Source organism: Plantactinospora sp. WMMC1484, assembly GCF_049315195.1.
Lineage (GTDB): Bacteria > Actinomycetota > Actinomycetes > Mycobacteriales > Micromonosporaceae > Plantactinospora.
Genome location: NZ_CP186055.1, coordinates 3,898,713 through 3,955,487 on the forward strand (window position 1 = coordinate 3,898,713; position 56,775 = coordinate 3,955,487).

Annotated in this window: 54 protein-coding genes and 1 pseudogene (2 of these 55 running past the window's edge); 44 read left to right on the forward strand and 11 right to left on the reverse strand. The window is 72.7% G+C overall.

The genetic code is table 11. From position 1 onward, the window contains the following. From urtA to ACN28C_RS17155, 6 genes are all read left to right on the forward strand, one after another. A protein-coding gene (urtA, locus tag ACN28C_RS17130; RefSeq protein ID WP_422774431.1) for an urea ABC transporter substrate-binding protein crosses the window boundary here: on the forward strand, window positions 1–200 show its final stretch. Its footprint begins 1,024 nt before the window's first position; the window shows 200 of its 1,224 coding nt (coding positions 1,025–1,224); its start codon lies beyond the left edge, outside the window; the stop codon is at window positions 198–200. A 62-nt stretch (window positions 201–262) separates the two neighbouring features. Continuing rightward, window positions 263–1,144 carry an urea ABC transporter permease subunit UrtB gene (gene urtB, locus ACN28C_RS17135; protein ID WP_422774432.1) on the forward strand — a complete coding sequence of 294 codons (882 nt, stop codon included), beginning with the start codon at window positions 263–265 and terminating at the stop codon, window positions 1,142–1,144. Further along, on the forward strand, window positions 1,141–2,433 hold the full coding sequence (urtC, locus tag ACN28C_RS17140) for an urea ABC transporter permease subunit UrtC (protein WP_422774433.1): 1,293 nt from the start codon (window positions 1,141–1,143) through the stop codon (window positions 2,431–2,433). The genes urtB and urtC overlap by 4 nt, the downstream gene beginning before the upstream one ends. Then, window positions 2,430–3,197, forward strand: a complete 768-nt coding sequence (gene urtD / locus ACN28C_RS17145) for an urea ABC transporter ATP-binding protein UrtD (RefSeq protein WP_422774434.1) — start codon at window positions 2,430–2,432, stop codon at window positions 3,195–3,197. Before urtC ends, urtD begins: the two co-directional genes overlap by 4 nt. Further along, a complete protein-coding gene (gene urtE, locus ACN28C_RS17150) occupies window positions 3,197–3,892 on the forward strand; it encodes an urea ABC transporter ATP-binding subunit UrtE (protein ID WP_422774435.1) in 696 nt (231 codons plus the stop codon). Before urtD ends, urtE begins: the two co-directional genes overlap by 1 nt. 98 nt (window positions 3,893–3,990) lie before the next feature. Further along, on the forward strand, window positions 3,991–6,135 hold the full coding sequence (locus tag ACN28C_RS17155; protein WP_422774436.1) for a WD40 repeat domain-containing protein: 2,145 nt from the start codon (window positions 3,991–3,993) through the stop codon (window positions 6,133–6,135). Here ACN28C_RS17155 and ACN28C_RS17160 read toward each other — a convergent pair. Then, on the reverse strand, window positions 6,111–6,977 hold the full coding sequence (locus tag ACN28C_RS17160) for a GDSL-type esterase/lipase family protein (protein WP_422774437.1): 867 nt from the start codon (window positions 6,975–6,977) through the stop codon (window positions 6,111–6,113). The genes ACN28C_RS17155 and ACN28C_RS17160 overlap by 25 nt on opposite strands. A gap of 216 nt (window positions 6,978–7,193) precedes the next feature. Between ACN28C_RS17160 and ACN28C_RS17165 the strand changes: the two genes are divergently transcribed. Then, window positions 7,194–8,237 carry a S1 family peptidase gene (locus ACN28C_RS17165; protein WP_422774438.1) on the forward strand — a complete coding sequence of 348 codons (1,044 nt, stop codon included), beginning with the start codon at window positions 7,194–7,196 and terminating at the stop codon, window positions 8,235–8,237. Between the two features lie 98 nt (window positions 8,238–8,335). Here the strand turns inward: ACN28C_RS17165 and ACN28C_RS17170 are convergent, their stop codons facing one another. The 7 genes from ACN28C_RS17170 to ACN28C_RS17200 all read right to left on the reverse strand — a co-directional run bounded on the left by ACN28C_RS17170 (window position 8,336) and on the right by ACN28C_RS17200 (window position 13,666). Beyond that, complete coding sequence (locus ACN28C_RS17170) at window positions 8,336–8,971, reverse strand: DUF998 domain-containing protein (protein WP_422774439.1); 636 nt, start codon at window positions 8,969–8,971, stop codon at window positions 8,336–8,338. A gap of 35 nt (window positions 8,972–9,006) precedes the next feature. Continuing rightward, window positions 9,007–9,825 (reverse strand): urease accessory protein UreD, encoded by an 819-nt coding sequence (locus ACN28C_RS17175; protein ID WP_422774440.1) that lies wholly within the window; start codon window positions 9,823–9,825, stop codon window positions 9,007–9,009. Next, window positions 9,825–10,478, reverse strand: a complete 654-nt coding sequence (gene ureG / locus ACN28C_RS17180; RefSeq protein WP_422774714.1) for an urease accessory protein UreG — start codon at window positions 10,476–10,478, stop codon at window positions 9,825–9,827. Before ureG ends, ACN28C_RS17175 begins: the two co-directional genes overlap by 1 nt. Before the next feature lie 91 nt (window positions 10,479–10,569). Beyond that, complete coding sequence (locus tag ACN28C_RS17185; protein ID WP_422774441.1) at window positions 10,570–11,238, reverse strand: urease accessory protein UreF; 669 nt, start codon at window positions 11,236–11,238, stop codon at window positions 10,570–10,572. Window positions 11,239–11,247: 9 nt separating this feature from the next. Next, window positions 11,248–12,957 (reverse strand): urease subunit alpha, encoded by a 1,710-nt coding sequence (locus ACN28C_RS17190; RefSeq protein ID WP_422774442.1) that lies wholly within the window; start codon window positions 12,955–12,957, stop codon window positions 11,248–11,250. Beyond that, window positions 12,954–13,352 (reverse strand): urease subunit beta, encoded by a 399-nt coding sequence (locus ACN28C_RS17195; RefSeq protein WP_422774715.1) that lies wholly within the window; start codon window positions 13,350–13,352, stop codon window positions 12,954–12,956. Before ACN28C_RS17195 ends, ACN28C_RS17190 begins: the two co-directional genes overlap by 4 nt. An 11-nt stretch (window positions 13,353–13,363) precedes the next feature. Continuing rightward, complete coding sequence (locus ACN28C_RS17200; protein WP_421493886.1) at window positions 13,364–13,666, reverse strand: urease subunit gamma; 303 nt, start codon at window positions 13,664–13,666, stop codon at window positions 13,364–13,366. A gap of 445 nt (window positions 13,667–14,111) precedes the next feature. Here ACN28C_RS17200 and ACN28C_RS17205 point away from each other — a divergent pair, with 445 nt between their 5' ends. The 3 genes from ACN28C_RS17205 to ACN28C_RS17215 are packed head-to-tail and all read left to right on the forward strand — an operon-like array spanning window position 14,112 to window position 15,875. Then, window positions 14,112–14,861: a hypothetical protein gene (locus ACN28C_RS17205; protein WP_422774443.1), complete on the forward strand. Its 750-nt coding sequence runs from the start codon at window positions 14,112–14,114 to the stop codon at window positions 14,859–14,861. Next, on the forward strand, window positions 14,858–15,490 hold the full coding sequence (locus ACN28C_RS17210; protein WP_422774444.1) for a hypothetical protein: 633 nt from the start codon (window positions 14,858–14,860) through the stop codon (window positions 15,488–15,490). The genes ACN28C_RS17205 and ACN28C_RS17210 overlap by 4 nt, the downstream gene beginning before the upstream one ends. Then, the gene (locus ACN28C_RS17215) at window positions 15,468–15,875 is read left to right on the forward strand and encodes a hypothetical protein (RefSeq protein WP_422774445.1); all 408 of its coding nucleotides are present in this window, start codon (window positions 15,468–15,470) and stop codon (window positions 15,873–15,875) included. Before ACN28C_RS17210 ends, ACN28C_RS17215 begins: the two co-directional genes overlap by 23 nt. 25 nt (window positions 15,876–15,900) lie before the next feature. Here the strand turns inward: ACN28C_RS17215 and ACN28C_RS17220 are convergent, their stop codons facing one another. Next, a complete protein-coding gene (locus ACN28C_RS17220; protein ID WP_422774446.1) occupies window positions 15,901–16,554 on the reverse strand; it encodes an alpha-ketoglutarate-dependent dioxygenase AlkB in 654 nt (217 codons plus the stop codon). 144 nt (window positions 16,555–16,698) lie between these two features. On the opposite strand from ACN28C_RS17220, the gene aspS reads away from it, so the two are divergent. The 13 genes and pseudogenes from aspS (at window position 16,699) to ACN28C_RS17285 (ending at window position 33,569) form a co-directional block, all read left to right on the forward strand. Further along, a complete protein-coding gene (gene aspS / locus ACN28C_RS17225; protein ID WP_422774447.1) occupies window positions 16,699–18,525 on the forward strand; it encodes an aspartate--tRNA ligase in 1,827 nt (608 codons plus the stop codon). Between the two features lie 100 nt (window positions 18,526–18,625). Then, window positions 18,626–20,200 (forward strand): hypothetical protein, encoded by a 1,575-nt coding sequence (locus ACN28C_RS17230; RefSeq protein ID WP_422774448.1) that lies wholly within the window; start codon window positions 18,626–18,628, stop codon window positions 20,198–20,200. A 174-nt stretch (window positions 20,201–20,374) separates the two neighbouring features. Continuing rightward, on the forward strand, window positions 20,375–21,040 hold the full coding sequence (locus tag ACN28C_RS17235; RefSeq protein WP_422774449.1) for a helix-turn-helix domain-containing protein: 666 nt from the start codon (window positions 20,375–20,377) through the stop codon (window positions 21,038–21,040). After that, a pseudogene (locus ACN28C_RS17240) lies at window positions 21,037–22,405 on the forward strand (MFS transporter); the annotation flags it as partial. The gene ACN28C_RS17235 and the pseudogene ACN28C_RS17240, both read left to right, overlap by 4 nt. A gap of 31 nt (window positions 22,406–22,436) precedes the next feature. Further along, window positions 22,437–22,706 carry a hypothetical protein gene (locus tag ACN28C_RS17245; protein WP_422774450.1) on the forward strand — a complete coding sequence of 90 codons (270 nt, stop codon included), beginning with the start codon at window positions 22,437–22,439 and terminating at the stop codon, window positions 22,704–22,706. 75 nt (window positions 22,707–22,781) lie between these two features. Next, on the forward strand, window positions 22,782–24,242 hold the full coding sequence (locus tag ACN28C_RS17250; protein WP_422774451.1) for a replication-associated recombination protein A: 1,461 nt from the start codon (window positions 22,782–22,784) through the stop codon (window positions 24,240–24,242). A gap of 2,450 nt (window positions 24,243–26,692) precedes the next feature. Continuing rightward, complete coding sequence (locus ACN28C_RS17255; RefSeq protein ID WP_422774716.1) at window positions 26,693–27,337, forward strand: hypothetical protein; 645 nt, start codon at window positions 26,693–26,695, stop codon at window positions 27,335–27,337. A gap of 140 nt (window positions 27,338–27,477) precedes the next feature. Next, the gene (locus ACN28C_RS17260; RefSeq protein WP_422774452.1) at window positions 27,478–27,948 is read left to right on the forward strand and encodes a DUF948 domain-containing protein; all 471 of its coding nucleotides are present in this window, start codon (window positions 27,478–27,480) and stop codon (window positions 27,946–27,948) included. A 42-nt stretch (window positions 27,949–27,990) separates the two neighbouring features. After that, the gene (locus ACN28C_RS17265; RefSeq protein WP_422774453.1) at window positions 27,991–28,296 is read left to right on the forward strand and encodes a hypothetical protein; all 306 of its coding nucleotides are present in this window, start codon (window positions 27,991–27,993) and stop codon (window positions 28,294–28,296) included. Further along, window positions 28,293–30,974, forward strand: a complete 2,682-nt coding sequence (alaS, locus tag ACN28C_RS17270) for an alanine--tRNA ligase (RefSeq protein ID WP_422774454.1) — start codon at window positions 28,293–28,295, stop codon at window positions 30,972–30,974. Before ACN28C_RS17265 ends, alaS begins: the two co-directional genes overlap by 4 nt. 46 nt (window positions 30,975–31,020) lie before the next feature. Continuing rightward, window positions 31,021–31,500, forward strand: a complete 480-nt coding sequence (gene ruvX / locus ACN28C_RS17275; RefSeq protein WP_422774455.1) for a Holliday junction resolvase RuvX — start codon at window positions 31,021–31,023, stop codon at window positions 31,498–31,500. Next, the gene (gene mltG / locus ACN28C_RS17280) at window positions 31,497–32,717 is read left to right on the forward strand and encodes an endolytic transglycosylase MltG (RefSeq protein WP_422774456.1); all 1,221 of its coding nucleotides are present in this window, start codon (window positions 31,497–31,499) and stop codon (window positions 32,715–32,717) included. The genes ruvX and mltG overlap by 4 nt, the downstream gene beginning before the upstream one ends. A gap of 12 nt (window positions 32,718–32,729) precedes the next feature. Beyond that, window positions 32,730–33,569, forward strand: a complete 840-nt coding sequence (locus tag ACN28C_RS17285) for a shikimate dehydrogenase (RefSeq protein ID WP_422774457.1) — start codon at window positions 32,730–32,732, stop codon at window positions 33,567–33,569. Here ACN28C_RS17285 and ACN28C_RS17290 read toward each other — a convergent pair. Continuing rightward, window positions 33,496–34,749 carry a multidrug effflux MFS transporter gene (locus ACN28C_RS17290; RefSeq protein ID WP_422774458.1) on the reverse strand — a complete coding sequence of 418 codons (1,254 nt, stop codon included), beginning with the start codon at window positions 34,747–34,749 and terminating at the stop codon, window positions 33,496–33,498. The two genes, ACN28C_RS17285 and ACN28C_RS17290, sit on opposite strands and share 74 nt — an antisense overlap. Window positions 34,750–34,874: 125 nt before the next feature. Here ACN28C_RS17290 and ACN28C_RS17295 point away from each other — a divergent pair, with 125 nt between their 5' ends. The 7 genes from ACN28C_RS17295 (at window position 34,875) to nusB (ending at window position 39,787) form a co-directional block, all read left to right on the forward strand. Then, window positions 34,875–35,402, forward strand: coding sequence for a MarR family winged helix-turn-helix transcriptional regulator (locus ACN28C_RS17295; protein WP_422774459.1), 528 nt, complete (start codon window positions 34,875–34,877; stop codon window positions 35,400–35,402). Between the two features lie 97 nt (window positions 35,403–35,499). After that, entirely contained in the window at window positions 35,500–36,678 is a 1,179-nt protein-coding gene (gene aroC / locus ACN28C_RS17300; protein ID WP_422774717.1) for a chorismate synthase, read from the forward strand. Then, window positions 36,678–37,190 carry a shikimate kinase gene (locus ACN28C_RS17305; protein ID WP_422774460.1) on the forward strand — a complete coding sequence of 171 codons (513 nt, stop codon included), beginning with the start codon at window positions 36,678–36,680 and terminating at the stop codon, window positions 37,188–37,190. The genes aroC and ACN28C_RS17305 overlap by 1 nt, the downstream gene beginning before the upstream one ends. Before the next feature lie 4 nt (window positions 37,191–37,194). Next, window positions 37,195–38,274 (forward strand): 3-dehydroquinate synthase, encoded by a 1,080-nt coding sequence (gene aroB / locus ACN28C_RS17310; protein ID WP_422774461.1) that lies wholly within the window; start codon window positions 37,195–37,197, stop codon window positions 38,272–38,274. Then, window positions 38,271–38,717: a type II 3-dehydroquinate dehydratase gene (gene aroQ, locus ACN28C_RS17315; RefSeq protein WP_422774462.1), complete on the forward strand. Its 447-nt coding sequence runs from the start codon at window positions 38,271–38,273 to the stop codon at window positions 38,715–38,717. The genes aroB and aroQ overlap by 4 nt, the downstream gene beginning before the upstream one ends. A gap of 78 nt (window positions 38,718–38,795) precedes the next feature. Next, window positions 38,796–39,353: an elongation factor P gene (gene efp / locus ACN28C_RS17320; RefSeq protein WP_107262813.1), complete on the forward strand. Its 558-nt coding sequence runs from the start codon at window positions 38,796–38,798 to the stop codon at window positions 39,351–39,353. A gap of 23 nt (window positions 39,354–39,376) precedes the next feature. Further along, entirely contained in the window at window positions 39,377–39,787 is a 411-nt protein-coding gene (gene nusB, locus ACN28C_RS17325) for a transcription antitermination factor NusB (protein ID WP_422774718.1), read from the forward strand. 241 nt (window positions 39,788–40,028) lie between these two features. Here nusB and ACN28C_RS17330 read toward each other — a convergent pair whose 3' ends face one another. After that, complete coding sequence (locus ACN28C_RS17330; RefSeq protein WP_101366736.1) at window positions 40,029–40,517, reverse strand: transcriptional regulator; 489 nt, start codon at window positions 40,515–40,517, stop codon at window positions 40,029–40,031. Between the two features lie 284 nt (window positions 40,518–40,801). Here ACN28C_RS17330 and pyrR point away from each other — a divergent pair, with 284 nt between their 5' ends. The 14 genes from pyrR to ACN28C_RS17400 all read left to right on the forward strand — a co-directional run. Then, complete coding sequence (gene pyrR / locus ACN28C_RS17335; RefSeq protein ID WP_422774463.1) at window positions 40,802–41,383, forward strand: bifunctional pyr operon transcriptional regulator/uracil phosphoribosyltransferase PyrR; 582 nt, start codon at window positions 40,802–40,804, stop codon at window positions 41,381–41,383. After that, window positions 41,383–42,306 (forward strand): aspartate carbamoyltransferase catalytic subunit, encoded by a 924-nt coding sequence (locus ACN28C_RS17340; RefSeq protein WP_422774464.1) that lies wholly within the window; start codon window positions 41,383–41,385, stop codon window positions 42,304–42,306. The genes pyrR and ACN28C_RS17340 overlap by 1 nt, the downstream gene beginning before the upstream one ends. After that, window positions 42,306–43,613 (forward strand): dihydroorotase, encoded by a 1,308-nt coding sequence (locus ACN28C_RS17345; RefSeq protein ID WP_422774465.1) that lies wholly within the window; start codon window positions 42,306–42,308, stop codon window positions 43,611–43,613. The genes ACN28C_RS17340 and ACN28C_RS17345 overlap by 1 nt, the downstream gene beginning before the upstream one ends. Before the next feature lies 1 nt (window position 43,614). Further along, on the forward strand, window positions 43,615–44,736 hold the full coding sequence (gene carA, locus ACN28C_RS17350) for a glutamine-hydrolyzing carbamoyl-phosphate synthase small subunit (protein WP_422774466.1): 1,122 nt from the start codon (window positions 43,615–43,617) through the stop codon (window positions 44,734–44,736). Next, a complete protein-coding gene (gene carB, locus ACN28C_RS17355; RefSeq protein WP_422774467.1) occupies window positions 44,736–48,104 on the forward strand; it encodes a carbamoyl-phosphate synthase large subunit in 3,369 nt (1,122 codons plus the stop codon). The genes carA and carB overlap by 1 nt, the downstream gene beginning before the upstream one ends. A gap of 23 nt (window positions 48,105–48,127) precedes the next feature. Next, the gene (locus ACN28C_RS17360; RefSeq protein ID WP_422774719.1) at window positions 48,128–49,168 is read left to right on the forward strand and encodes a quinone-dependent dihydroorotate dehydrogenase; all 1,041 of its coding nucleotides are present in this window, start codon (window positions 48,128–48,130) and stop codon (window positions 49,166–49,168) included. Between the two features lie 35 nt (window positions 49,169–49,203). Then, the gene (locus ACN28C_RS17365; protein WP_422774720.1) at window positions 49,204–50,478 is read left to right on the forward strand and encodes an adenosylmethionine--8-amino-7-oxononanoate transaminase; all 1,275 of its coding nucleotides are present in this window, start codon (window positions 49,204–49,206) and stop codon (window positions 50,476–50,478) included. Between the two features lie 45 nt (window positions 50,479–50,523). Further along, entirely contained in the window at window positions 50,524–51,366 is an 843-nt protein-coding gene (gene pyrF, locus ACN28C_RS17370) for an orotidine-5'-phosphate decarboxylase (protein WP_422774468.1), read from the forward strand. 171 nt (window positions 51,367–51,537) lie between these two features. Further along, window positions 51,538–51,855, forward strand: coding sequence for an integration host factor, actinobacterial type (mihF, locus tag ACN28C_RS17375; protein WP_101366727.1), 318 nt, complete (start codon window positions 51,538–51,540; stop codon window positions 51,853–51,855). 26 nt (window positions 51,856–51,881) lie between these two features. Next, a complete protein-coding gene (locus tag ACN28C_RS17380) occupies window positions 51,882–52,394 on the forward strand; it encodes a guanylate kinase (RefSeq protein WP_422774469.1) in 513 nt (170 codons plus the stop codon). Between the two features lie 132 nt (window positions 52,395–52,526). After that, on the forward strand, window positions 52,527–52,790 hold the full coding sequence (gene rpoZ, locus ACN28C_RS17385; protein WP_101366725.1) for a DNA-directed RNA polymerase subunit omega: 264 nt from the start codon (window positions 52,527–52,529) through the stop codon (window positions 52,788–52,790). A 19-nt stretch (window positions 52,791–52,809) separates the two neighbouring features. Further along, window positions 52,810–54,015: a bifunctional phosphopantothenoylcysteine decarboxylase/phosphopantothenate--cysteine ligase CoaBC gene (gene coaBC / locus ACN28C_RS17390; protein ID WP_422774470.1), complete on the forward strand. Its 1,206-nt coding sequence runs from the start codon at window positions 52,810–52,812 to the stop codon at window positions 54,013–54,015. 88 nt (window positions 54,016–54,103) lie between these two features. Beyond that, a complete protein-coding gene (gene metK, locus ACN28C_RS17395; protein WP_421493856.1) occupies window positions 54,104–55,297 on the forward strand; it encodes a methionine adenosyltransferase in 1,194 nt (397 codons plus the stop codon). 59 nt (window positions 55,298–55,356) lie between these two features. Continuing rightward, window positions 55,357–56,775 carry the 5' portion of a primosomal protein N' gene (locus ACN28C_RS17400; RefSeq protein WP_422774471.1) on the forward strand. The gene runs 513 nt beyond the window's last position, so the window shows 1,419 of its 1,932 coding nt (coding positions 1–1,419); it begins with the start codon at window positions 55,357–55,359; the stop codon falls past the right edge of the window.

Here is a 56,775-nt window from a genome sequence, read left to right on the forward strand (position 1 = left end):
AGAAGGCCGCGGGCGGCATCTCGCTTGAGGCCCCGGAGGGGACCGTCACGATCGACGGCGAGAACCAGCACGTCTTCAAGACCGCCCGGATCGGCCTGGTGCAGCCGGACGGCCAGATCAAGGAGGTCTGGAACTCCGGGGCGCCGATCAAGCCGGATCCCTACCTGAAGGGCTACCCGTGGGCCGCCGGCCTCTCCTGAGCTGACCGGCGGGACCGACGGACGACCGACTGACGGCCGCGAACCGGACGGAGGCGCCGGCCATGGCGACACTCAACCAACTCGTGATCGGGGCGAGCATCGGAGCGGTGCTGCTCCTGATCGCGCTCGGTCTGACCTTCACCTTCGGCCAGATGGGCGTGATCAACATGGCCCACGGCGAGTTCATCATGGCCGGCGCCTACACCGCCTACCTGCTGCAACCGCTGGTCGGTACGCAGTCGGTGGTGGTCGCCCTGCCGGTGGCGTTCGGCGTCGCCGGGCTGATGGGGCTGATCCTCGAACGGCTGGCCATCCGGCACTTCTACGGAAGGCCGCTGGACACCCTGCTGCTCACCTGGGGGATCAGCCTCCTCCTGCAACAGGTCGCCCGGGACATCTTCGGCGCGCCCAACGTGCAGGTACGCGCACCGGGCTGGCTCACCGGCGGACTCGACCTCGGCGGCGTGCGGCTGCCGTACAACCGGGTCTTCATCATGGTGCTCGCAGTCGGCTGTGTGGTGGCGATCTGGCTCTACCTGACCCGGCTGCGGCACGGCCGCCGGATGCGCGCGGTGATGCAGAACCGGCAGCTCGCCGCGGTCAGCGGGGTGGCTACCGAACGGGTCGACCAGCTCACCTTCTTCATCGGATCCGGCCTGGCCGGGGTGGCCGGGGTGGCGCTCACCCTGATCGGCCCGGTCGGGCCGACCCTGGGCACCAACTACATAGTGGATGCGTTCCTGGTCGTCGTCGCCGGCGGACTCGGCCAGCTCCGGGGCGCGGTCATCGCCGCCTTCGCCCTCGGCATCCTGAACAGCTTCGTCGAATTCTGGGTCGACAACGGCGCCAGTTTCGCCAAGGTGGTGGTGTTCGCCGTGATCATCGCGTTCCTCCAGCTCCGCCCGCAGGGGATGTTCGTCGTCCGCAGCCGGGCGCTGTCATGACCGGGGCCCTCGCCACCACGAACGGGCGGACGTCGCGCGCCACGGCCGGCCCGCCACGGCGGCGGTTGGCCGGGCCGGCGCTCTTCGTCGGGGTGGGCCTGCTGCTGCTCCTGGTCGCGCCGGCGGTGCTCTCGCCGTTCCGGCTGGACCTGCTCGGCAAATATCTCTGCTATGCCATCGTCGCGGTCGGGATCGGCCTGGCCTGGGGGCGGGGCGGCATGCTCACCCTCGGCCAGGGCGTCTTCTTCGGCCTCGGCGGCTACGCCATGGGGATGCACCTCAAGCTGCGCGAGGCGGGCCCCGGCGGGCTGCCGGACTTCATGGTCTGGAGCGGGGTGGAGAGTCTGCCGGCGCTCTGGCGGCCCTTCGCCAACCCGGTCTTCGCGCTCGCCATGGTGGTGGTACTGCCGGTCACCGTCGCCGTCCTGCTCGGCCTGCTGGTCTTCCGGCAGCGGGTCCGGGGCGCCTACTTCGCGGTGCTCTCCCAGGCGCTGGCCGCCGCCTTCGTGATCCTGCTCGTCGGTCAACAGGGGCTGACCGGCGGCACCAACGGGCTGACCAACTTCCAGATGTTCTACGGCCTCGACCTCTATCAGCCGGGCGACAAGCGCATCCTCTATCTGGTCGTGGTCGCCGTGCTCGGGGTGATGTTCCTGCTCGCCTGGCAGTTGAGCCGTAGCCGCTTCGGGCAGTTGCTGGTGGCCGTCCGCGACGGCGAGGACCGGGTGCGCTTCCTCGGCTACGAGCCGGCCGTGGTGAAGACCATCGCCTTCGCCGTCTCGGCCGGGATGGCCGGGATCGCCGGTGCCCTCTTCGTGCCGATGGTCGGCCTGCTCAGCCCGGCCAACCTGGGCATCGTCGCCTCGCTGGAACTGCTGATCGGGGTGGCGATCGGCGGACGGTTCTCGCTGGCCGGGGCGGTCGGCGGGGCGCTGCTGGTCAACTACGCCAAGACCATCTTCAGCGAGGAGTCGGCGGACAACTGGATCTACCTCCAGGGCGCGATGTTCGTGGTGGTGATGATCTGGGCGCCGCGCGGGCTCGCCGGGCTCGCCGCCGACGCCCGGGCCGCGGTCGCGCACCGGCGCCGCCGAACCGTGCCGGCCGCCGCCACGGCGACGACCCCTCCGGGTACGTCGGTACCGGACGGTTCCGTCGACCGCGTCGGGCCGGCGGACGCCCCCGATCCGGCCGACGTCACGGAACCGCTGGACGACCCCGCCGCGGTGGAGCGCACCGGGCCGGGAGTGCCGGCGGTGGCCGCGAAGCGGGGGGAGGAGTCGGCATGACCGAGCTGTTGCAGGTGCGCGGGCTCAACGTGGTCTTCTCCGGCTTCCGGGCGATCACCGACCTCGACCTCACCGTCGGCGCCGGGGAGCTGCGCTTCCTGATCGGGCCGAACGGGGCCGGGAAGACCACCCTGATCGACGTGATCACCGGCCTGACCAGACCGGCCTCCGGCTCGGTGCGGTTCGCCGGCGAGGAGATCGTCGGCCGGCGGGAACACCAGATCGTCCGGCTCGGCATCGGCCGTACCTTCCAGACCTCGGTGGTCTTCGAGCAGTTGACCGTACTGGAGAACCTGGACCTCGCGGCGACGTTCCGGCGACCGCTCGGCGCGCTGCTGCGCAGGCGGCGGGGAGTCGCCGACCAGGTGGCGCAGGCGCTGGACACCACCGGTCTGGCCGAGCTGGCGAACCGCCCGGCGGGAGTTCTCTCGCACGGGCAGCGGCAGTGGCTGGAGATCGGGATGCTGCTCGCCCAGCGACCCAGCCTGCTGTTGCTGGACGAGCCGGTCGCCGGGATGAGCCGGGACGAGCGGGCCCGGACCGGCGAGTTGCTCCGGCAGGTGGCCCGGGAGCACACCGTGGTGGTGGTCGAGCACGACATGGACTTCCTGCGCCGGTTCGCCAGCACCGTCACGGTGCTGCACGAGGGGCGGCTGCTCTGCGAGGGGACGGTGGCCCAGGTGCAGGCCAATCCCCGGGTGCAGGAGGTCTATCTCGGCCGGACCCGCAAGGAGAGTGCCGACCTGGTCAAGGAGGCGTCGTGATGCTGAGTGTGCAGGGCCTGGACGTGGCGTACGGGCGGGCGCAGGTGCTCTTCGGGGTGGACCTGTCGGTGCCGGCCGGCTCCCTGGTCTGCGTGATGGGGCGCAACGGGGTGGGCAAGACGACCCTGCTGAAGGCGATCATGGGCGTCCTGCCGGTCCGTGCCGGCCGGATCCAGTTCGCCGGGACGGAGATCACCGGACTGAAGACGCACGAGCGGGTGCGTCGCGGGCTCGGTTACGTGCCGCCCGGTCACGAGACTTTTCCGCAGCTCACCGTCGGGGAGAACCTCCAGGTGGCGGCGGAGGCGGCCGGCGAGGTCAGCCGGGGCGCGGTGGACGAGGCATTCGACCTGTTCCCGGCGCTGCCGGCGCTGCGGGCACGCCGGGCCGGCTTCCTCTCCGGCGGTCAGCAACAGCAGCTCGCCATCGCCCGCGCCCTGGTCAGCCGCCCGAAGATGCTGCTGCTGGACGAGCCGACCGAGGGCATCCAGCCGTCGATCATCCTGGAGATCGAGGAGGCGATCCAGCGGCTGCACAAGGAACTCGGACTCGCCATCCTGCTGGTCGAGCAGTATCTGGAGCTGGCACTCCGGCTCGCCGACCAGTTTGTGATCCTGGACGCCGGGGAGGTGGTCCGGGCCGGTGACCGGGCCGACCTGCGCGACCCGTCGGTGCACTCGCTCCTCTCGGTGTAGCCGCGCGGGGCGCGGGACAGCCGGCGGATCGCGTGTCCGGTATGCCGCTCCTTTCGCGCTGGCGGAGCCGGGCGCGGCCCCGCACTACACTCCGGTGAATGGTCGACCCGGCCTGGACCGGCCGGCCGCTCTGGACCTGGAGCCCCGCCGGTCGGCAACCACGACCGCTGCCGGCGCGGCCCGGCCCTTACCAGCCCGTGCCGGCCTGGGTCACCGCGCTGGCCGGCTTCACCGACGACCGGACCGGCCGGCCGCGCGCACTGGTCACCAGCTACGCCGGGGCGCGGGTGGTGCTCGACCTGCTCGGCGGCGACCTTGCCGGCGCCGTGGACGACCGGGCCCACGCGCGGGTCTCCGCGATCACCCGGATCGACGGCGAGCAGCTGATCGTCTCGGGGGCCGGAGCAGGCTACCTCCAGGTCAGCGACCTCGACAGTGGACGGTCACGTTGGCGGCAGTGGTGTGGGGACGTACGGTCGCTGGCCACCGTCATGCTGGCCGGTCGCCCGCTGGCGGTGCTGACCGGCGGATCGCCACGCCTGGAGATCTGGTCGCTCGGCACCGACTCGGGCGTGCGACTGCGCACACTGCGTACCGGCGGCGGGCGGATCAGCGTGCTGGCCGCGACCGAGGCGGGGGAGAGCGCCGTGCTGGCGGTCGGCACCAGCGGCGGCCGGCTCCCGCTCTGGCGGCTGGAGTGGGCGGCGGGCGACGAGATCCGGGCCGAGCCACTCGGTGAGCCTGCCTTCGAGGTCTCCAGCCTGGTCACGGCCGTCGACTTCGCAACCTGGCGGGATCGACCGGTACTGCTCGGCGCCGCCGGACGGGTGGCCCGGGCCTGGGACCCGGTCGACGGGCAACCGCTCGGTCCACCGTTCGTCGAGCACACCGGTCAGGTCAACTCCGTCGTACCGGGCTGGCTCGACGACCGGCCGGTGCTGTGGAGCGGCGACGATGCGACCGTGCGGGCCTGGTTGCCGGAGAGCGGGCGGCAAGTGGCGGCGTTCCGCTACCCGTACGAGGCGGCGCCGACCCGGACGATCGCGGTCGAGATCGCCGGGCGGTCGATGCTGGCCACCGGGGACGGGGCGGGCCTGGTCTGGGTCTGGGATCCCGAGCGGCCCTACCCGTTCCGGCCCGATCCGCTGCCGGCGGCGCACGCTGCCGCGCCGGATGCCGGAAGCGTCGACGAGGTGGGGCCGGCCGCCGTTGCCGGACCGACCAGGTGCCTCGCCGTCGCCGGTCGGCCCGCCGGGCAGGTGCTGCTCGCCGGGCCGGTGCGCGGACTTGCCGGCTCGGTCGCCGGGCCGGTGCGCGGGTTCGATCCGGTGACCGGGGTCGAGGTCCGGCTGCCTCTCGACGGAGTCCCCGGGGGTGTGGCGCTGGTGGCGGGAACCGCGCCCTTGCTGGCCGCCCCCGAAGCGGAGCACCTGGCGCTCTGGGACCCGACCAGCGGGAAGCGGATCGGCGCGGTACCGGTCGGCACGGGCGGCGCGACGGTGCACGCCGCCGCGGGGCTGGCCTCGGGCCGCCCGATGTTGCTGGTGGCGGCCGGGACGGCGCTGTTCCGGATGGACCCTGCGACCGGCCAGCTGACCGGCCCGGTGACCGGGCACCCGGCTCCGATCCGGGCGGTGGCGGTCGGCGAGCTGGTGGGCGTACCGGTCGGGCTGACCGCCGCCGAGGACGACGCCGTACGGCTCTGGCAGCTCGACGATCGGGGAGTGCCCGGATGGCGGGTGCTGGACGGGCACGGCGGGGCCGCGTACGCCGCGCTGGCCGCGACGGTTGACGGGCGCGGCCTGGTGTTCGGGGCGGGCCGCAACGGGCAGGTCCGCTCCGTCGACGTGACCGACCTGCTGCGTTCGCGGCGCGCCGGAGCCGGGTCCGGTCAGGCAGGTCGGGCGCTCGCCGAGCTGCTGCCGGAGCCGGCCGTGGTGCTGACCGCCACCGGCCCGGTACGCTCGCTCGCCGTCGTCCCCGCCGGCCGGACCACCTGGCTGGTGGCGGCCGACGGGAGCGTGCTGCGATGGCAGCTCCTCGGGCACCCGGGGACGCCCGGCCAGACGATCGACCTGGGCGCCCCGGTGACGGACCTCGTGGCGCTGCCGGAGCTTCTGGCCGTGGCGATCGGAGACGGTCTGCTCGGCTACCGGCCTCCGCCGGACCCGACCCGACCTCCCGGCAAGCTCTCGCGATTCACGCCGTCCGGCGGCGGTTACCAGCCGAAGCCGGCGTCGTAGGAGATCCCGGCCAGCACCCGCTGCCCGGAGGCGTTCGGGTGGAAGTAGTCCCAGCCGGAGAGCTGGCCCAGCGTGAACGGATAGCTGAAGACGGCGTTGCCGTCGAAGAGGCAGTTCGGCCCGTACGCGGCGCAGGCCTGGGCGAGCTGTGTGTTGTAGTCGACCACCCGTTGGCGTACCCGGCTGCGCCGGTCGGCGTCGGCCTGGGCGTTCGAGGTCGGGTTGGCCAGCATGGACTGGCAGATCCCGAAGAGCGACCACGCCGTCCGGGCGGCGAGGTTGCCCCGCGCGACCGACCAGAGCCGCTGGATGTCGGGGACGCTGATCACGAACACCCGGGCCTCCGGCAGGCCGGAGCGCAGCCGGTTGAGTGCGGCGTCGATGTTGTTCCGGAACGTGCTGACCGGCGTCATGCTCGACTCGGAGCTGGTGCAGGCGTCGTTGGCGCCGATCAGCATCGTCACGTAGCCGACGCCCTGTGAGACGGCGGTGCCGGCCTGGCCGGCCATGTCCGCGGACGTGGCGCCGGAGCGTCCGTCGTTGTGGTTGCGCCCGTTGATCGCCGGGTTCGCCGTGCGGATGCGCAGGTAGTGGCTGTTCACCTCGGCGTCGTCGCCGGTGCTGAACGAGCGGGACGGGCAGTCGACGTACCAGCCGCAGGCGTTGAAGCCCCGGGTGATCGAGTCACCCAGGCTGGCCATCGAGGCGGGCGGTGGGCCGGGGTCGGCGTGCGCGGGGGCGGCGACGAGTCCGATCGAGGTGACGAGGACGGCGGCGGTGAGGACGGCGGCGGTGAGGAGGGTGGCGAGGGTGCTGGCGGGGGTGCGGCGGGTAGCGGACATGGCGGCCTCCGGATCGCGGTTGCCTGGGTCTGCTGGGGGTGTGGGGAGATCATATAGATAGATGTGAGTCTTCACAATGGATGTGACCATAAGGCGAACGCCCGGTTGCAGGCGATATGTTTGGTCTCTTGTTCACGATCTCAAATGTATGAATACTCGTTGACGATGTGCCGGCTCGGCGCAGACACCTCCAAACCCCCCAATGGGAGGCAGCACATGCGACCCACAAGGTCTTCGATCCGCCTTGTCGCGATCGCGTCAGCGACCGGGGCACTCGTCGCCGGCATGCTGATCGGCGTACCCGCGCAGGCTGCTCCGGTCGCGTCTCCGGAGGCCGCGACGGCGCTCTCCGAGCGGCTGGGCGCCCGGTCCGCCGGCACCTACCTGGACTCCACCGGCAAGATGGTGGTGACCGTGACCGACGAGGCGGCGGCCCGCCAGGTCCGGGCGTCCGGGGCGGTGGCCCGGCTCGTGGCCCGCGGCTCCGCCGAACTGTCCCAGGTCACCGCCGAGCTGGACCGTTCCGCCAGGATCCCCGGCACCGCGTGGTACGTCGACCCGATGACCAACCAGGTCGCCGTCGACGTGGACAGCACGGTCACCGGTGCCAAGCTGGCCAAGATCAAGGCCGTCACCGCCCGGTTCGGCGGGGCGGTGCGCATCCAGTCGATCCCCGGCACGCTGAGCACCACCATCTCCGGCGGCCACGCGATCTACACCGGCGGCAGCCGCTGCTCGCTCGGCTTCAACGTGCGCAGCGGCAGCACCTACTACTTCCTGACCGCCGGCCACTGCACCAACGCCGGGGCGAACTGGTCCAACAGCTCGGGAGGTTCGGTGATCGGCACCCGGGCCGGCAGCAGCTTCCCCGGCAACGACTACGGCATCGTCCGCTACGCCAGCGGCATCGCCCAGCAGCCCGGCGACGTCTACCTCTACAGCGGCTACCGGGACATCACCGGGGCGGCCAACCCGAGCGTCAACCAGTCCGTGCAGCGCAGCGGCAGCACCACCGGGCTGCGCAGCGGCCGGGTGACCGCGCTGAACGCCACCGTCAACTACTCGGGCAGCGGCACCGTCTCCGGGCTGATCCGGACCACCGTCTGCGCCCAGCCGGGCGACAGCGGCGGCCCGCTCTTCGCCGGAAGCACGGCCCTCGGCCTGACCTCGGGCGGCAGCGGCAACTGCACCTCCGGCGGCACGACCTACTTCCAGCCGGTCGTCGAGGCGCTCAACGCGTACGGCGTGAGCATCTACTGATCGAGCCGTTCGGGTGACGGCAGCGCGCCGGTAGCCCGGTGAACCGAAACGTCTGCTGCACCGTGATGCCAGGGAGTCGTCGTGACGACTCCCTGGCATCACGCTGATTGGGAGATGTGCCGGCCGGCGGCGGCCGTGCCCCGGCGCAGGCCGATGAGGACCACGACGAGCGGCCAGAGCGCCTCCAGGCCGGCCGTGACCCGTTCGGCCAGTCCCGCCGTCGGGCCGTCCGGCAGTTGCAGCGCGAGCCACAGCCCCGACCCGAGCATCACGGCGCTGGCGGTGAAGGCCACCGGAAGCCGCAGCGGCCAGGGCCGGCCGGTGCGGCGACCGGGACGGTGCGACCAGCGGAGTGCGGCCACGCTCGGCCAGGTCGCCAGGGCGACGAACGCGATCACGGCGGCGATCCCGTGCACGGGTGGAGTGACCGAGTCGACCTTCGGGACCAGCGCCACCACGATGGTCGCCGCGCCCCCGCCGCCGTAGACCAGCCGGCCGGCGAGCGGCACGAAGCGCAGGCCGACGGCGGTCACCAGGTGCGCCACGCCGAGGCCGGCGAGGCAGACGACCAGGATCAGCCGGTCGATCATGCCGTACGAGGAGAGTTGGCTGATGGTGTCCGCGACCGGGTCGTACCCCGGTGGTTGGCGTACCGCCGCCAGGGTCCACCCGACGGCCAACAGCACCGGGGCCGCCACCGAGGAGAGCACTCCCCACCAGGGCACCGCAGGCATGGCATCACCCTACGTGCAGGCGCGGACGCGCCGGTTCAGCTCTCCGGAATGACACCTCGCCGGCCGCGATCAACTGACCCCTGCCCGCCCGTGGGGTTCGACAGCCGGTCCAGGTGGCTGCGGACGGACCGCGGATCGGCGCCGACTGCGCTGACCAGCACCGCCGGGCCGCCGGCCAGCGGCAGCACGGCCGCCGCGACCCCCGGGACTCCGGTCGCCTCCGCGCGCACCGGCCCGGCTGTCGCGTCGTAGCCACCGGAGGGATCGACCATCAGGAGGGTGCCGGCCGCGCCCGCACCGTCGAGCACCGCCGGCCCCGACCAGCCGGAAGCGCGGGGCCCGACCGCGAGATCGTTTCGGAGCAGCGTACGGCCGTCATACCTCAGCATCGTCTCGATCCGGACGTCGCCCGGGGACTCGGCGTGCCGGCCGCAGACCAGCTCCTCCCGCCAGTGCAGTTCCGCCCCCTCGGCCAGCTCGATCCGGCTGGTCGTCACGTGGTCGCAGCCGGCCGCCCCGATCAGCGGTTCGGGCAGCCAGCGCAGCGAACCGCCGGAGCCGACCCGGGCGGTCACCGTGAGCCGGGACCGCCCACCGGCCGGGCCGGGCAGGGCCAGCGAGGCGGCGACGCTGCGTACGCAGAGCCGCGCACCCGGGCCGACCTCGATGTCTAGCCGGAGGTCGTCGCCGCCGAGCGGGCCGGCCGCCCCGCCGACCAGGTGCAGGTGCAGCTCGCCGTCGGGACCGGGATGTCCGGTCCGCCGCAGCAGCAGCGGCGGGTCGCCGCGCAGCACCGCCGGTCGGGTACCCCGGGACGGGTCCGCCTCGACCGCGATCCGGGCCTCGGCGCGCATCAGACGCTCGGCCTCGCCGGCAGGAGAGCCCGGATCCAGGCCGCCACCTCGGTCGCCTTCGGATCCTCGACCAGGGAGAGGAAGACGGTGGGCAGCTCGCCCCTGCGGGCGGTCGCGTCCCGGGCCATCACCGACAGGTCGGCGCCGACCAGCGGAGCCAGGTCGGTCTTGTTGACCACGAGCAGGTCCGCCGAGGTGACGCCGGGACCGCCCTTGCGCGGCACCTTGTCACCGCCCGCCACGTCGACCACGAAGATCTGCCGGTCCACCAGACCCCGGCTGAAGGTCGCGGTCAGGTTGTCGCCACCGCTCTCCACCAGCACCAAATCGAGCGGACCCAGGGTCGCCGCCAACTCCTCCACGGCGTCCAGGTTGGCGGAGATATCGTCCCGGATCGCGGTGTGCGGGCAGCACCCGGTCTCCACCGCGCGGATCCGCTCGGCCGGCAGCACCCCGTTGCGGAGCAGGAAGTCGGCATCCTCGGTGGTGTAGATGTCGTTGGTCACCACGGCGAGCCGGAGCTCGTCGCCGAGTGCCCGGCACAATGCGGCGACCAGCGCGGTCTTGCCCGAGCCGACCGGGCCGCCGATGCCGACCCGCACCGGGCGGGACCCGTCGCCGGCACCGGCGGCCAGCGGCGGGTGCGGGTCGATCCCCGGGTCGGGATGTGTGTGCGGCACCTCGGCGTCCGGGTGCGTGTGCGGCACCTCGCCGGTGTGCGGTTCGTGGTGTGTGTCGTGGAGTTCAGGACGCAAAGAGACGCACCTCCCAGCTCGCGTGGATCTCGGCACCGATCTCCAGCAGCGGTGCGGAGTCGGCGGGTAGCAGGTCGACCAGCTCGTCGACCAGGGTCGCCGCCTCGGCACCGAGCCGGTCGCACTCGCCGGCCAGCCCGGCGAGGATGGCGTGCACCGCGTACGGGTCGAGGCCGAGCAGGCGTACGGCGGCACTCGCCGGCCCGCTGACCGACCCGTACGCCCCGGCGACCGCCGCCTCGGCGGGGGCGAGTCCCGCCGCCGCTGCCACGATGCCGAGCGCGATCGGATGGTGCCGGTCCCGGTGTGCCGGGTCGACCGACCAGATTGCCCGGCCGGCCCGGAGCAGGGCGCGCCCCTGCACCCGGGACGCGCGGCGCAGCGCCGGGGAGGGGGTGCGGGCCTCCAGCCCCTCGTCGAGGGCGTCCAGTCGGAGCGGGTCGGCCGATCCGGGCACCGATGCCGCGCAGGCGGCGGCGGTGAACGCGGCGGTGACCCGGCCGGTGGTGGCGAGCCGGCCACGCAGGAAACCGTCCAACCCGGCCAGGTCGCGGAGCCGACCGCTGGTCACCGCCGCCTCCAGCCCGCCCGAGTGGGCGTGCCCGCCGGCGGGTAGCCGGCCGTCGGCGAGGACGAGCAGGGTGGCCAGCGCGGTCATGGTGGCGTGTCAGAACAGGAAGTAGCGCTGGGCCATCGGCAACTCCATCGCCGGCTCCGGCTCGATGACGTCGCCGTCGATGCGTACCGTGAAGGTGTCCGGCTCGACCTCGATGCGCGGCAGGGCGTCGTTGCCCGGCAGGTCGGCCTTGCCCCGCGACCGCGTGTCGGCGACCGGCGCCAGCAGGCGGCGGATCCCGATCCGGTCGGCGAGCAGCGCGTCGATGGCGGCCGGGGAGACGAAGGCGAGGCTGGTCGCGGCCGGCACCGCGCCGTAGGCGCCGAACATCGGCCGGGGCAGCATCGGCTGTGGCGTCGGGATCGAGGCGTTCGCGTCACCCATCTGGGCGAGCGCGATCATGCCGCCCTTGAGGACCAGGTGCGGGCGTACCCCGAAGAAGGCCGGGTCCCAGAGGACCAGGTCGGCGAGCTTGCCCGGCTCCACCGAACCGACCTCGGCGTCGATGCCGTGCGCGACGGCCGGGCAGATCGTGTACTTGGCGACGTAGCGGCGGGCCCGCATGTTGTCCGCGGCGCCGTCGCCGGGCAGCGCCCCGCGCCGGGCCTTCATCACGTGCGCGGTCTGCCAGGTGCGCAGGATGACCTCGCCGACCCGCCCCATCGCCTGCGCGTCAGAGCCGATCATCGAGATCGCGCCGAGGTCGTGCAGCACGTCCTCGGCTGCCATCGTGCTGGGCCGGATCCGGCTCTCCGCGAAGGCGAGGTCCTCCGGCACCGTCGGGTTGAGATGGTGGCAGACCATCAGCATGTCGAGGTGCTCGTCGAGGGTGTTCCGGGTGTACGGCCGGGTCGGGTTGGTCGACGACGGCAGCACGTTCGGCTCGGCGGCGACCCGGATGATGTCCGGCGCGTGCCCGCCGCCCGCCCCCTCGGTGTGGTACGCGTGGATCGACCGGCCGCCGATCGCCCGCAGGGTGTCCTCGACGAAACCGGCCTCGTTGAGCGTGTCGGTGTGGATCGCCACCTGCACCCCGGAGGCGTCGGCGACCCGCAGGCAGGCGTCGATCGCGGCCGGGGTGGTGCCCCAGTCCTCGTGCAGCTTGAAGCCGCCGGCCCCACCGCGAAGCTGCTCCCACATCGATTCTTCGCTGACCGTGTTGCCCTTGCCGAGCAGCAGCACGTTGACCGGCCAGGGGTCGAGCGCCTCCAGCATCCGGCCCAGATGCCAGGCGTTCGGGGTGACCGTGGTCGCCTTGGTCCCCTCGGCCGGGCCGGTGCCGCCGCCCATGATCGTGGTAACCCCACTGGCCAGCGCGGTCTCCAGGATCTGCGGGCAGATCAGGTGTACGTGGCTGTCGATCGCACCGGCGGTGAGGATCTTGCCGTTGCCGGAGATGATCTCGGTGCCCGGCCCGATCACCAGGTCGGGATGGACCCCGTCCATGGTGTCCGGGTTGCCGGCCTTGCCGAGCGCCACGATCCGGCCGTCCCGGATGCCGACGTCGGCCTTGAACACGCCCCAGTGGTCGAGCACCAGCGCACCCGTGATCACCGTGTCGGGGGCGCCGTCGGCCCGGGTGGCGAGCGACTGCCCCATCGACTCGCGGATCACCTTGCCGCCGCCGAAGACCGCCTCGTCGCCGTACCCGCAGCGGTCCTCCTCGACCTCGATCAGCAGGTTGGTGTCGGCGAGCCGGACCCGGTCACCGACGGTGGGACCGTAGAGCGCGGCGTACCGGCGCCGGTCGATGCCGCTCACGCCCCAGCCTCCCCGACGGCCTCCGGCGCGGCTGCCTGGTCGGCCTCCGGCTCCGCGGCCGCGGGGCCGGCCCTGGGGGCTTCCACCTCGTCGAGCGGTCCGGCACACTCGCCGCGCAGCCCCGGAATGGTCCGGGTGCCGCCGAACGGCACCAGGTCGACGTCCCGGCCGATGCCCGGCTCGAACCGCACCGACGTGCCGGCCGGTACGGCGAGCCGGTGCCCCCAGGCCGCCGCCCGGTCGAACTCCAGCGCCGGGTTCGCCTCCGCGAAGTGGTAGTGCGAGCCGACCTGCACCGGCCGGTCGGCGGTGTTCACGACGGCCAGCGTGCGGACGGGCCGGCCGGGATTGATCGTCAGGTCGCCCTCTCCGGGCAGCAGTTCACCGGGGATCACGCCCGCTCCCGTCATGGGATCGGCTCGTGTACGGTCACCAGCTTCGTGCCGTCGGGGAAGGTCGCCTCCACCTGCACCTCCGCGATCATCTCCGGGACACCGTCGAGTACGTCGTCGCGACCGAGCACGTTGCGTCCGGTCTCCATCAGTTCGGAGACGGTACGCCCGTCCCGGGCGCTCTCCAGCAGGAACGCCGTGATCACGGCGACCGCCTCCGGATGGTTGAGCCGGAGCCCGCGCTCACGTCGGCGCCACGCGAGATCGGCCGCGACATGGACCATCAGCCGTTCTTGCTCGTGACGGGTGAGGAACATCTACACCTCCGCAGCGGGCGAGGACTCAGCGGATCGTGTCAGTCAGAGATTTCGATGAGGTTACGACCGCCGCGTGCCGCCCCGACCCGCCGGGACTATTCCTTCTCCGTTCCTTCTCCGTCCGCGCCGCTCGATTGATGCGAATCTTGCTCAGAAATTGCTGTTCCCGCGACACCAGATCGTCAGGATCGCCGGGATTTCCGTACGGCGTGCTGGGATAGGCGGGTGTGTCCGTGATTTGTCTGGTTGAGGAAATGTCCCGTGGGTGGGACATCAGTAACATGAGTGATATCCGGGGTGACCGAGTCCGTCGATCACAGGCCAGGCGGCCCGGCCGGCGGTAAGGGCAGTGAGCTGTACAGACCCGCGGGGCGGGCGGAGCGGCGTCGGGCGTGTACCTGTCGCGGTAGCCCGCCACCCCACGAGGTCTGTTCGGGAGAGACCCATGCTTCCACCGCTCGCATCGTTGACCCGTTGGCCGGGACCGGACTCCACCGGGGTTCCGGCCGACGCCACCCTCACCCCGTCCGGCTCACTGGAACTGCACGAGGATGGTCAGGTCGTCACGGACCTGGACATCACCGGACGGGTGAGCGTCCACGCCAGGGACGTCACGATCCGCCGATCGAGGATCACCTCCGACGGCGTCACCTTTCCGATCCGCACCTTCTCCCCGGCGGCCAACCTGGTGGTCGAGGACGTCGAGATCGACGGCGGCGGAGCCGCTCCGGCGGGCGTCTGCCTCGACGACTACACGCTGCGCCGGGTCAACCTCCACCACGTGCAGGACGGGGCCTGGTTGGGGTCCCGGGTCACCGTCGTCGACTCGTGGATCCACGACCTGGCCCGGGTGCCCGACTCGCACAACGACTGCCTGCGGGTCACCGGTGCCGGCGACATCGTCATCCGGCACAACCGGCTGGACGCGTACCGGCCGGGTGTGGCGGATCCGACGAACTCCTGCCTCGCCCTCGGCCCGGCGGTGCACAACCTCCGCTTCGAGGACAACCTCTGCGACGGCGGTCTCTACAGCATCGGGGTCCGCCCCGACCTGGCCGCCTCGGCGATCGTGTTCCGGGGCAACGTCTTCGGCCGGCGCTACCGGATGGGCATCATCGCCCGGCCCCGGCATCCGGGCATCCGCTGGGACCGCAGCAACGTGTGGTTCGACAGTGGAGAGCCGGTCCTGCCATGAGTGCGGACGGCACCGGCTCGCCGGCCGCCCCGGGCGGGCGGCAGAGCCGGCAGTGGAACACGCAGCGGAACATGCGGGCGCGGCCGCTCAGAATCGTCTCGGGTCGTCATCCGTTCGAGGTGACGTCGCTGGCCACCGCGCTGCTCTGTGGCGGGCTCCTGGTCGGGCTCGACAGTCGCCCCCGGTCGGTCGTCGTCGCCATGCCCGACCTGCTGGAGCAGACCTGGGCCGTCGGCCTGATCGTCACCGGTCTCGCCGGACTGGCCGGAATCGGCTGGCGGGGCCATTTCGCCACCGGCCTGGGGGTTGAGCTCGGCGCGCTGCTGGGTCTCGGTGCCGTGACCGGGATGTACGCCGTAGCCCTCTTCGTCGTCTCCGGTGCCGGGGCGTTGGCGGCCGGCCTGTTCCTCGCCGCCGTGGCCGTCGCCTCCTGGTGGCGCTGTTTCCAGATCGCCCGTTTTCTCTACCACCTGGCCCGGCTGGACCTGCGGTCCGACGGTGTCGAGGGCCGGCGGTCCGACGGTGTCGAGGGCCGGCGGTCCGACGGTGTCGAGGGCCGGCGGTCCGACGGTGTCGAGGCACCGGTACCGGCGGAAGGAGGATCCGGTGATCGCCTCAGCGCCTCCTGACTCGGGTCCACCCTGGGTGCAGATCCTGCTCTCCGCGATCGGCATTCTCGGTGGTGGTGGCGGGATCGCGTCGGTCGCCGCCGTCCTGTCGCAGCGGCGCCGGTTCCGGGCGGACGCCGCGGAAGTCCTCACCGATACCGCGCTCGCCCTGATCCAGCCGCTCAAGCTCCGGGTCGCGGAGCTGGAGGCGGAGACCGTCGTGGCCCGGCAGCAGGTGGAGACGGCGACCCGGGAGGTATCCGAACTGCGGATGGCGGTCCGGGAGGCGACCGTGATGATCCGGCGCTGGCGGTCGGCGATCCTCGCCCCGGACGCCACACTCGGTCAGCTCCGCACCCTCGTCTCCAACACCAGGCCCTGGTACGACGACATCGACCAGGGATGACGCGGTCGCTTCACCCCACCGGCGATCACCGGACGCCGAGGGGGCGGAACTGAACGCTGACCCGGGGGCCGACCGGTCGGGAGGTCTTCGGGACGGCATGTTCCCAGGTGCGCTGGCAGGAGCCGCCCATCACCACCAGGTCGCCGTGCCCGAGCAGGAAGCGAAGGCTCGGCCCGCCGCCACGCGGACGCAGCAGCAGCGGCCGGGCCGAGCCGAAGGAGACGATCGCGACCATGGTGTCCTCCCGGGCCGACCGGCCGATGGTGTCGCCGTGCCAGGCGACGCTGTCCCGGCCGTCGCGGTAGAGGCACATCCCGGCGGTGACGAAGGGCTCGCCCAGCTCGGCGGCGTAGTGCCGGCCGAGCCGTTGCCGGGCCGTGTCGAGCAGCGGGTGGGGGAGCGGCTCGTCGCCGGCGTACCAGCGGAGCAGGCGGGGGACGTCGACCACGCCGTCGTACATCCGGCGGCGCTCGGCCTGCCAGTCGACCTCGTCGAGGAGCGTGCGCAGCACGGCGTCGGAGCCGCGGACCCAGCCGGGCAGGTGGTCGACCCAGGCACCGGAGCTCAGCTCGTGCCGTCGCAGCGCTCCGGCGAGCGGACCGAGGCCGGCACCGTCCCCGGCGATCCCGTCGCCGGAGGCGAGATCCAGCATCGAGGGCTGGTAGGCGCCGCTGGTCATCCGGCCATGGTAGCCGCGCGGTCGAACGCACGTACGACAGGTGACCGCGTCGACGGGTGGGTCGCCGGGCGGTCCGGGCCGTCCTGACAGAATGTCGGGGCAGCAGCCCGGACCACCCGGAGCAGACGTGAGGAGACACCTGTCGTGATCCGTACCCAGAACGCCGGCACCCTGCGCGCGACGGACGCCGGCCGCACGGTGACCCTCGCCGGTTGGGTCGCCCGCCGGCGGGACCACGGCGGAGTCATCTTCGTCGACCTGCGGGACGCCTCCGGTGTGGTGCAGGTGGTGTTCCGGGAGGGGATGGAGTCGGCGCACGCGCTGCGCAACGAGTTCTGCATCCAGGTGACCGGCGAGGTGACCCGGCGTCCCGAGGGGAACGACAACCCCGAGCTGGTCACCGGCGAGATCGAGGTCACGGTCAACCGGCTGGAGATCCTTTCCGAGGCCGCGCCGCTGCCGCTGCCGGTGGACGACCAGGTCGAGGCCGGTGACGACGTACGCCTCAGGTACCGCTACCTGGACCTGCGCCGCAGCGGCCCCGCTCGGGCGATGCGGCTGCGCTCGCACGCCAGCCAGCTCGCCCGGGGCGTGTTGCACGCCCGCGACTTCCTGGAGATCGAGACGCCGACCCTGACCCGGTCGACGCCGGAGGGCGCCCGCGACTTCCTGGTGCCGGTACGGCTGCAGCCCGGCACCTGGTACGCCCTGCCGCAGTCCCCGCAGCTCTTCAAGCAGTTGCTGATGGTCGGCGGGATGGAGCGCTACTACCAGATCGCCCGCTGCTACCGGGACGAGGACTTCCGGGCCGACCGGCAGCCCGAGTTCACCCAGCTCGACATCGAGATGTCGTTCGTCACCCAGGACGACGTGATCGACCTCGGCGAGGAGATCGTCACCACGCTCTGGCGGGAGCTGGCCGGGCACGAGATCAGCCGGCCCATTCCCCGGATCACCTGGCACGACGCCATGGACCGGTACGGCTCCGACAAGCCCGACCTGCGATTCGGGGTCGAGTTGACCGAGCTGACCGACTACCTGCGCGGCACCGCGTTCCGGGTCTTCGCCGGGGCGATCGACGCGGGCGGCTACGTCGGTGCCGTGGTGATGCCGGGCGGCGCCGGGCAGACCCGCAAGGAACTCGACGGCTGGCAGGACTGGGCCAGGGCGCGTGGCGCCCGGGGCCTGGCATACGTGGTGCTGGACGCCGAGTCCGGCGAGGCCCGGGGCCCGGTGGCCAAGAACCTCTCGGCCGAGCACCTCGCCGGGCTGGCCGACGCCGTCGGCGCCAAGCCGGGGGACGCGGTCTTCTTCGCGGCGAGCACGGAGCGGCGGGAGGCGCAGGAACTGCTCGGCGCCGCACGGGTCGAGATCGCCCGCCGGGCCGGCCTGATCGACGAGAGCGCCTGGGCGTTCTGCTGGGTGGTCGACGCGCCGATGTTCGAGCCGGCCTCCGACTCCGAGAACGGCCGGGCGGGTGGCTGGACCGCGGTGCACCACCCCTTCACCTCGCCGAACGCCGAGTGGATGGAACGGTTCGAGGAGGCACCCGACCGGGCGCTGGCGTACGCGTACGACATCGTCTGCAACGGCAACGAGATCGGTGGCGGCTCGATCCGTATCCACCGGGCAGACGTACAGCGCCGGGTCTTCGACCTGCTCGGAATCGGTCCGGAGGAGGCGGCCGACAAGTTCGGCTTCCTGCTGGAGGCGTTCAAGTACGGCCCTCCGCCGCACGGCGGGATCGCCTTCGGCTGGGACCGGGTCTGCATGCTGCTGGCCGGGGCCGAGTCGATCCGCGAGGTCATCGCCTTCCCGAAGACCCGGGGCGGGTTCGACCCGCTGACGAGCGCACCGACCCCGATCACCGCGCAGCAGCGGGCCGAGGCCGGCATCGATGCCAAGCCGAAGCCGGCGGCCCCGGCGCACGGCGGCACCGCCGGAGTGGCAGCCCCGGTCGAGCCCTCCTGAGGCGTGTCGTTCCCTCCTGAGGCGTGTCGTTTTCCGAACATGGTTCGGCCTGGCCGGGGGCGGCGGCAATTGATTTGCTTTGGATGCGCATACTCGGTCCATGGCGCCCAACCCTGATCTGATCATCGATGTCGACCCCAGCGAGGCGGGGTCGGAAATAATTCGGACCGTGGTCCTGCCCTGGTCCGGGCAGAGCGTCCCGCTGCGGATCCCGGCCGGGATGAGTGACGGCAGCATCCTGCGGCTGCCCGGGATCGGGCCGGTGGTCGCGCCGGGTGCCCCGCCCCGGGACGCGTACGTGCAGCTCCGGATCGTGCCGGGCGGAGGCGGCGCGGTCCCCGCGAGTTTCGGTGCTGCACCGTTCGGTATGCCCGGCCCGGTTCCGCCCGTGACGTCGGCCCCGCCGACGACCTCGTTCGGTGCGCCGCCGCCGGTGTCGGGTCCGCCGACGGGTCCGTTTGATGCGCCGCCGCCGACGACCTCGTTCGGTGCGCCGCCGCCGGTGTCGGGTCCGCCGACGGGTCCGTTTGATGCGCCGCCGCCGACGACCTCGTTCGGTGCGCCGCCGCCGCCGGTGTCGGGTCCGCCGACCGCTCAGTTCGGTGCGCCGCCGCCGCTCTCGGGCCCGCCGGGCCCGCCGTTCGGTGGCCTTCCCCCGTACGGTGCCTTCCCGCCGCCGCCGCCGTCCGGCGGATCGGGGCGAGGGAAGATCATTGCCATCGTCGGTGGCGCGGTTGCCGTGGTCCTGCTGATCGCATTGGCGCTGCCGCTGCTCTTCTGGGTCAACAACCGTGGCAGCGACGGCTCGCCGTCGAACGGGTCCGCCGCCGGGCCGGGCGGCGAGGCGTCGCCGAGCGCCTCCCCGGTCAGCGCCCAGGAATACCAGGCACTGCTCGCCGGGGTCGACAAGGCGGTGGCCCCGGGCTTCACCCAGCTCTCCGCGGCCAAGAATCCCAAGGCGGTGGGGATCGCCGCCGGCACCCTCGGGCGAGCCCTCGACCAGCAGATCACGGCGCTGTCGGCGGTGGTTCCGCCGGAGAACGCGGCCGGCGCCCACGCCGACCTGTTGCGTGGCCTGGAGGGCATGGTCGACTCGATCAGCGAGACCGGATCGGCGGCCGGAGCCGGAGAGGTCTGCCTCGGCTCGTCGGCGCTGGCCCGGATCAGCCGGGACGCCTCCGCCGACGACGTCCGCAGCGCTCAGCAGGCACTCGCGGCGGCGGATCCGGCGCAGCCGTACCAGGTCGGCGGCTTCGTGCCGAAGAAGACGACGGACGGTAACCGGCGGCTCGGCAACGGCGCGTACCTCAAGCGGGTCCGCAGCGGCATGGGCCAGCTCAAGATCGAAAACGGTGGCAGCAGCGACGCGGTCATCAACCTCGTCCTGGGCAGCGCCAAGACTCCGACGGTGAGCGTCTACGTCCGGGCCAAGGGCAAGCACACCGTCTCCTCGATCAAGGACGGTACGTACCGGATCTACATGACCGGCGGCAAGGACTGGGACGGTAAGGCCAAGGCGTTCAGCCGGAACTGCAACTTCCAGCGCTTCGAGGACACCTTCCGGTTCAGCACCACCTCCACCCAGTACACGATCTGGACGATCACGCTGACTCCGGTCGCCGGTGGCAACGCGCGGACCAGCGAGGTCGACCCGGGGGACTTCCCCGGTAGCTGACGTCAGCGGTCACGACCTCCCGGGGGAGGGAAGGGCGCCGGATGCCGGCCGGGGCGACGACCCGGCCGGCATCTCTTCGCGGTCGGCGCTTCGTGCGGGAGCGCCCTCCGCATCATGCACAGAATCTATGCACAACTATTGTGCATAGATTCTGTGCAGAGTTATTGTGCAACTATGCGGAGACAGCGCCCGGACGTCGACGATCAGCCGCCACCCTCGGTGGTGGCGCTCGACGGAAGCCAGATCCGCGTCCTGGCCCATCCGCTCCGTGCCCGCCTGCTGATCGCGCTCCGCTCGGACGGTCCGGCCACGGCGACCCGGCTGGCCCAGGCGCTCGGCACCAACACCGGGGCGACCAGCTACCACCTGCGGCAACTTGCCGACGCAGGTCTGGTCGCGGAGCTGCCGGACCACGGGTCCGGCCGGCAACGGTGGTGGCGGGCAGTGCACCAGTTCAGCAGTTGGCGCGGCACCGACTTCGCCGACGATCCTGATGCCCAGGCCGCGGCCGACTGGCTGCACCGGCACGCGGTGCGGCTACACGCCGAGCTGACCGAGCGCTGGGTGACCGAGCAGCACGGCTATCCGGTCGAGTGGCGGGACGCGGCGACCTTCTCCGACGTCCTGCTCCGGCTTACCCCGCAGCAGTTGCGGCAGCTCAACGACGAGATGCGGGCGGTGGTCGACCGCTACCGGCACGCCGTACCGGCGGTCGACGGCAGGGAGGAGGTCGCGCCCGGGGACGGTACCGAACAGGTGCTGCTCTACCTGCACAGCTTCCCGGTCCGCGGACCGCTCCCGCTGGCCGGAGGCGTCGCGGAGGACGGGGAGGGATCGTGAGCGTACTGACCGGCCGCCAGGTCCGACGGCGCTACCTGATCCTGCACGGGCTGCGCTGGCTGCCGACCGGGCTGCTGATCCCCGTGATCACGCTGCTGTTGCTGGAGCGCGGGCTCAGCCTGCCGCAGGTCGGGTTCGTCGTCGCGGCGCAGGGGCTGGTGGTGCTGGTCCTGGAGTTGCCGACCGGCGGGCTCGCCGACGCGTTGGGGCGCAAACCGGTGCTGGTCGGGGCCATGCTGGTCAACCTCGCGTCGCTCGCGCTCATCGCCGTCGGCGATTCCTTCGGCCTGCTCTTCCTCGCCTTCGTACTCCAGGGGATCTTCCGGGCTCTGGACAGCGGTCCACTCGAGTCGTGGTACGTCGACGCGACCCTCGCCGCCGACCCCGACGCGCCGATCGAGCGGGGGCTCAGCGCCGGCGGCGTCGTCCTCGGCGTCTGCATCGGCGCCGGGGCGCTGCTCGGCGGCGGCCTCGTCGCCCTCGGGCCGCTCGGTGGGGTCAGCGCCCTCACCCTGCCGGTGCTGGCGTCGATCGCCCTGGAACTCGTCGCCCTGGTCGCCCTGGTCGTGCTGCTGGTGGAGGTGCGCCCGGCCGCCGGCGCCGCCGCGCTGCGCAGCTCGCTGCGGGCGGTACCGGGCGTGGTCGGCGGGGCGCTCGGACTGGCCCGCCGCTCCCGGGTCGTGCTCGCGCTGATCGCCGTGGAGCTCTTCTGGGGCTTCGGGATGGTCACCTTCGAGGCGCTGCTTCCGGTCCGGCTGGCCGAGGTGCTCGGCGATCCGGAGCGGGCGGCGGCGTTGCTCGGACCGACCAGCTCGGCGGCCTGGCTCGCCTCGGCGGGGGGTGCGGCCCTCATCGCGTACGCGAGCAGGTGGCTGGGCGTGCCGCTGACCGCCGCGCTGCTCCGGATCCTCCAGGGGGCCACCGTCGTCGGGATGGCGCTGCTGGCCGGGCCGGCCGGGATAATCGCCGCCTACCTGCTCTGTTACGCCGTGCACGGCGCGTCCAACCCGCTGCACGCCGGGCTGCTGCACCGGCAGGTGGACGGTCCGTACCGGAACAGCGTCATCTCGCTCAACTCGATGGTGGCCCAGCCGGCCGGGGCGCTCGGCGGCGTACTGCTCACCTCGCTGGCCGCCGCGACGACCGTCAGTACGGCGATGGTGGTCGGTGCCGTCGTGCTGGCCGCCGCCGCGCCGCTCTACCTGCCCGCCTGGCGGGCGGCCCGTCGCCCTGCGCGCACCGGCCCGAGCGGCACCGACGAGACGCGGGCGGGCGAGTTGGTGAACCCGGGCCGCGAGTAGGGCCGGCCGGCCCGGCGGACCGGCACCCGCAGGGCCACCAGCATCGGGAGCGCAGCCGGCACGGGAGCGTGACCGACGCCGGTGGATTGGCGCGGGTGGCGCTCGGGTACATCCTGGCCGACCTACTGGGACCCCCACCGGAGGAACTGATGCTTGCCTATATCGCCGCCGGAGTCTTCGCCTTCGCGCTGCTGCTCGACCTCTTCGAAGAGGACCTCGGTGCGCCCGACCTGTTCAACTTCTCCACCCTGGTGCTGATCGGTCTGCTCTGCCTCGCCCTCTACCTCGCCGGGGTGGGGCGGGGTCCGGGTGCCGCCGGTGGTGGCGGGCGCTGGTACCGGGGCCGTCGGCCCGGCCGCGGCTGATCGGCCCCGGATCGCGACCGGCCCGGTTATCGGTGCATTTCCGGCACCGGAAATCGGGCCGGTACTGTCTTCGTGATGGAGTCCGACGGCCTGTTCAGTCTCGCCGATCCCGTTGCCGGGCGCACCGCGCCGGCCGGGACCGCCGCCGACGGCTTCACCGTACCGTCCGCGGACTCGCCGCTGCCGGTCCGGATGCGTCCGGCCAGCCTGGACGAGCTGGTCGGGCAGGACCACCTGCTCGCGCCCGGCGCGCCGCTGCGACAGCTCGTGACGGGTGGGTCACCGATGTCGGTGATCCTCTGGGGACCGCCGGGGAGCGGCAAGACCACCATCGCCCACCTGGTGGCCCGCGCCACCGAGCGACGCTTCGTGGCGATGTCGGCACTCTCCGCCGGAGTCAAGGACGTCCGGGCGGTGATCGAGACCGCCCGCCGGGAGCGCCGGTCCGGCGGGCCGCCGACCGTGCTCTTCATCGACGAGGTGCACCGGTTCAGCAAGACCCAGCAGGACTCGCTGCTGGCCGCGGTCGAGGACCGTACCGTCACGCTGCTGGCGGCGACCACGGAGAATCCGTACTTCTCGGTCATCTCGCCGCTGCTCTCCCGCTGCGTACTGCTCACCCTGCAGGCCCTGGACGATGACGCGGTACGCGGGCTGCTCCGCCGCGCCGTCACCGACGAACGCGGGCTGGCCGGTGCGCTCACCCTCGCCGCCGACGCCGAGGAGCATCTGGTCCGGCTCGCCGGTGGCGACGTCCGCAAGGCGCTCACCGCCCTGGAGGCGGCGGCCGGGTCGGCCACCGCGCAGGGCGGGACAGTGATCGACCTGGCAACCGCCGAGCAGGCGGTCGACGTGGCCGCGGTGCGCTACGACCGTGACGGCGACGCCCACTACGACGTGGTGAGCGCCTTCATCAAGAGCATGCGCGGCTCCGATGTGGATGCCGCGCTGCACTGGCTGGCCCGGATGTTGGTCGCCGGCGAGGACGCCCGGTTCATCGCCCGGCGGATCGTGATCTTCGCGAGCGAGGACGTCGGGATGGCCGATCCCACCGCGCTGGGTGTGGCGACCGCCGCCGCGCACGCGGTGGAGTACGTCGGGTTGCCGGAGGCACAGCTCAACCTGGCCCAGGCGGTGGTCCACATGGCCACCGCGCCCAAGTCCAACTCGGCGACCACGGCGATCGGTGCCGCCATGGCGGACGTGCGGGCCGGCCGGGGTGGATCGGTGCCCCGGGCACTGCGCGACGCACACTATGCCGGCGCGCGCGGCCTGGGGCACGGCACCGGATACCGCTACCCGCACGACGACCACCGGGGCGTGGTCACCCAGCAGTATCTGCCGGACGACCTCGTCGGAGTCGACTACTACCAGCCGAGCGGGCACGGCGCGGAGCGGGCGGTCGCCACCCGGCTGCCGCTGCTGCGCCGGATCATCCGGGGGCAGCCGGCAGTCCCGGCCACTGCGAAGGACATCGGGCACGGCAAGGTGAGACCAGACGGTGGCGGGACATCCGCGGGGGAGGAACAGCAGTGAGATCGCGCGGTTCGGAGCGGGGCGAGGACGGCCACGACGAGCGGCGGGAACCACGGAGCAAGGGACGCCGCTGGGGCCGGGGCAAGCCGTCGGAGGACGTTCCGGCCGTGGGGCCGGAGGTCAGCAGGGAAGAACTCGGATGGATCACCGATCTGCGTACCGCCAAGGAGCAGAAAGCCGACATCGGCCCGGCCGAGGGCACCACGCCGGCCGATCCGCCGGCCCGGCTCCCCGCCGCGTACGAGCGGCTGCCGGAGGGCGGAGCGGACGGCGACGGTCCGATGCCGTCGCACGGGGCGGCCGCCGTGGCGCCGATGGGTGCTCCCGGCCCGCGCCGGACTGACGAGGCGGCGCCGGAGCCGGGATCGCGCCGGCACGGGCGGGAGGTCCCGGATCCAGGACAGTCCGCCCGGAGCGCTGGCCCTCAGCTGCCGCACGTCGAGCCGCAGCAGCCGCGGTCGCCGGCCGCTCCGCCGCCATCCGTCGTGCCACAGGTCGTGCCGGCCCCGCCGCTCGGCCGGGCGGGCCGCAACGAGTCGGCCCATTCGACGGCCTGGTCCGGGCCGGCGCCGGAGCGACGGTCGGCCGGCGACCGTGCCGACGCGCCGGTTCCGCGCACCGGCGCCACACCGTGGCCGGGTGAACCCGTGCCCTCCGCCGGGCACCAGCCCCGGCACGGTGCCCCGGCCACCGAACCGGCTCCAGACCGGCGGGCAGCGGGTGGCCGGGCCGAGGAATCGCCGGGACGCCGTGCCGCGTCGCCGGGCGGTGAGTCGGTCGAGGGTCGGCACGGCCGGCCGGCGGGCCCCGCGGCCGGCGCCTTCGCCGCCCCGGCGAGCCCGGGCGGCCCGGCCGGCTGGTCCGGGACACCGGGCGCATCCGTGAGTGGCGAGTTCGTCGTTCCCGCCTCGGGCAACGCCCCGCCGCTGCCGACGGCACCCACCACGGGGGCGCCGAGCCGGGTCGGCGTACCGGAACGCGATGCCGGCGAATCGGGACGCGGCGGTCCGCCGCTCGACGCCCGCCGGCCGGGTGCGGGTCCGGCATCCGGCACGCCCGTGTCCGGAACCGGAGCGCATGCCGGCGGCGTGGGCTCGCATGCTGCCGGTACGCATCCGCAGCCCGGCGCCGGGGGAGTACATGCCGCCCCTGCGGGAGCGCATGCCGTCGATCGTGACGACCGTTTCTCCGGGCCGGAGCCCGGCCGCCCGGAGCGTACCCATCGGGAGCGGCCGGCGGACTGGATCCGGAAGGCGGGCCGCGGCGGCGTCCGCCCGGTCACCCCGGCCGCCGGGTACGGGCCGCCGACCTCGGGTACCGGGGTCGGTGCGCTGCCACCGGTCCACGGCGGTCCGGCTCATTCCGATCCACCGGCCGCCCGTCCGGCGGGCGGACCGGATCCGGCAACCGCGCCCGGCCGGGCGCCCGGCCGACGTCACGCCGCGCCGGACGGCTTCGACGGTGGGCGCCATTCCGGACCGGAGGGCTTCGACGGTGGGCGCCACGCGGGGCCGGGCCAGCGTGAGGACCGGCCGTCCGAAGACGTTCGCGAGGGTGGCCGGGCCGCCCGGGGCCGGGCCGGCGGCGGAGGACCGCTCGGTGCCGAGGGCCCTGGTGGGGCACGGCACGGCGGGCTGCCTCCGGTGGTACCGGGCCGGCAGGGTGCGGTCGGGCCATCCGGTCCCGCCCACCGCGACGACCGCCCGACGTCCGGCGGTCCGGTCGGTCCGTCCGGCGGTCTCTCCGGTCCGTCCTCGGCCGGTGCTCCGTCCGTGCCGGGCGGTGGACGGCGAAGTGTGGTGCCGCCGCGCGGCGCTGTTCCGCGGCATCTGGAGCCGGGGGACGAGCCAGGCCCCCAGCCCAACGCCGCCGCGTCCGGCAGGCCCACGGTCGAACCGGCCGACCGGCGCGGTGCACCGGGTGGCCGGTACTCCGTCGAACCGGCCGGGCGGAGCGGCCCGCCGGCACCCGGAGGCGGTCGCGGCGACGGCCCCGCCGGCCGGGCGTCCGGACGGGGACCGGGGGCCCCCGTCCATCCCGGGCCGAGGACCGCACCGCCCGACGACCCGGCCGGTACGCCCGGCACGACCTCCCGGTCCACGCCGGGCGAAGCCGTCCGCCCGGCACCGGCCCGCCCCGGCCCCGGTGGGCCGGCCGGCCCGGCTCGCCCGGACCCGATGGCTCGCCCGGACCCGCCGGTACGCCCGGACCCGCCGGTACGCCCGGACCCGCCGGTACGGCCGCCGGTGCGTCCGGCCGGCACCGCCCGCCCCGACGGCCCGTCCCGACCCGAGGTTGCGGTGCGGGCGGCTGCCGCGCCCACGACCGGCGGCCCCCGACGCGATGGTTCGGCCGGTCCGGGCGGACTCCGGCCGGACGGTTCGGGCGCGGAGGACCGGCCCGAACCGGCGGGACCGTCGACGGAACCGGCCAGGGGCGCCCGGGCGGATCTGCGGCACCAGCTCCGCGAGCAGCGGCGGCTGAAGACGATCGCCCTGCTCCTGGCCAGCCTGCTGGTGCTCGGTGCGCTGCCGACGTACTTCGGGGTACGGGCCGCCACCCGCGATCCGGTCTTCAACTCCCTCGACGCGCTGGCCGTGCCCTCCTGGGCCGCGACCGACACGGTGGACGGGGTGAGTGGCAGCCGATGGTGTCTGCTGGAGTGCCGGTTCCGGGAGCGGACCGTCGACTCCGCGCGCGGCTGGGAGGAGACCGCGCAGGTTTACGAGACCGCACTCTCCCGCGAGGGGTGGCGGCCGTGGAAGGTGGCGCTCTGCCCGGAGCAGCCGGTCGAGGGGCACTACACCTGCTGGCGCCGTGACGAGTTGACCCTCGACATGTGGATCCGGCAACCGGCCTGCGCCGAGTCGGACGGCACCGCGCCGGGTGTCAGCCCGGCACCCGACGCGGCCAGGGCGGGTGAGGAGGACTGCCCGGAGTCGGTGGTCTCGATCAAGGTCCGCAACGCGATCGAAGACGACCGGATCGGGCCGCAGCCGAGCACCGATCCGTCGCTGACCGGTGTGGACCCGGACCCGATCTTCACCGACGATCCGCTCCGCGAGCTGCTGACACCCACACCGACCCCGTCGTGAGGCCGGTGGTCGTCACCGACGGTAGGGTGCGGGTTGGTACTCCGACCGGCATTCCGGGTACCTGTCGTCACGCGGCCGCCCGGATGTCCGGGTGAGACGGTCGCGCGCGATGTCGAGACGGCGCATGGAGGAGGAGACGGGTGGACGCTGGAGAGATCGGTCAAGTCGCTGCGCTCGTGGCGGCCGGTGCGTTCCTGATGCTGGTGTTGGTGCTGGCCAGGCCGATCTGGCGGCTGGGCAACACGGTGGACGCGGCCACCCGGGCGATCAACGACGTCAACGACCGCACGGCGCCGCTGCTCGCCAACATGAACGTCACGGTCGAGAACGTGAACACCGCCCTGGGGCAGGTGCACACCTCGCTGGACGGGGTGAACATCCAGCTTGCCAAGATCGACACGATGACCGGGCACGCCCAGAACGTCACCGCCAACATCGCCAACCTGAGCACGGTGGTCTCGGCCGCCGCGGCCAACCCGCTGGTCAAGGTGGCGGCCTTCGGGTACGGCGTGCGTAAGGCCGCCTCCGCCCGGCGCCGGGCCGAGGACGAGCGCGAGGTCCGGGCCACCCTGAAGCAGCAGCGCCGGGCCGCGCGGCGCGGCGGGCGCTGACCCGCCGTACGCGGCGATCCGGCACCGAGGAAGGATGAGCCCATGAGACGACTGCTCTGGCTGGGCATCGGGCTGGCCGTCGGCGCGCTGGTGGTCCGCAAGCTGACCCGCACCGCCCAGGCGTACACGCCGCAGGGGATCGCCGGCTCGGTGGCGGAGTCCGCCGGTGGGCTGGTCCGGTCCCTGCGCGACTTCGCCGACGACGTGCGGGACGGCATGGCCGAGCGCGAGCAGCAGATCCACCAGGCGTTCGCCGAGGGCGTGGCATTCGACGACCAGTTCGAGGAGCTGCGCGACGACCCGAGGATCGGCGACCGCGAGTTGTTTCCGGAGGAAGGCACCAGATGAGAACGGCGGAAGTCAAGCGGCGCTACCTGGCGCACTTCGAGGCCAACGGGCACACGGTGGTGCCGTCCGCTCCGCTGCCGGCGATCGACGACCCGAACCTGCTCTTCGTCAACGCCGGCATGGTGCAGTTCGTGCCGTACTTCCTCGGGCAGCAGACGCCGCCGTTCAACCGGGCGGTGTCGGTGCAGAAGTGCATCCGTACCCCGGACATCGACGAGGTCGGCAAGACCAGCCGACACGGCACGTTCTTCCAGATGAACGGCAACTTCTCCTTCGGTGACTACTTCAAGGAGGGGGCGATCTCGCTCGCCTGGGAGCTGGTCACCAAGCCGGTCGCCGACGGCGGCTTCGGGCTGGACCCGGAGCGGATCTGGCCGACGGTCTACCTCGACGACGACGAGGCCGAGGCGCTCTGGCGCAAGATCGGGGTGCCGGCGGAGCGGATCGTCCGGCGCGGCAAGGCGGACAACTTCTGGTCGATGGGGATCCCCGGTCCGTGCGGCCCCTGCTCCGAGATCTACTACGACCGGGGCCCGGCGTACGGCGCCGAGGGCGGTCCGGCCGTCGACGAGGACCGCTACCTGGAGTTCTGGAACCTGGTCTTCATGCAGTTCGAGCGGGGTCCGGGCACCGACAAGGAGAACTTCCCGATCCTGGGTGACCTGCCGGCGAAGAACATCGACACCGGCATGGGCCTGGAGCGGATGGCCGCGATCCTGCAGGGCGTCGACAACCTCTACGAGATCGACGAGGTCCGGCCGATTCTGGACCGGGCGGCGGAGCTGACCGGCCGACGCTACGGCGCCCACTCCGGGCACGCGGCGAGCGAGTCGCACCCGGACGACGTACGGCTGCGGGTGGTCGCCGACCACGTGCGGACCGCGCTGATGCTGATCGGTGACGGGGTGACCCCGGCCAACGAGGGGCGCGGCTACGTGCTGCGCCGGATCATGCGGCGGGCGATCCGGGCGATGCGGCTGCTCGGCTGGCAGGAGCGGGCACTGCCCGAGCTGCTGCCGGTGGCCCGGGACTGCATGTCCCCGTCGTACCCGGAACTGGCGGGCGAGTTCGACCGGATCTCCTCGTACGCGTACGCCGAGGAGGACGCCTTCCTGGCCACCCTGCGGGCCGGTACGACGATCCTGGACACCGCGATCGCCGAGACCCGGTCGGCGGGCGGCGGCAGGCTCTCCGGTGACAAGGCGTTCCAGCTGCACGACACCTACGGTTTCCCGATCGACCTGACCCTGGAGATCGCGGCCGAGCAGGGGCTCTCGGTGGACCAGGACGGGTTCCGTCGGCTGATGGCCGACCAGCGGGCCCGGGCGAAGGCCGACGCACAGGCCCGCAAGACCGGGCACGTCGACCTCTCCGCCTACCGTTCCGTGCTCGACTCCGGCGGCCCGGTGCAGTTCACCGGCTACACCGAGGTGTCCCGGGAGTCGAGGGTGCGGGCGCTGCTCGGCACCGGTGGCGCGCCGGTCGAGGTGGCCGGCGAAGGCGACACCGTCGAGCTGGTGCTGGACGTGACCCCGTTCTACGCCGAGGGCGGTGGCCAGCAGCCCGACGTCGGCCTGGTCACCGTCGGGGCCGGCCAGGTCGAGGTGCTCGACGTGCAGCAGCCGGTGCCGGGGCTGATCGTGCACCGGGCCCGGGTGGTCCGGGGCGAGGTACGCACCGGCGAGGCCGGCCTCGCCGAGATCGACGTGATCCGGCGGCGGGCGATCTCCCGGTCGCACACCGCCACCCACCTGGTACACCAGACGATGCGCAACTTCCTCGGCGAGTCCGCGACCCAGGCCGGTTCGCTGAACGCGCCGGGGCGACTGCGGTTCGACTTCAACACCCCGACCGGGGTGGCGCCGAGCGTGCTCCGCGACGTCGAGCAGCAGGTCAACGAGGTTCTCCTGGCCGACCTGGAGGTGCACGCCTTCATCACCTCGCAGGCGGAGGCGCGCCGGCTCGGCGCGATGGCGCTCTTCGGCGAGAAGTACGGCGACGAGGTGCGGGTCGTCGAGGTCGGCGACTACGCCCGCGAGCTCTGCGGCGGCACCCACGTGGCCCGCTCTGCCCAGCTCGGCCTGGTGAAGATTCTCTCCGAGTCGTCGATCGGCTCCGGGGTCCGCCGGGTGGAGGCGCTGGTCGGCCTCGACGCGTTCCAGTTCCTGGCAAAGGAGCACCTGCTGGTCTCCCGGCTGGCCGAGCTCTACCGGGTCCCCGGCGACCAGGTGGCCGACCGGGTCGAGCAGACGGTGGCGCAGCTCCGCGAGGCCGAGCGGGAGCTGGAGAAGCTCCGCGCCCAACTGGTCCTGGGCGGTGCCGGGGCGCTCGCCGCCGCCGCCCGGGACATCCGGGGGGTGGCCTTCGTCGGCACCGAGGCGCCGGAGGGGGCGGCCGGCAACGACGTGCGTACCCTCGCCCAGGAGATCCGGGGCAAGATCGACCAGGCCCGGCCGGCGGTGGTCGCGGTGGCGGCCCGGGCCAACGGCAAGGCGTCGCTGGTGGTCGCGGTCAACGGTGCGGCCAGGGAGCGGGGCGTCTCGGCGGCGGTCCTGGTCAAGGGGGCGCTCTCCGGCCGGGGTGGCGGCAACGCCGACCTGGCCCAGGGTGGCGGCCTGCCGGCCGGCGAGGCGCCGAACCTGCTGGCCGCGGTCGAGAAGGCGCTCGCCGAGGCGTGACGTCCGAGCCTGCTCGTCCGAGCCGGTCCTTCCCAGGAGTCGCGCGATGACCGTCCCGTCCCGTGAAGCCGTCCCGTCCCGTGGCGTCCGGCTCGGCGTCGACGTCGGTCAGGTGCGTGTCGGCATCGCGCTCTCCGACCCGGACGGGATCCTGGCGACCCCGCTGGTGACACTGCCCCGGGACCTGAAGACCGGTATTGATGCCGTTCCGACCGATATCTCCGAAATCGCGCGGCTCGTAGAAGTCCACGAGGTGGTCGTGGTCGTGGTCGGTCTGCCGGTGACACTCGCCGGTGGGCACGGTCCGGCGGCGACCCAGGCGACGGCGTACGCCCAGCGGTTGGCTGCGACGATAGCGCCGGTGCCGGTGGATCTGGTGGATGAAAGGATGTCGACCGTCGTGGCTTCTCGTAGGCTAGCCGAGCGGGGCGTCCGAGGAAGGCGTCAACGGGCGGTGGTCGATCAGGCGGCCGCGGTGGAGATTCTGCAGAGCTGGCTAGATAGGCAGCGGAGGCGGACGGGATGATCGACGAGTTGGAGCTCGCGTTCGACGAGCGTGCGGAGAAGGGACGACACCGGCGCGGCGCACAACGTAAGCGCAACGGCAAGAAGAAGCGCAGCGGCCGGGGCCGCACGGTCGCGGCGCTGCTGATGACCTTCGTACTGCTCGGCGTCCTCGGCGGCGTCGGCTGGTACGGGTTCGACCGGGTGCAGGGTTACTTCGTCACCCCCGACTACGACGGCAGCGGGACCGGTGAGGTCCAGGTACAGGTCGAAGAGGGCCAGAGCATCGCCGAGATCGCCAGCACCCTGGTCGAGGCCGGGGTGGTCAAGAGCACCAAGGCGTTCATCGAGGCGGCCCAGGAGAACTCGCGGAGCCAGAACATCCAGCCGGGCGTCTACAAGGTCCGCAAGGAGATGAGTGCGGAGTCGGCGCTGGGCCTGCTGCTGGACCTGAAGAACAAGCTCGTCAAGGGCTTTCTGGTCCGGGAGGGCGCCACCGCCAAACAGATCTTCAAGGCGCTGGCGGAGGAGACGGGCCTTCCGGTGAAGGACTTCGAGACCGCCGCCAAGGACCTGGAGGGACTCGGCATCGCCGACTTCTGGTTCAAGCGCGACGACGGCCAGGCGGCGCGGAAGTCGATCGAGGGCTTCATCTTCCCGGACACCTACGAACTCCCGCCGAACGCCAGCGCCGAGCAGATCCTGAAGCTGATGGTGCAGCGGTTCATGTCGGTGGCCGAGGAGATCGACTTTGTCGACCGGGTGCAGAAGGAGCGCGAGATCAGCCCGTACGAGGCGCTGATCGTGGCGTCGCTGGCCCAGGCCGAGGCGGGTAACGCCGACGATCTCGGCAAGGTCGCCCGGGTGGCGTACAACCGCATCTACAGCGGCGACCACTACTGCAAGAACGGCAACGGCCTCACCGGCTGCCTGGAGTTCGACGTCGGGGTCAACTACTACTGGGAGCTGACCGGTAAGAAGACCAAGCGGTCCGGGGACATGACGGATGCGGAGCTCTTCGATCGGAAGAACCCGTACCGGATGCACGGCAAGGCGGGGCTGCCGCCCGGGCCGATCAACAACCCGGGGCAGAAGGCCCTGGAAGGGGCGATGGACCCGCCGAAGGGCACCTGGCTGTTCTTCGTCGCGGTCGACAAGGAGGGGCACTCCGAGTTCGCCACCACCAACGAGGAGCACGAGCGCAACATCCAGAAGGCCCGCGAGAACGGCGTGCTCTGAGGTGACGGCGAGGTGACACGGGAGCGTCGTCGGGCGGCGGTGCTGGGCAAGCCGATCGCCCACTCGCTCTCCCCGGTGATCCACAACGCCGGTTACGCGGCGGCCGGGCTGACCGGTTGGTCGTACACCGCGATCGAGTGCGCCGAGGCCGAGCTCGCCGACCTGGTGGCCGGGCTCGGCCCGGAGTGGGCAGGGCTCTCCCTGACCATGCCGCTGAAGGAGGCGGCGCTCGCGGTGGCCGGCGAGGTCTCGCCGGTCGCCGCCGCGACAGGTGCCGCCAACACTCTGGTACGCCGACCCGACGGCTCCTGGGCCGCCGACAACACCGACGTGCCGGGAATGGTCGACGTGCTGGTCGAGGCCGGGGTGCCCGCCGGCGCCGAGGTGCTGCTGCTCGGTGCCGGCGGTACCGCCCGGGCCGCGCTCGCCGCCGCCGCCCAGCTCGGCGTGCGCCGGGTCGCCTGCCGGGTGCGCCGCCACGCCGCCGGTGCGGAACTGGCCCGGCTGGCCGACACGCTCGGCCTGCGGTTCGAGATCGTCGACTGGGCGGCTCCGGACGCATCGGAGGGCGCGGACCTGGTCGTCTCGACCGTGCCGAAGGGCGCCGCCGACGGCTTCGCGGCGGCGGCCCGGTCCTGGCGACCGGAGACGGTCTTCTTCGACGTCGTCTACGACCCGTGGCCGACGCCACTCGCCGAGGCGGCGGTGGCGGCCGGCTGCCGGATCGTCTCCGGGCTCGACCTGCTGCTGGCCCAGGCGGTCGGGCAGTTCACGCAGTTCACCGGCGTGCCGGCGCCGGTGCCGCAGATGCGGGCAGCGCTCGTCGCCGCCCGCGCTCCCGGGCGACGCTGACGACCACCAGCGCGGATAGCGCGGTGCTGCCGAGCATCACCAGGGCCATCGGCACCGCGCTGCCGTCCGGGCCGAGATTCGCCAGCGGCGCCACGGCGGCCGCGATGGCCAACTGGAGAGCGCCGAGCAGGGCGGCGGCGCTGCCGGCGTACCCGGGATGCCGGTCAAGGGCCAGAGCCAGCCCGTTCGGCAGGACCATGCCGAGGCCGGAGACGAAGAGGAAGAGTGCGACCAGCACGGTCGGCAGGTTGGCGGTGGCGGCCCCGACGAGCAGGGCGGCGGCGGTCAGCAGGCCGGCGAGCAGGGCGGTGCCGAGCAGTCGGCGTGGGCTGGCCCGGTCCAGCAGCCGGGCGTTGAGCTGGCCGAGCGCGGTCATCCCGGCGGCGTTCAGCCCGAAGATCAGGGTGAACCAGCCGGCGGAGAGCGCGAAGACCTCCTGGATCACGAACGACGATCCGGAGATGTACGCGATCAGTCCGGCGAAGGCGAGGCCCTGGGTGAGCACGTATCCGAGATAGATCCGGTCGGTGAGCAGCCGCCGCATCGCCTGGAGCGTGCCCGGCAGTCCGCCGGTGCTGCGCCGCTGCGGCGGCAGTGTCTCCGGCAGCCGCCAACCGACCGCGGCCAGCAGGAGGAGGCCGATAGCGGCCAGAGCGACGAAGACGATCCGCCAGGAGCCGAACCGCAGCACCAGCATGCCCAGCGCCGGTGCGGCGGCCGGGGCGACCCCGAAGATCAGGATGAGTCGGGAGAAGTACTTGGCCGCCGCCACCCCGGAGTAGCGGTCCCGGACGATGGCCCGGGCGACCACGACCCCGGTGCCGCTCGCCACCCCCTGGAGCAGCCGGAGCGCGGAGAGTGCCTCGACCGAGGGCGCGAACGCGCAGAGGAGGCTGGCCACGGTGTACGCGGTCACGCCGACCAGCACCGGCCGGCGACGACCCCAGCGGTCGCTGAGCGGCCCGGTGACGAACTGGCCGAGGGCGAGGCCGAAGAGAAAGGTGGTGAGGGAGAACTGCACCTGCGCCGGGGTGGTGTCGAGGCCGCTGGTCATCTCGGGGAACGCCGGGAGGTACATGTCCAGCGACAGTGGACCCAGTGCGGTGAGGGTGCCGAGCAACAGCAACTGGCCGGCCTCCGTGCTCCGGCCCGGCGGTGTCGCGGAACTCCGTCCGCCCACTGCGTCCCCCTAGTCTGTGGATAGACCGACACCTTAGCTCTGTGAGCAGAGCTATTGCGATGTGAAGTAGCCGACGCCGGCCGACGGACCCGATCCGGTGGCAGCGACGGGGAGGCGGAGGATCGATGACCGAGGACGCGACGGCCGGCGCGGCAGAGGCACTCGGCAGTGCCGTGGCCGACCTGCACCGGGTGCTGCGCCGGGCGACCAGCCGGCGGACCGGCCGCGCACCGCTGCCCGACGCCCAGGTCGAGGTGTTGCGACTTGTCGAACGCGCCCCGGGCATCTGCGTCAAGGAGGCGGCGAGGCGGCTGCGTACCGCCGCCAACACGGTCAGCACGCTCGTCGGTGACCTCGCCGGGGCCGGGCTGCTGGAGCGCAGCCGGGATCCGCAGAACCGGCGGATCGTCCGGCTCAGCCTGACCCCCGCCGCGCACCTGCGGATCGGCGAGTACGTCGCACACCGCCGCAACCTGCTGCTCGACGCGCTCGACCGGCTCGACGAGCCGGCCCGGCGGGACATCGTGCACGCGGCAGCCCAACTGCACCGGCTGGCCGACCTGCTCGCCGAGCAGGAGCGTGCCGACGACGAGCAGGCCGAACCGGACCGTGTCGACCGGCGCGCCACCGTGCCGGATTCCGTCCGTCCGTAGAGCGGGACGGTGCGGGAGGTGCGCGGCGGCGCACCCGGGCCGTGCCAGACTTGACCGGCGGCCGGCCGGCCCGGCCAGGACGAGGAGAGGGTTGACCGTGTTGCGCTGGTTGACGGCGGGAGAGTCCCATGGCCCCGCCCTGGTTGCGGTGCTCGAAGGCCTGCCGGCCGGGGTCGAGGTGACCAGCGAGGAGATTGTCCGCCAGTTGGGCCGCCGCCGGCTGGGCTACGGCCGGGGTGCGCGGATGGCCTTCGAGCAGGACGAGGTGGAGATCGTCGGCGGTCTCCGGCACGGCGTGACCCTGGGCAGTCCGGTCGCGGTCCGGGTGGGCAACTCCGAGTGGCCGAAGTGGCGCACGGTGATGGCCGCCGACCCGGTCGACCCGGAGCTGCTGGCCGCCCAGGCCCGCAATGCCGCCCTGACCCGGCCCCGGCCCGGCCATGCCGACCTGGCCGGCATGCAGAAGTACGGCCACACCGACGCCCGGCCCATCCTGGAACGCGCCAGCGCGCGGGAGACTGCTGCCCGGGTCGCGGTCGGCACGGTCGCCCGGGCCCTGCTCCGGCAGGCGTTCGGCATCGAGATCGTCTCGCACGTGGTGGAACTCGGTCCGGTAGCCGCCAAGCCCGGTCTCCAGCCCCGTCCCGAGGACGCCGAGCGGATCGACGCCGACCCGCTGCGCTGCCTCGACCCGGAGGCGAGCGCCCGGATGGTCGCCGAGGTGGACGCCGCCAAGGCCGACGCCGACACGCTCGGCGGCATCGTCGAGGTGCTCGCCTACGGCGTACCGCCGGGGCTCGGCAGTCACGTGCAGTGGGACCGCAAGCTCGACGCCCGGCTCGCCGCGGCGCTGGTCTCCATCCAGGCGATCAAGGGTGTGGAGATCGGCGACGCGTGGCAACAGGCCCGCTCCCGGGGCTCGGTGGCGCACGACGAGATCGTCCCCACCGCCACCGGGGTGCGCCGGGTCACCGACCGGGCCGGTGGGCTCGAGGGTGGCATCACCACCGGCGAGCCGCTGCGGGTCCGGGCCGCGATGAAGCCGATCTCCTCGCTCAACCGGGCGCTCTCCACCGTGGACGTGGCGACCGGGGAGCCGGCCACCGCGATCAACCAGCGCTCCGACGTCTGCGCCGTGCCGGCCGCGGCGATCGTCGCCGAGACGATGGTCGGGCTCGTGCTCGCCGAGGCGGCCCTGGAGAAGTTCGGCGGCGACTCCGTCGCCGAGATCCGCCGCAACCTCGCCGGTTACCTGGACAACCTGGTGATCCGCTGATGGCGCCGGTCTGCGTGCTGGTCGGCGTGATGGGCGCCGGCAAGACCAGCACCGGCACGCTTGTCGCCAAGGCGCTCGGGGTCGACTTCCGGGACACCGACGGCGACGTCGAGGCGATGGCAGGCAAGCCGATCCCGGAGATCTTCGTCGACGACGGTGAGGAACACTTCCGTACCCTGGAACGGGCGGCGGTGGCGGCGGCGCTGGACTCCTTCGACGGGGTGCTCGCGCTCGGCGGCGGCGCGATCCTGGCCGAGGAGACCCGGGCTGCGCTCGCCGGGCACCGGGTCGTCCACCTCTCGGTGGAGTTGGCGGACGCGGCCCGGCGGGTCGGTCTCGGGGCGGGCCGGCCGCTGCTGGCGATCAATCCCCGGGCCACCCTGAAGCACCTGCTCGACCAGCGGCGCCCGCTCTACGCCGAGGTGGCCAGCTGGACCGTGGTCACCGACGGGCGGACCCCGGAGCAGGTGGCCGAGGAGATCCTGGCCTGGCTGGCGGGTGACGGTGACTAGCCCGATGGACGACCTGACCCGCATCCCGGTCGGTGGTGACCGACCGTACGACGTCCTCGTCGGCCGGGACCTGCTGGCCGCGCTGCCGTCACTGCTGGCCGGCGCCGAGCGTGTCGCCGTGCTGCACGCCCCGCCGCTCAAGGCGCACGCCGACGAGCTGGCCGAGCGGCTGCGGGCCGCCGGCACCAGCCCGCTGACCCTGCCGGTGCCGGACGCCGAGGCCGGAAAGGACATCGACGTCGCGGCCGGTTGCTGGGCGCGGCTGGGTGCGGCGGGCTTCACCCGTACCGACGCGGTGGTCGGGGTGGGCGGTGGTGCGGTGACCGACCTGGCCGGGTTCGTCGCCGCCTGCTGGTTGCGCGGGGTCCGCTGGGTGCCGGTCGCGACCTCGCTGCTCGGCATGGTCGACGCGGCGGTGGGCGGCAAGACCGGCGTCAACACCGCGGCCGGCAAGAACCTGGTGGGCGCCTTCCACCCACCGGTGGGGGTCCTCTGCGACCTGGCGATGCTCGACTCGCTGCCGGCGGTCGACCTGGCGGCCGGACTCGCCGAGGTGGTGAAGTGCGGTTTCATCGCCGACCCGGCCATCCTCGACCTGGTCGAGTCCGACCCGGCGGCGGCGCTGGAACCGGCCGGCCCGCTGGTCCGGGAGCTGATCGAGCGGGCCGTCCGGGTGAAGGCGGCGGTGGTCGCGGGCGACCTGCGTGAGGCGGGCCAGCGGGAGATCCTCAACTACGGGCACACCCTCGGGCACGCCATCGAGAAGGTCGAGGGCTACCGCTGGCGGCACGGGCACGCGATCTCCGTCGGCCTGGTCTACGCCGCCGCGCTCGCCCGGCGGGCCGGCCGGCTGGACGAGCCGACGGCGGCCCGGCACCGCAGCGTGCTGACCGCGCTCGGCCTGCCGACGACCTACCGGGCGGATGCCTGGCCCGAGCTGCTGGCCACGATGCGGGTCGACAAGAAGGCCCGCGGCAACCGGCTGCGGTTCGTGGTGCTGGACGGGCTGGCCGCGACCGGGATCCTGGACGGCCCGGACGACGAGCTGCTGCACGAGGCGTACGCGGAGGTGGCGGCGGGATGAAGGTCTACGTCCTGAACGGGCCGAACCTGGGCCGGCTCGGCACCCGGCAGCCCGTGGTCTACGGCGCCACCAGCTATGCCGAGCTGGTGGCGAGCTGCCAGGCGACCGGCAGGGAGCTGGGCCTCGAGGTGGAGGTGCGGCAGACCGACGCCGAGGCGGAGTTGATCGGCTGGCTGCACGAGGCGGCGGACGAGGAGGCGGGGGTGGTGCTCAACCCCGCCGCCTGGTCGCACTACTCCATCGCGGTCCGGGACGCCTGCGCGATGCTGCGCGGCCCGCTGGTCGAGGTGCACATCTCCAACATCCACGCCCGGGAGGAGTTCCGGCACCACTCCGTGGTCTCGGCGGTGGCGACCGGGGTGATCTGTGGTCTCGGCGTGCACGGCTATCGGCTGGCCCTGCTCCATCTGGCGTCGCTGCGGGACCAGGCCGCCGGGGGCTGACCCGCTGGTCAAGATCGATCGTACCCTCCTAGTAGACTTGCCGGGTCCGTCCGCCCGCATTGAAGATCAAGGCAGGAAATGGCCACCACCAACGACCTGAAGAACGGGCTGGTTCTCAACCTCGACGGCGAGCTCTGGGCCGTCGTCGAGTTCCAGCACGTCAAGCCCGGCAAGGGCGGCGCCTTCGTGCGCACCACGCTGAAGAACGTGTTGTCCGGCAAGGTCGTCGACAAGACGTTCAACGCGGGCACCAAGGTCGACACGGCCACCGTCGACAAGCGCACCATGCAATACCTCTACGCCGACGGCGAGGACTACGTCTTCATGGACCTGGAGACGTACGACCAGATCCCGGTGCCCGGTGGCACGGTCGGCGAGGCGGCCAACTACCTGCTCCCCGAGGCGGAGGCGATCGTCGCCACCCACGAGGGCGTCCCGCTCTACGTCGAGCTGCCCACCAGCGTGGTGCTGGAGATCACCTACACCGAGCCCGGCCTGCAGGGTGACCGTTCCACCGGTGGCAACAAGCCGGCGACGGTCGAGACCGGTGCCACCGTCCAGGTGCCACTCTTCATCACCACCGGTGAGAAGATCAAGGTCGACACCCGCGACGGCCGCTATCTCGGCCGAGCCTGATGGCGGAGGGCCCCAAACAGCAGATGCCGGCCCGCCGCAAGGCGCGTAAGCGGGCCCTGGACGTCCTCTACGAGGCCGACATGCGGGGCCGGCCCGTTCCCGAGGTGCTGGCCGGCTACATCGAGCGGTTGGCGCAGCCGCGTCCGGACCATCTCGGCTACGCCGTCGGCCTGATCGAGGGCGTGGCCGAGCACCAGGCCCGGATCGACGAGCTGATCGACAGCTACGCCGAGGGCTGGACCCTGGACCGGATGCCGGTGGTCGACCGCAACCTCGCCCGGATCGCCATCTACGAGCTGCTCCACGTCGACGAGATCGACGACGCGGTGGCGATCAGCGAGGCGGTGGAGTTGGCCCGGCAGATGTCGACCGACGACTCTCCCCGGTTCCTCAACGGCATCCTGGGCCGGATCGCCGAGTACGCCACCCGTTGACCTCGGCGGGGTCCGGCGTGACCGGGCCGCCCGCCGGGTGATGTCTCTGCCCGACAGGGTGATGTCTCTGCCTGACAGACAGCCTCCTTCGGAGACATTTGTCGCAGCCGTCCACCCGTGCAGAGCTCGGCGGTGGCACCGGCCGTGCGCGGGTGACACCGCGGACGGATCCGGGGACGAAGGGACGAACGTCTCGCGGGGCCGGTGCCGGGGTGGGCCCGGACCCCGCGAGTCGGGCGGATCAGGACGCGAAGAGCGCCCGGGGATCGGCGACGAGTACGCCGTGTTCGGTGAGCCGCTCGATCAGCCCGGAGGGGGAGGAGTCGTAGACGATCGCGAGCGCCCGAAGGTCGTCCGCGCGAATCGACAGCACCCGCCCGTTGTAGTCACCCCGCTGCTGCTGGATGGCTCGGGCATAGCGGGCGACGTAGGCGAGGTCCTCGGAGGCCTCGTCGTACAGCCGCTCCAGGTCGAGCACGATCTTGTTCGTCGGCTCGTGACGGACACCACTGCCGTCGGGCAGCAGCTCCGAGACGGGCACCCGGTAGAAGTCCGCGAGCTCGGCGAGACGCGAGACCGTCACCGCCCGGTCGCCCCGCTCGTACGAGCCGACCACGACGGCTTTCCACCGCCCGTTTGACTTCTCCTCCACCCCCTGCAGGGACAACCCCTGCTGCTGACGGATAGAGCGCAGGCGCGCGCCCAACGACTTGGCGTATTCAGAGGGCATTCGGCACTCCCAGTGCTGGTCGGGGATCTCCCCAGCGATCGCTACGGAGCGTGACGGTACGGGGATTGCGACACGTGGTCAAGTGCTAGTTACCTACCTATTACAAAGATCGTGTCTGACCGGGCGGTTTCGACTCGCCTGATTCCGCGGTCAGTGACCCGTCGAGGTCTGCCATGTGGCCAGTGGTAACGTGGCTAACGCCCCGGCCCGGGCCGCTGCTGCCCAGTGCCGGAATCCGACGTCCTTTAACGACCCGTCCCGTGAGGCGGGGAAGGGGGTCCGCCGTGGCGTACCCGCAGGCTGCTCAGCCGCAGCCGGGCCCACCACCGTCTGTGAAGGTCATCCTGACCAGTGCCGAACTGGCCCGGGTGGTGGACCGGATCGCACACCAGATCCTGGAGAAGACCCAGGGCGCGGCGGGCACCGTGCTGCTCGGTATCCCCACCCGGGGCGCTCCGCTGGCCCGTCGGCTGGCCTCCAGGATCAACGCCTTCGAGGGCATCGCCGTACCGGTGGGTGTGCTCGATATCACTCTCTATCGCGACGATCTCCGCCGGCAGGCGGTCCGGGCGATCGGCCCGACCCAGGTGCCGCCGGAGGGGATCGACGGCAGGCGGGTGATCCTGGTCGACGATGTCCTCTTCTCCGGCCGCACCGTCCGGGCCGCCCTGGACGCCCTCAAGGATCTCGGCCGGCCGAGCTCGGTCCAGCTCGCCGTGCTTGTCGACCGTGGCCACCGCGAGTTGCCGATCCGGGCCGACTACGTGGGGAAGAACATCCCGACGGCCCTCGCCGAGAGCGTCAGGGTGACGCTCGCCGAGACTGACGGCACCGACGAGGTCAGGCTGATCGGAGGGGCGGCGTAGTGCTCAAGCACCTGCTTTCCGGGGCGGATCTCGACGCGCCCACCGCCACGCTGATCCTGGACACCGCCGCCGAGATGGCGACCGTGGCCGGCCGAGAGATCAAGAAGCTCCCCGCGCTGCGTGGCCGGACCGTGGTGAACCTCTTCTACGAGGACTCCACCCGGACCCGCATCTCCTTCGAGGCGGCAGCCAAGCGGCTCTCCGCCGATGTGATCAACTTTTCGGCCAAGGGTTCCAGCGTCTCCAAGGGCGAGAGTCTGAAGGACACCGCGCTGACGCTGCAGGCGATGGGGGCCGACGCGGTGGTGATCCGGCACCCCGCCTCCGGGGCGCCGCACCGGCTGGCGAACTGGGTCGACGGCTCCGTGCTCAACGCCGGGGACGGCACCCACGAGCATCCGACCCAGGCGCTGCTCGACGCGTACACGATGCGGTCCCGGCTCGGCCGGGTCGCCGGGCTCTCGGTCGCGGTCGTCGGCGACGTGCTGCACAGCCGGGTCGCCCGCTCCAACGTGCTGCTGCTGGCCACCCTGGGTGCCAAGGTGACCCTGGTCGGCCCGCCGACGCTGATCCCGGTCGACATCGGCGCCGCGCTGGCGCCGGGCACCGAGGTCTCCTACGACCTCGACGCGGTGCTGCCCACCTCGGACGTGGTGATGATGCTCCGGGTGCAGCGGGAGCGGATGGCCGACTCCTACTTCCCGTCCGCCCGGGAGTACGCCCGGCGCTACGGGCTGGACGGGCCCCGGATGGCCCGGCTGCCCGACCACGCCATCGTGATGCACCCGGGCCCGATGAACCGCGGGATGGAGATCGCGCCCGAGGTGGCCGACTCGCCCCGCTCCACGATCGTCGAACAGGTCGCCAACGGCGTCTCCGTCCGGATGGCCGTCCTTTACCTGCTGCTGGGGGGAATGAACTGATGACCGAGTCCACCGCCGGAGGTGACACCGGTCCCGGGTACCTGATCCGGGGAGCCCGGGTGGTCGGCGCCGAGCCGACCGATCTGCTGATCTCGGACGGCGTGGTGGTCGAGACCGGCCGCCGTCTCGACGCCCGGGGCGCCCGGGTGGTCGACGCCGACGGGCTCGTCGCGCTCCCCGGCCTGGTCGACCTGCACACCCACCTGCGGGAGCCGGGCCGGGAGGACGCCGAGACCGTCGAGTCCGGCTCGCGGGCCGCCGCGCTGGGCGGATACACCGCCGTCTGCGCGATGGCCAACACCTCGCCGGTCGCCGACACCGCCGGCGTGGTCGAGCAGGTCTGGCGGCTCGGCCGCGAGGCCGGGCTGGTCGACGTGCAGCCGATCGGCGCCGTCACGGTCGGGCTGGCCGGGGAGCACCTCGCCGAGCTGGGTGCGATGGCCGAGTCCGCGGCCCGGGTGCGGATCTTCTCCGACGACGGGCACTGCGTCGCCGATCCCAGGCTGATGCGCCGGGCCCTGGAGTACGTCAAGGCGTTCGACGGGGTGATCGCGCAGCACGCCGAGGAGCCCCGGCTGACCGAGGGCGCCCAGATGCACGAGGGCGAGGTCTCCACGAGGCTCGGCCTGACCGGCTGGCCGGCGGTCGCCGAGGAGGCGATCATCGCCCGGGACGTGCTCCTGGCCGAGCACGTCGGCAGCCGGCTGCACGTCTGCCACCTCTCCACCGCCGGCAGCGTCGAGGTGCTCCGGCACGCGAAGGCCCGGGGGGTGCGGGTCACCGCCGAGGTGACCCCGCACCACCTGCTGCTGACCGACGAACGGGCGGCCAGCTACGACCCGGTGTTCAAGGTCAACCCGCCGCTGCGGACCGGCGCCGACGTCACCGCGCTGCGCGAGGCGCTGGTCGAGGGCATCATCGACATCGTCGCCACCGACCACGCTCCGCACGCGCTGGAGGACAAGGAGTGCGAATGGGGGTACGCCCGGCCGGGCATGCTCGGGCTGGAGACGGCGCTCTCGGTGCTCCTCGCCGTACTCGGCGAACGGTGGGAGCTGATCGCCGAGCGGATGTCCCGGACACCGGCCCGGATCGCCGGGCTGGCCGAGCACGGGCGGAACCCGGCCCCCGGGCTGCCGGCGAACCTGACCCTTGTGGATCCGGCGGCCCGCCGCACCATCGAGCCGGGCGAGCTGGCCAGCCGCAGCCGCAACACCCCGTACGCCGGGCTGACCCTGCCGGGGCGGATCGTCGCGACCTTCCTGCGCGGCGAGCCGACGGTACTGGACGGAAAGGCGGTGCGCTGAGGTGGGCAACCGCAGACGACCGGCGATCCTGGTGCTGGAGGACGGCCGGACGTTCCGGGGCGAGGCGTACGGCAGCGTGGGGGAGACCTTCGGCGAGGCTGTCTTCAACACCGGGATGACCGGCTACCAGGAGACACTCACCGACCCGTCGTACCACCGCCAGGTGGTGGTGCAGACCGCGCCGCACATCGGCAACACCGGGGTGAACACCTCCGACGACGAGTCGGGCCGGATCTGGGTCGCCGGCTACGTCGTCCGGGACCCGGCCCGGATCGGGTCGAACTGGCGGGCCACCGGTGGGTTGGAGGACCGGCTCGCCACCGAGGGCGTGGTCGGGATCGCCGGGATCGACACCCGGGCGCTCACCCGGCACCTGCGCGAGCGCGGCGCGATGCGGGTCGGTGTGTCGAGCCTGACCGACGATCCGCAGGAGCTGCTGGCCCGGGTGCGGGAGGCGCCGAGGATGGCGGGGGCCGACCTCTCCGCCGAGGTGACCACCGCACAGCCCTACGTGGTGCGGGCCGAGGGGGAGCACCGGTTCACCGTCGCCGCGCTCGACCTGGGAATCAAGCGGAACGTGCCGCGCCGGCTCGCCGCGCGCGGCGTCACCACGCACGTGCTGCCCGCCTCCTCCACCATCGACGACCTGCTCGCCACCGGTGCCGACGCGGTCTTCTTCTCGCCCGGCCCGGGTGACCCGGCCACCGCCGACCATCCGGCCGGGCTGGCCCGCGAGGTGATGCGCCGGCAGCTCCCGCTCTTCGGGATCTGCTTCGGCAGCCAGATCCTCGGCCGGGCGCTCGGCTTCGGCACCTACAAACTGGGGTACGGCCACCGCGGCATCAACCAGCCGGTGCTGGACCAGGCCACCGGCAAGGTCGAGGTGACCAGCCACAACCACGGCTTCGCCGTGCAGGCGCCGCTCAACCAGGTGATCGACACCGACTTCGGTGGGGTCGAGGTGAGCCACGTCTGCCTGAACGACAACGTGGTCGAGGGGCTGCGGGCAAAGGACGTACCGGCGTTCACCGTGCAGTACCACCCGGAGGCGGCGGCCGGCCCGCACGACGCGGACTACCTCTTCGACCGCTTCGCCGAGTTGATCGAGAAGAAGGGCTCCTGATGCCCAGACGGACAGACCTGAAGCATGTCCTGGTGATCGGCTCGGGGCCGATCGTGATCGGGCAGGCCTGCGAGTTCGACTACTCCGGCACCCAGGCCTGCCGGGTGCTGCGCGCCGAGGGGATGCGGGTCAGCCTGGTCAACTCCAACCCGGCGACCATCATGACCGACCCGGAGTTCGCCGACGCCACCTACGTCGAGCCGATCAACCCGGAGTTCGTCGAGCTGGTCATCGCCAAGGAGCGGCCGGACGCCCTGCTGCCCACCCTCGGCGGCCAGACCGCGCTGAACACCGCCGTGGCGCTGCACGAGTCCGGCGTCCTCACCAAGTACGGCGTCGAGCTGATCGGCGCCGACATCGACGCGATCCGGCGCGGCGAGGACCGGCAGCTCTTCAAGGAGATCGTCGCCAAGGCCGGCGGCGAGACCCCGCGCAGCCGGGTCTGCCACTCCATGGACGAGGTCCGGGCCACCGTCGCCGACCTCGGCCTGCCGGTGGTGATCCGGCCGTCGTTCACGATGGGCGGGCTCGGCTCCGGGATGGCGCACACCGACGAGGACCTGGAGCGGATCGCCGGGGCGGGGCTGGCGGCCAGCCCGGTGCACGAGGTGCTGATCGAGGAGAGCGTGCTCGGCTGGAAGGAGTACGAGCTCGAACTGATGCGGGACAAGCACGACAACGTCGTGGTGGTCTGCTCGATCGAGAACCTCGACCCGATGGGCGTGCACACCGGGGACAGCGTCACCGTCGCACCGGCGATGACCCTGACCGACCGGGAGTACCAGCGGCTCCGCGACCTCGGCATCGCGGTGCTCCGCGAGGTCGGGGTGGACACCGGGGGATGCAACATCCAGTTCGCGGTCAACCCCCGCGACGGCCGACTGGTCGTGATCGAGATGAACCCCCGGGTCTCCCGCTCCTCGGCGCTGGCCTCCAAGGCGACCGGCTTCCCGATCGCCAAGATCGCCGCGAAGCTCGCCATCGGCTACACCCTGGACGAGATCCCCAACGACATCACCCTGAAGACGCCGGCCGCCTTCGAGCCGACCCTCGACTACGTGGTGGTGAAGATCCCCCGGTTCGCCTTCGAGAAGTTCCCGGCCGCCGACAGGGAACTCACCACCACGATGAAGTCGGTCGGCGAGGCGATGAGCCTGGGCCGGAACTTCCCCGAGGCGCTGAACAAGGCGATGCGCTCGATGGAGACGAGGGCGGGCGGCTTCTGGACCGTGCCGGATCCGGAGGGCGCCACGCTGGAGGGCACCCTCGCGGCGCTGCGTACCCCGCACGACGGGCGGCTCTACAGCGTGGAGCGGGCGCTGCGGCTCGGCGCCTCGGTGGCCCAGGTGTCGGAGGCGTCCGGCGGGATCGACCCGTGGTTCCTGGACCAGATCGCCGGGCTGGTCGAGCTGCGCGCCGAGATCACCGCTGCCGCCGTACTCGACGAGGAACTGCTGCGCCGGGCCAAGCGGGCCGGGATCTCCGACCGGCAGCTCGCCGCGCTCCGCCCGGAGCTGGCCGGCGAGGACGGGGTGCGGACGCTGCGGCACCGGCTCGGGGTACGCCCGGTCTACAAGACCGTCGACACCTGCGCCGCCGAGTTCGCCGCCGGTACGCCGTACCACTACAGCAGCTATGACGAGGAGTCCGAGGTGACCGGCTCGGACCGGCCGAAGGTGCTGATCCTCGGCTCCGGACCGAACCGGATCGGCCAGGGCATCGAGTTCGACTACTCCTGCGTGCACGCGGTACAGGCGCTGCGCAGCGCGCCGCTGGGCTCAGCCGCTGCGTCCGGTTCCGGCGCCGAAGGCGCCGGCTACGAGACCGTGATGGTCAACTGCAACCCGGAGACGGTCTCCACCGACTACGACACCGCCGACCGGCTCTACTTCGAGCCGCTGACCTTCGAGGACGTGCTGGAGGCCTGGCACGCCGAGGACAGCTCCGGTAAGGCGGCCGGCGGGCCCGGCGTGGTCGGGGTGATCGTGCAGCTCGGCGGGCAGACCCCACTGGGCCTGGCGCAGCGGCTCAAGGACGCGGGTGTGCCGATCGTCGGCACCAGCCCGGAGTCGATCCACCTGGCCGAGGAGCGGGGCGCCTTCGGCGCGTTGCTGGACTCCGCCGGGCTGCGCTCCCCGGCGCACGGCACCGCCACCTCCTTCGAGGAGGCGCAGGGCATCGCCGCCGAGATCGGCTATCCGGTGCTGGTCCGGCCGTCGTACGTGCTCGGCGGGCGCGGCATGGAGATCGTCTACGACGACGAGACGCTGCGCGGCTACATCGCCCGGGCCACCGACATCTCGCCGGACCATCCGGTGCTGGTGGACCGCTTCCTCGACGACGCTATCGAGATCGACGTGGACGCGCTCTGCGACGCCGACGGCGAGGTCTACGTCGGCGGGGTGATGGAACACATCGAGGAGGCCGGCATCCACTCCGGCGACTCGTCCTGCGCGCTGCCGCCGATCACCCTGGCCAGCTCCCACCTGGAGGCGGTCCGCCGCTACACCGTCGCGATCGCCCGCGGGGTCGGGGTACGCGGCCTGCTCAACGTGCAGTTCGCGCTCAAGGACGACGTCCTCTACGTGCTGGAGGCGAACCCCCGGGCCTCCAGGACGGTGCCGTTCGTCTCCAAGGCGACAGCGGTGCCGCTGGCGAAGGCGGCGGCACGGATCATGCTCGGCGCGACCATCTCCGAGCTGCGTGCCGAGCGGCTGCTCCCGCCGACCGGTGACGGCGCGGCGCTGCCGCCGGACGCCCCGGTCGCGGTGAAGGAGGCGGTGCTGCCGTTCAAGCGGTTCCGCACCCCGGCCGGGATGGGCATCGACTCGCTGCTCGGGCCGGAGATGAAGTCGACCGGCGAGGTGATGGGCATCGACACCGCCTTCGGGCACGCCTTCGCCAAGTCGCAGGCGGCGGCGTACGGCTCGCTGCCGGTCCGGGGCCGGATCTTCGTCTCCGTGGCCAACCGGGACAAGCGCGGCATGATCTTCCCGATCAAGCGCCTCGCCGACCTCGGCTTCGAGATCGTCGCCACCACCGGCACCGGCGAGGTGCTGCGCCGGCACGGCATCTCCTGCGAGCTGATCCGCAAGCACTACGAGGAGGGTGCCGACTCGCCGGACGCGGTGTCGCTGATCGCGGCCGGCGAGGTCGCCCTGGTGATCAACACTCCGCAGGGCTCGGGGGCGAGCGCCCGGTCCGACGGATACGAGATCCGCAGTGCGGCGGTCGGCGCGGACATCCCGTGCATCACCACCGTGCCGGGCGCGGCGGCGGCGGTGATGGGGATCGAGGCACTGATCCGGGGCGACATGGTGGTCCGGCCGTTGCAGGAGCTGCACGCGGCGCTGCGGGCCGGCGAGTGAGCGTGCCGACGGAGACCGTTGAGCTGGATGCCGCAGGCCGGCCGGACGGTGGGCTCTTCGCGCGGATCGTCCGGCCGGCGCTGTTCCGGCTCGGCGGCGGTGACGCCGAGACCGCGCACGAGTGGACGCTGCGCCGGCTCGCCGGGCTCTCCCGCAGCCCGGCCGCGCTGGCCCTGCTGCGCACCCGGTACGCCGTCGCCGCCCCGCGCCGCGTCTTCGGGCTCGACTTCCCCAACCCGGTCGGGCTGGCCGCCGGGATGGACAAGGACGGGGTGGCGTTGCCGGCCTGGCCGGCGCTCGGCTTCGGCTTCGTCGAGGTCGGCACGGTCACCGCGCATCCGCAGCCGGGCAACCCCCGGCCGAGGCTGTTCCGGCTGCCCGGAAGCGCCGCCGTGATCAACCGGATGGGCTTCAACAACTCCGGCGCCGAGGCGCTGGCCCGGCGGTTGGCCGGGTTGCGCCGGCCGCCGGGTGTGCCGCTCGGCATCTCGCTCGGCAAGTCCAAGGTGACCCCGCTGGACGATGCGGTCGCCGACTATCTGGCGTCGTACCGGGCGCTGGCGCCGTACGGCGACTACTTCGCGGTCAACGTCTCCTCGCCGAACACCCCGGGCCTGCGCTCGCTGCAGGACCGGGCGCACCTGGACGGGCTGCTGACCGCCCTGGTGGGGGAGAAGCCGGTCCTGGTCAAGATCGCCCCGGACCTGACCGAGCCGGCCATCGCCGAGCTGCTCCAGGTCTGCCTGGACCGGGGCGCCGCCGGGGTGATCGCCACCAACACCACGCTGGGCCGCGACGGGATCGCCCCGGCCGACCGGCACCGGGCCGGCGAGGCGGGCGGGCTCTCCGGCCGGCCACTGACCGCGCGGGCCCGCGAGGTGGTCGCCTTCGTGCACCGCGAGACCGGTGGCGCGCTGCCGGTGGTCGGGGTGGGCGGCATCCTCGACCCGGCCGACGCCACCGCCCTGCTGGACGCGGGGGCGAGCCTGGTGCAGCTCTACACCGGCTTCGTCTACGGCGGGCCGGGGCTGGTCCGCGCGGTGGCCCGGGCGACCCGGCCGTGACCCTGGGGAGCCGGCCGGTGCTGCCGGGCCGGTCGATGACCCCGGCGGAGGTCGTCGCGGCGGACCGGGCGCACGTCTGGCACCCGTACGCGCCGATGCCGGCCCGTACCGACCCGTACGTGGTGGAGAGCGCCGAGGGGGTGCGGCTGCGCCTGGCCGACGGCCGGGAGCTGGTCGACGGCATGTCGTCCTGGTGGGCGGCGATCCACGGCTACCGGCATCCGGTGCTGGACGCCGCCGTCACCGACCAGCTCGGCCGGATGAGCCACGTGATGTTCGGCGGGCTCACCCACGAGCCCGCCGTCCGGCTGGCCGGCACCCTGGTCGAGATCACCCCGCCCGGCCTGGAACACGTCTTCCTCTGTGACTCCGGCTCGGTCTCGGTCGAGGTGGCGGTGAAGATGGCGCTGCAGTACCAGCGCGGCCGGGGCCGCCCGGAGCGGCACCGGCTGGCGACCTGGCGGGGCGGCTACCACGGCGACACCTTCCATCCGATGAGCGTCTGTGACCCGGTCGGCGGGATGCACTCGCTCTGGACCGGGGTGCTGCCCCGGCAGCTCTTCGCCGGCCCGCCCCCGTCCGGCGTAGCCGCCCCGGTCGACCCCGGGTACGCGACCGCGCTCGCCGACGCGCTGCACCGGCACGCCGGTGAGCTCGCTGCGGTGATCGTCGAGCCGGTGGTGCAGGGCGCCGGCGGGATGCGCTTCCACAACCCGCACTACCTGCGGCTGCTCCGCGAGCTCGCCACCGAACTCGATCTCGTGCTCGTCTTCGACGAGATCGCCACCGGCTTCGGCCGGACCGGCGCGCTCTTCGCGGCGGAGCACGCCGGGGTGACGCCGGACGTGATGTGCCTCGGCAAGGCGCTCACCGGCGGCTACCTGAGCCTGGCCGCCACGATCTGCACCCCGGAGATCGCCGAGGGTATCTCCGCGACCGGCGTGCTGGCGCACGGCCCGACCTTCATGGGGAATCCGGTTTCCTGTGCGGTCGCAAACGCCTCCATCGGGCTGCTGCGGGCCGAAAACTGGGCGGCGGAGGTGGCGAGGATCTCCACGGGGCTCTCGGCCGGCCTGGGGCCGCTGCGGGGCGCGGCCGGGGTGGTCGACGTCCGGGTGCTCGGCGCGATCGGGGTGGTGCAGCTCGACCACGAGGTCGACGTGGCGGCCGCGACCGGGGCCGCCGCCGCGCACGGGGTCTGGCTGCGCCCGTTCCGGGACCTGATCTACACGATGCCGCCGTACGTGACCGGGGATGCTGACGTCGCCCGGATCTGCACGGCGATCGGCGCGGCGGCCCGTGTCGGCTGACGGACCCTCCGGGTGTGCCGGACGGGCGGAGAGGAGAGAGGCGAGATGGAGACCTTCGGCAGTCGACTGCACCGGGCGATGGAGGAGCGGGGACCGCTCTGCGTGGGCATCGATCCGCACCCCGCGCTCCTGGCCCGGTGGGGCCTGCCCGACGACGTCGACGGGCTGGCCCGGTTCTGCCGGACCGTGGTCGAGGCACTCGGCGACCGGGTCGCGGTGGTGAAGCCGCAGTCGGCGTTTTTCGAGCGGTTCGGCGCGCGCGGGGTCGACGTACTTGAGTCAATTATCCGACAGTTGCGGGGCGCGGGCGCGCTCGTTCTGCTTGACGTCAAGCGCGGGGACATCGGCTCGACGGTCGCCGCGTACGCCGACGCGTACCTCGATCCATCCAGCCCGATATATGTCGACGCGATCACCGCGAGTCCCTTCCTGGGGGTCGGCTCGCTCACCCCGATGTTCGACATGGCGCGCAAACACGGCGGCGGCGTCTTCGTGCTGGCGCTCACCTCGAATCCGGAGGGCGCCGGCGTGCAGCGCGCCGTCGGCCCGGACGGGCGCACGGTCGCGCAGACGATCATTGAAGAGATTTCGCAGCTCAACGTGGGTTCCGAGCCGCTCGGCAGCTTCGGGCTGGTGGTCGGCGCCACCGTCGGCGGGACCGGGCACGACCTCTCCGGAGTCGGCGGCCCGCTGCTCGCTCCGGGCCTCGGCACGCAGGGCGGGCGCGCCGAGGGCCTGCGGACGGTCTTCGGCAACGGGCTCGCCAACGTGCTTCCGTCGTACTCCCGGGAGGTGCTCGGCGCGGGCCCGGAACCCGCCGCGCTGCGGGCCGCGGCGGAGCGCGCGCTGGCCGACTGCCGGGCGGCGCTGACCGCTGCCGGGCAGTGATCTCGTGATTACGCTGACATGATCATGGCGCGCCCACGTTGCCGAAACCTCCGTTGGCCGCTAGTTTTCCCCGCGCTGGGAACCACATACCCCTTTGGTTTCCAGGCACACCACGTTTCACAGATGCGACGGCGCGTCCAGCCCGTCGCGATAGGGACCTGAGGAGAACTGGTGCCGCTCCCCCAACTGAGCCCCGAACAGCGCGCAGCCGCGCTGGAGAAGGCCGCGGAGATCCGCAAGGCCCGGGCGAAGCTCAAGGAAGAGCTCAAGCAGGGCAAGACCAACCTCGCCGCCGTCCTCGACCGTGCGGAGTCGGACGACGTCGTCGGCAAGCTGAAGGTGTCGGCCGTACTTCAGGCCATGCCGGGAATCGGCAAGATCCGAGCCACCCAGATCATGGAGAAGCTCAAGATCGCCGACAGCCGTCGCCTCCGTGGCCTCGGCGAGCAGCAGCGGAAGGCACTGCTTGGGGAATTCTCGGCGAACTAGTTCCACTCGCCGTGTAGAAACAAGCAGTGGGTACGCATGACGATGTCCGCCCAGCGGCTCGTCTCACGGTCCTTGCCGGTCCCTCCGGGGCCGGCAAGGACGGCGTGACCCGACTCGTCCGGGACCGTTTTCCGGGTCTGTGGCTTCCGGTCCCGATGACCACCCGCCCCCGCCGCCGCTACGAGGTCGACGGCGTGCACTATCGTTTCGTCGACCGGGGTGAATTCGCCCGGCTGCGCGACTGCGGAGAGTTGCTGGAGTGGTCGGACATTGGCGCCCACCGGTACGGCACACCACGTGAACCGGTGCTGATCCGGCTCTCGGCCGGCCAGCCGGTGCTGCTCCCGATCGACCTGGGCGGTGCCCGCCAGATCCGGGCGGCGATGCCGTCGGCGCAGCTGGTCTACCTCGCCCCGAGCCGGGCGGAGGCCGGCGCCGCCGGTCGGGAATTCGACGCGACGGTCGTGAACGACGTGCTCGGGCGCGCCGCGGACGAACTGGTAAGCTTGCTCGGTTCGTCCTTTCTGACGCCGACCTGATTCGGCGCCGACCCACACCGCCGCAAGCGGCCCGACCCATCCCGCCGCAAGGCGGCCCGACCCACACTGCCGCGCAGCGGCTCCGACCCGACCGCCGCAGGGCGGTCGAGAGAGACACCGAGGTTTGTCCCCGTGGGATCCATCGCCAGTCCCGAAGGCATCACCAACCCGCCCATCGACGAGCTGCTCGAGAAGACCACCTCCAAGTACGCTCTGGTGATTTTCGCCGCCAAGCGTGCCCGCCAGGTGAACGCCTACTACAGCCAGCTCGGCGAGGGCCTGCTGGAGTACGTCGGCCCACTGGTGGAGACCACGCCGCAGGAGAAGCCGCTCTCGATAGCGATGCGGGAGATCAACGCCGGTCTGCTCACCGCCGAGCCGACCGACCAGCCGTAGGGGCCCTCGGGCGTCGCCGATGACCGCGGTCGTACTCGGGGTGGGCGGCGGCATAGCCGCCTACAAGGCGTGCGAGCTGCTCCGGCTCTTCACCGAGTCGGGGCACCGCGTCCGTGTCGTGCCGACCGCCGCCGCGCTGCGCTTCGTCGGTGCGCCGACCTGGGCGGCGCTGAGCGGCCAGCCGGTCGCTGACGAGGTCTGGGCCGACGTGCACGAGGTGCCGCACGTGCGCCTCGGCAAGGGCGCCGACCTGGTGGTCGTCGCTCCGGCAACGGCAGACCTGCTGGGCAGGGCCGCGCACGGGCTCGCCGACGACCTGCTGACCAACACCCTGCTGACCGCCCGCTGTCCGGTGCTGCTCGCCCCGGCGATGCACACCGAGATGTGGGAGCACCCGGCAACTGTGGAAAACGTCGCCACGCTGCGCCGCCGGGGCGTCCTGGTGCTGGAGCCGGCGAGCGGCCGGCTGACCGGCGTCGACACCGGCAAGGGCCGCCTGCCCGACCCGGCCGAGATCTTCGCGGTGGCCCGCCGGGTGCTCGCCCGCGGCGTCGACGAGCCGCGCGATCTCGCCGGTCGCCGGGTGGTGGTCACCGCGGGCGGGACCCGGGAGCCGCTCGATCCGGTGCGTTTCCTCGGCAACCGGTCGTCGGGAAAACAGGGCTACGCCTTCGCCCGCACGGCCCTTGCCCGGGGTGCCCAGGTGACGGTGGTCGCCGCGAACGTGGCACTGCCCGACCCGGCCGGCGCGGATGTGATCCGGGTCTCGACCACCGAGGAGCTGCGGAAGGCCATTCTGGAGGCGGCCGGGACGGCGGACGTGGTGGTGATGGCGGCGGCGCCCGCCGACTTCCGGCCGGCGACGTACGCTCCAGACAAAATCAAGAAGGCGGACCGGGGTGGCACGCTCACCGTCGAGCTGGTGGCCAACCCCGACATCGCGGCCGAGCTGGGCGAGCGGCGGCGGCCGGAGCAGGTGCTCGTCGCCTTCGCCGCCGAGACCAGCGGGGCCGAGGCGAACGCGCGGGCGAAGCTGGTTCGCAAACGTGCCGACCTCATCGTGGTCAACGAGGTGGGCCCCGACAAGGTATTCGGCGCCGACGACAATGCGGCCGTCGTCCTCGGCGCCGACGGTTCGAAGACGACGTTTCCTGAGCAATCCAAGGAAGACCTCGCCGACGGCGTCTGGGATCTGGTAGTAACGCGCTTAACCGGCTCGTCATGACCGGGTCTGACCTACCGGCACGGGTCAGCGACCAGGCGGCGGGAACTACACTGCCGCGCAAACTGAATTCGAGATCCTTAGGAGCACCGTGGTACGTCGCTTGTTCACCTCGGAGTCGGTCACGGAAGGCCACCCGGACAAGATCGCTGACCAGATCAGCGACGGCATCCTCGACGCGCTGCTGGACCAGGATCCGCGTAGCCGGGTCGCGGTCGAAACTCTCATCACGACCGGTCAGGTGCACGTCGCTGGCGAGGTGACCACGAAGGCGTACGCCGACATTCCGGCGATCGTCCGCGAGACGATCCTCGGCATCGGCTACGACTCGTCGAAGAAGGGTTTCGACGGAGCCTCCTGCGGGGTCAGCGTGTCGATCGGTTCCCAGTCGCCGGACATCGCGCAGGGCGTGGACAGCGCCATCGAGTTGCGCGCCGGGGAGTCGGAGAGCGCGCTGGACGCCCAGGGCGCCGGTGACCAGGGAATGATGTTCGGTTTCGCCTGCTCGGAGACGCCCGAGCTGATGCCGTTGCCGATCGCCCTGGCGCACCGGCTCGCCCGCCGGCTCTCGGCCACCCGCAAGGACGGCACGATCCCCTACCTCCGGCCGGACGGCAAGACCCAGGTCACGATCGAATACGACGGGCTGCGTCCCGTCCGGCTCGACACGGTCGTGGTCTCCAGCCAGCACGCCGCCGACATCTCGCTGGAGTCGCTGCTGACCCCGGACATCCGGGAGCACGTCATCGCGCCCGAGCTGGAGGAGCTGGGCCTCGACATCGACGGCTACCGCCTGCTTGTCAACCCGACCGGCCGGTTCGAGATCGGTGGCCCGATGGGCGACGCGGGGCTGACCGGTCGCAAGATCATTGTGGACACCTACGGCGGGTACGCCCGACACGGCGGCGGTGCCTTCTCCGGCAAGGATCCGTCCAAGGTCGACCGCTCGGCGGCGTACGCGACCCGCTGGGTGGCGAAGAACGTGGTCGCCGCGGGGCTGGCCGAGCGCTGCGAGGTCCAGGTGGCGTACGCGATCGGCAAGGCGCACCCGGTGAGCACCTTCATCGAGACGTTCGGCACCGAGAACGTGCCGGTGGACCGGATCGAGCGGGCGGTCACCGAGGTCTTCGACCTCCGCCCGGCGGCGATCATCCGGGACCTGCACCTGCTCCGCCCGATCTACCGGCAGACCGCCGCCTACGGCCACTTCGGGCGCGAGCTGCCCGACCTGACCTGGGAGAGCACCGACCGTGCCGCCGACCTCAAGTCGGCCGCGGGAGCCTGACCACCGGCAAGCGCAGCGACCGGCAGCCCGCCGAAGGGCTGCCGGTCGCTCGCGTCTGCGTGGACGTACCCCTGGCGCACCTGGACCGGCCGTTCGACTATCTGGTTCCGGCCGAGCTGGCCGAGCTGGCCGGAGCGGGCACCCGGGTCCGGGTGCGCTTCGCCGGCCAGCTCGTCGACGGCTGGATCCTGGAACGGGCCGAGCTCTCCGGGCACGACGGCCGGCTCAGCTACCTGGAACGGCTGGTCTCGGCGGAGCCGGTGCTGAGCCCGGAGATCGCCCGGCTGGCCCGGGCGGTGGCCGACCGCTACGCCGGCAACCTCTCCGACGTGCTGCGGCTGGCGGTCCCACCCCGGCACGCCCGGGTGGAACGCGAGACCGGCCCGGCGCCCTCGACGCACCCACCGGCCCCGCCGCCGGAGGAGGGTGCTGGTGCGGCGGCCGGTGCGGGCTGGCCGAGCTATCCGGCCGGGCCGGGTTACCTGCGGGCCCTGGCCGAGGGCCGGGCACCCCGGGCGGTCTGGTCGGCGCTGCCCGGCGAGGACTGGGCGGTTCGGTTCGCGGAGGTGATCGAGGCGACCGTACGCGCCGGCCGGGGCGCGGTGGCGGTGGTCGGCGACGCCCGTGACCTCGACCGCCTGGACGCCGCCCTGACCGGACTGCTCGGCGCCGGGCGGCACGTGGCGCTCTCCGCCGCGCTCGGGCCGGCCCGGCGCTACCGGGCCTTCCTCGCCGCCTCCCGGGGCCGGGTCCCGGTGGTGATCGGCACCCGGGCGGCGATGTTCGCCCCGGTCACCGACCTCGGGCTGGTGGCGATCTGGGACGACGGGGACGACCTGCACGCCGAGCCCCGGGCGCCGTACCCGCACGCCCGGGAGGTGCTGCTCACCCGCGCCCAGCTCGGTGACGCCGCCGTGCTGGTGGGCGGTTACGCCCGCACCGCCGAGTCGCGGCTGCTGGTCGAGACCGGCTGGGCGCGGGAGATCGTGGCGGACCGGTCGACGCTGCGGTCGCGTACCCCGAGGATCACGCCGACCGGCGACGACCCGCAACTGGCCCGGGACCCCGCCGCGGCCTCGGCCCGGCTGCCGAGCCTGGCCTGGGAGGCGGCCCGGGCGGCGCTCCAGGCCGATGCGCCGGTGCTGGTCCAGGTGCCCCGGCGCGGTTACCTGCCGGCGGTGGCCTGCGCGGAGTGCCGGACCCCGGCCCGCTGCCCGCACTGCGCCGGCCCGCTCGCCCTGCGGTCGGCCGGCGCCGCTCCGACCTGCCGGTGGTGTGCCCGGGTCGCCGCCGGTTACGCCTGTCCGGAGTGCGGCGGGCGGCGGTTCCGGGCCGCCGTGGTGGGTGCCCGGCGGACGGCCGAGGAACTCGGTCGGGCGTTTCCCGACGTGCCGGTGCGGACCTCGGGCCGGGAGGAGGTGTTGGCGACCGTCCCCGGCGAGGCGGGCCTGGTGATCGCGACCCCCGGTGCGGAGCCG

Excerpts from the sequence above, each read along its gene's own strand:
- urtB (WP_422774432.1), top strand. The coding sequence starts at position 263 with ATGGCGACACTCAACCAACTCGTGATCGGGGCGAGCATCGGAGCGGTG.
- urtC (WP_422774433.1), top strand. The coding sequence starts at position 1,141 with ATGACCGGGGCCCTCGCCACCACGAACGGGCGGACGTCGCGCGCCACG.
- urtD (WP_422774434.1), top strand. The coding sequence starts at position 2,430 with ATGACCGAGCTGTTGCAGGTGCGCGGGCTCAACGTGGTCTTCTCCGGC.
- urtE (WP_422774435.1), top strand. The coding sequence starts at position 3,197 with ATGCTGAGTGTGCAGGGCCTGGACGTGGCGTACGGGCGGGCGCAGGTG.
- ACN28C_RS17155 (WP_422774436.1), top strand. The coding sequence starts at position 3,991 with ATGGTCGACCCGGCCTGGACCGGCCGGCCGCTCTGGACCTGGAGCCCC.
- ACN28C_RS17160 (WP_422774437.1), bottom strand. The coding sequence starts at position 6,977 with ATGTCCGCTACCCGCCGCACCCCCGCCAGCACCCTCGCCACCCTCCTC.
- ACN28C_RS17165 (WP_422774438.1), top strand. The coding sequence starts at position 7,194 with ATGCGACCCACAAGGTCTTCGATCCGCCTTGTCGCGATCGCGTCAGCG.
- ACN28C_RS17170 (WP_422774439.1), bottom strand. The coding sequence starts at position 8,971 with ATGCCTGCGGTGCCCTGGTGGGGAGTGCTCTCCTCGGTGGCGGCCCCG.
- ACN28C_RS17175 (WP_422774440.1), bottom strand. The coding sequence starts at position 9,825 with ATGCGCGCCGAGGCCCGGATCGCGGTCGAGGCGGACCCGTCCCGGGGT.
- ACN28C_RS17185 (WP_422774441.1), bottom strand. The coding sequence starts at position 11,238 with ATGACCGCGCTGGCCACCCTGCTCGTCCTCGCCGACGGCCGGCTACCC.
- ACN28C_RS17200 (WP_421493886.1), bottom strand. The coding sequence starts at position 13,666 with ATGTTCCTCACCCGTCACGAGCAAGAACGGCTGATGGTCCATGTCGCG.
- ACN28C_RS17205 (WP_422774443.1), top strand. The coding sequence starts at position 14,112 with ATGCTTCCACCGCTCGCATCGTTGACCCGTTGGCCGGGACCGGACTCC.
- ACN28C_RS17210 (WP_422774444.1), top strand. The coding sequence starts at position 14,858 with ATGAGTGCGGACGGCACCGGCTCGCCGGCCGCCCCGGGCGGGCGGCAG.
- ACN28C_RS17220 (WP_422774446.1), bottom strand. The coding sequence starts at position 16,554 with ATGACCAGCGGCGCCTACCAGCCCTCGATGCTGGATCTCGCCTCCGGC.
- ACN28C_RS17230 (WP_422774448.1), top strand. The coding sequence starts at position 18,626 with ATGGCGCCCAACCCTGATCTGATCATCGATGTCGACCCCAGCGAGGCG.
- ACN28C_RS17235 (WP_422774449.1), top strand. The coding sequence starts at position 20,375 with ATGCGGAGACAGCGCCCGGACGTCGACGATCAGCCGCCACCCTCGGTG.
- ACN28C_RS17250 (WP_422774451.1), top strand. The coding sequence starts at position 22,782 with ATGGAGTCCGACGGCCTGTTCAGTCTCGCCGATCCCGTTGCCGGGCGC.
- ACN28C_RS17265 (WP_422774453.1), top strand. The coding sequence starts at position 27,991 with ATGAGACGACTGCTCTGGCTGGGCATCGGGCTGGCCGTCGGCGCGCTG.
- alaS (WP_422774454.1), top strand. The coding sequence starts at position 28,293 with ATGAGAACGGCGGAAGTCAAGCGGCGCTACCTGGCGCACTTCGAGGCC.
- ruvX (WP_422774455.1), top strand. The coding sequence starts at position 31,021 with ATGACCGTCCCGTCCCGTGAAGCCGTCCCGTCCCGTGGCGTCCGGCTC.
- mltG (WP_422774456.1), top strand. The coding sequence starts at position 31,497 with ATGATCGACGAGTTGGAGCTCGCGTTCGACGAGCGTGCGGAGAAGGGA.
- ACN28C_RS17295 (WP_422774459.1), top strand. The coding sequence starts at position 34,875 with ATGACCGAGGACGCGACGGCCGGCGCGGCAGAGGCACTCGGCAGTGCC.
- ACN28C_RS17305 (WP_422774460.1), top strand. The coding sequence starts at position 36,678 with ATGGCGCCGGTCTGCGTGCTGGTCGGCGTGATGGGCGCCGGCAAGACC.
- aroB (WP_422774461.1), top strand. The coding sequence starts at position 37,195 with ATGGACGACCTGACCCGCATCCCGGTCGGTGGTGACCGACCGTACGAC.
- aroQ (WP_422774462.1), top strand. The coding sequence starts at position 38,271 with ATGAAGGTCTACGTCCTGAACGGGCCGAACCTGGGCCGGCTCGGCACC.
- efp (WP_107262813.1), top strand. The coding sequence starts at position 38,796 with ATGGCCACCACCAACGACCTGAAGAACGGGCTGGTTCTCAACCTCGAC.
- nusB (WP_422774718.1), top strand. The coding sequence starts at position 39,377 with ATGCCGGCCCGCCGCAAGGCGCGTAAGCGGGCCCTGGACGTCCTCTAC.
- ACN28C_RS17330 (WP_101366736.1), bottom strand. The coding sequence starts at position 40,517 with ATGCCCTCTGAATACGCCAAGTCGTTGGGCGCGCGCCTGCGCTCTATC.
- ACN28C_RS17345 (WP_422774465.1), top strand. The coding sequence starts at position 42,306 with ATGACCGAGTCCACCGCCGGAGGTGACACCGGTCCCGGGTACCTGATC.
- carB (WP_422774467.1), top strand. The coding sequence starts at position 44,736 with ATGCCCAGACGGACAGACCTGAAGCATGTCCTGGTGATCGGCTCGGGG.
- ACN28C_RS17365 (WP_422774720.1), top strand. The coding sequence starts at position 49,204 with ATGACCCCGGCGGAGGTCGTCGCGGCGGACCGGGCGCACGTCTGGCAC.
- pyrF (WP_422774468.1), top strand. The coding sequence starts at position 50,524 with ATGGAGACCTTCGGCAGTCGACTGCACCGGGCGATGGAGGAGCGGGGA.
- coaBC (WP_422774470.1), top strand. The coding sequence starts at position 52,810 with ATGACCGCGGTCGTACTCGGGGTGGGCGGCGGCATAGCCGCCTACAAG.